General features: G+C 60.1%; 53 protein-coding genes and 1 tRNA gene (2 of these 54 only partly in view). 24 read left to right on the top strand and 30 right to left on the bottom strand.

All coding sequences use genetic code 11. The features are described 5' to 3' along the window. Both ribB and ACVBAU_RS13500 read right to left on the bottom strand, forming a co-directional pair. Nucleotides 1-687, bottom strand: the 5' portion of a protein-coding gene (gene ribB / locus ACVBAU_RS13495; protein ID WP_138922870.1) for a 3,4-dihydroxy-2-butanone-4-phosphate synthase. The gene continues 438 nt to the left of window position 1, outside the view; 687 of the gene's 1,125 nt are visible here — the first part of the coding sequence; its start codon is at nt 685-687; its stop codon lies beyond the left edge, outside the window. Between the two features lie 276 nt (nt 688-963). Next, entirely contained in the window at nt 964-1,551 is a 588-nt protein-coding gene (locus tag ACVBAU_RS13500) for a riboflavin synthase (RefSeq protein WP_448326764.1), read from the bottom strand. Nucleotides 1,552-1,686: 135 nt separating this feature from the next. Between ACVBAU_RS13500 and ACVBAU_RS13505 the strand changes: the two genes are divergently transcribed. The 3 genes from ACVBAU_RS13505 (at nt 1,687) to ACVBAU_RS13515 (ending at nt 6,278) form a co-directional block, all read left to right on the top strand. After that, entirely contained in the window at nt 1,687-2,979 is a 1,293-nt protein-coding gene (locus ACVBAU_RS13505) for a capsule biosynthesis protein (protein ID WP_448326765.1), read from the top strand. 167 nt (nt 2,980-3,146) lie between these two features. Next, nucleotides 3,147-4,232, top strand: a complete 1,086-nt coding sequence (locus tag ACVBAU_RS13510) for a polysaccharide biosynthesis/export family protein (protein ID WP_138925082.1) — start codon at nt 3,147-3,149, stop codon at nt 4,230-4,232. 9 nt (nt 4,233-4,241) lie between these two features. Then, complete coding sequence (locus tag ACVBAU_RS13515; RefSeq protein ID WP_448326766.1) at nt 4,242-6,278, top strand: capsular polysaccharide biosynthesis protein; 2,037 nt, start codon at nt 4,242-4,244, stop codon at nt 6,276-6,278. Between the two features lie 54 nt (nt 6,279-6,332). On the opposite strand, the gene ribD is transcribed toward ACVBAU_RS13515, so the two are convergent. After that, nucleotides 6,333-7,436 carry a bifunctional diaminohydroxyphosphoribosylaminopyrimidine deaminase/5-amino-6-(5-phosphoribosylamino)uracil reductase RibD gene (gene ribD, locus ACVBAU_RS13520; RefSeq protein ID WP_448326767.1) on the bottom strand — a complete coding sequence of 368 codons (1,104 nt, stop codon included), beginning with the start codon at nt 7,434-7,436 and terminating at the stop codon, nt 6,333-6,335. A gap of 2 nt (nt 7,437-7,438) precedes the next feature. Then, entirely contained in the window at nt 7,439-7,906 is a 468-nt protein-coding gene (gene nrdR, locus ACVBAU_RS13525) for a transcriptional regulator NrdR (RefSeq protein WP_005849229.1), read from the bottom strand. Nucleotides 7,907-8,100: 194 nt separating this feature from the next. On the opposite strand from nrdR, the gene ACVBAU_RS13530 reads away from it, so the two are divergent. Beyond that, entirely contained in the window at nt 8,101-8,772 is a 672-nt protein-coding gene (locus ACVBAU_RS13530; protein WP_448326768.1) for an SDR family oxidoreductase, read from the top strand. A 2-nt stretch (nt 8,773-8,774) separates the two neighbouring features. On the opposite strand, the gene ACVBAU_RS13535 is transcribed toward ACVBAU_RS13530, so the two are convergent. The 7 genes from ACVBAU_RS13535 to ACVBAU_RS13565 form a co-directional block, all read right to left on the bottom strand. Then, nucleotides 8,775-9,188 carry a secondary thiamine-phosphate synthase enzyme YjbQ gene (locus ACVBAU_RS13535; protein WP_448326769.1) on the bottom strand — a complete coding sequence of 138 codons (414 nt, stop codon included), beginning with the start codon at nt 9,186-9,188 and terminating at the stop codon, nt 8,775-8,777. 46 nt (nt 9,189-9,234) lie between these two features. Beyond that, the gene (locus tag ACVBAU_RS13540) at nt 9,235-9,633 is read right to left on the bottom strand and encodes a hypothetical protein (protein WP_448326770.1); all 399 of its coding nucleotides are present in this window, start codon (nt 9,631-9,633) and stop codon (nt 9,235-9,237) included. A 16-nt stretch (nt 9,634-9,649) separates the two neighbouring features. Further along, nucleotides 9,650-10,060, bottom strand: a complete 411-nt coding sequence (locus ACVBAU_RS13545) for a hypothetical protein (protein WP_448326771.1) — start codon at nt 10,058-10,060, stop codon at nt 9,650-9,652. Nucleotides 10,061-10,202: 142 nt separating this feature from the next. After that, on the bottom strand, nt 10,203-12,185 hold the full coding sequence (rpoD, locus tag ACVBAU_RS13550; protein WP_448326772.1) for an RNA polymerase sigma factor RpoD: 1,983 nt from the start codon (nt 12,183-12,185) through the stop codon (nt 10,203-10,205). A gap of 134 nt (nt 12,186-12,319) precedes the next feature. After that, nucleotides 12,320-14,293: a DNA primase gene (dnaG, locus tag ACVBAU_RS13555; protein ID WP_138922860.1), complete on the bottom strand. Its 1,974-nt coding sequence runs from the start codon at nt 14,291-14,293 to the stop codon at nt 12,320-12,322. A gap of 170 nt (nt 14,294-14,463) precedes the next feature. Then, entirely contained in the window at nt 14,464-14,775 is a 312-nt protein-coding gene (locus ACVBAU_RS13560; protein ID WP_448326773.1) for a hypothetical protein, read from the bottom strand. Between the two features lie 247 nt (nt 14,776-15,022). Further along, the gene (locus tag ACVBAU_RS13565; protein ID WP_138922859.1) at nt 15,023-16,453 is read right to left on the bottom strand and encodes a Glu/Leu/Phe/Val family dehydrogenase; all 1,431 of its coding nucleotides are present in this window, start codon (nt 16,451-16,453) and stop codon (nt 15,023-15,025) included. A 374-nt stretch (nt 16,454-16,827) separates the two neighbouring features. Here ACVBAU_RS13565 and ACVBAU_RS13570 point away from each other — a divergent pair, with 374 nt between their 5' ends. Genes ACVBAU_RS13570 through ACVBAU_RS13580 form a run of 3 tightly spaced genes read left to right on the top strand, consistent with a single transcriptional unit; the run spans nt 16,828 to nt 19,339 of the window. After that, nucleotides 16,828-18,243 carry a pilus assembly protein TadG-related protein gene (locus ACVBAU_RS13570; RefSeq protein WP_448326774.1) on the top strand — a complete coding sequence of 472 codons (1,416 nt, stop codon included), beginning with the start codon at nt 16,828-16,830 and terminating at the stop codon, nt 18,241-18,243. Then, complete coding sequence (locus ACVBAU_RS13575) at nt 18,240-18,779, top strand: TadE/TadG family type IV pilus assembly protein (protein ID WP_448326775.1); 540 nt, start codon at nt 18,240-18,242, stop codon at nt 18,777-18,779. Before ACVBAU_RS13570 ends, ACVBAU_RS13575 begins: the two co-directional genes overlap by 4 nt. Then, nucleotides 18,779-19,339, top strand: coding sequence for a TadE/TadG family type IV pilus assembly protein (locus ACVBAU_RS13580; protein WP_335744308.1), 561 nt, complete (start codon nt 18,779-18,781; stop codon nt 19,337-19,339). Before ACVBAU_RS13575 ends, ACVBAU_RS13580 begins: the two co-directional genes overlap by 1 nt. A 61-nt stretch (nt 19,340-19,400) precedes the next feature. Here the strand turns inward: ACVBAU_RS13580 and ACVBAU_RS13585 are convergent, their stop codons facing one another. The 5 genes from ACVBAU_RS13585 to ACVBAU_RS13605 all read right to left on the bottom strand — a co-directional run bounded on the left by ACVBAU_RS13585 (nt 19,401) and on the right by ACVBAU_RS13605 (nt 22,186). Further along, on the bottom strand, nt 19,401-19,895 hold the full coding sequence (locus ACVBAU_RS13585; protein ID WP_138922855.1) for a hypothetical protein: 495 nt from the start codon (nt 19,893-19,895) through the stop codon (nt 19,401-19,403). Nucleotides 19,896-20,009: 114 nt separating this feature from the next. Further along, nucleotides 20,010-20,519, bottom strand: a complete 510-nt coding sequence (locus tag ACVBAU_RS13590; RefSeq protein WP_138922854.1) for a periplasmic heavy metal sensor — start codon at nt 20,517-20,519, stop codon at nt 20,010-20,012. Between the two features lie 3 nt (nt 20,520-20,522). Next, the gene (locus tag ACVBAU_RS13595; protein WP_448326776.1) at nt 20,523-20,885 is read right to left on the bottom strand and encodes a hypothetical protein; all 363 of its coding nucleotides are present in this window, start codon (nt 20,883-20,885) and stop codon (nt 20,523-20,525) included. Next, the gene (locus ACVBAU_RS13600; protein WP_448326777.1) at nt 20,872-21,558 is read right to left on the bottom strand and encodes an RNA polymerase sigma factor; all 687 of its coding nucleotides are present in this window, start codon (nt 21,556-21,558) and stop codon (nt 20,872-20,874) included. Before ACVBAU_RS13600 ends, ACVBAU_RS13595 begins: the two co-directional genes overlap by 14 nt. Beyond that, a complete protein-coding gene (locus ACVBAU_RS13605) occupies nt 21,530-22,186 on the bottom strand; it encodes an EF-hand domain-containing protein (protein WP_448326778.1) in 657 nt (218 codons plus the stop codon). Before ACVBAU_RS13605 ends, ACVBAU_RS13600 begins: the two co-directional genes overlap by 29 nt. 217 nt (nt 22,187-22,403) lie before the next feature. Between ACVBAU_RS13605 and ACVBAU_RS13610 the strand changes: the two genes are divergently transcribed. After that, nucleotides 22,404-22,808 (top strand): DUF983 domain-containing protein, encoded by a 405-nt coding sequence (locus tag ACVBAU_RS13610; RefSeq protein ID WP_335744312.1) that lies wholly within the window; start codon nt 22,404-22,406, stop codon nt 22,806-22,808. Between the two features lie 48 nt (nt 22,809-22,856). Further along, on the top strand, nt 22,857-23,552 hold the full coding sequence (locus ACVBAU_RS13615) for an NUDIX hydrolase (protein WP_448326779.1): 696 nt from the start codon (nt 22,857-22,859) through the stop codon (nt 23,550-23,552). Nucleotides 23,553-23,573: 21 nt separating this feature from the next. Here the strand turns inward: ACVBAU_RS13615 and ACVBAU_RS13620 are convergent, their stop codons facing one another. From ACVBAU_RS13620 to ACVBAU_RS13630, 3 genes are all read right to left on the bottom strand, one after another. Beyond that, nucleotides 23,574-24,491, bottom strand: coding sequence for an EamA family transporter (locus ACVBAU_RS13620; RefSeq protein WP_448326780.1), 918 nt, complete (start codon nt 24,489-24,491; stop codon nt 23,574-23,576). Between the two features lie 78 nt (nt 24,492-24,569). Next, nucleotides 24,570-25,067, bottom strand: a complete 498-nt coding sequence (locus tag ACVBAU_RS13625; RefSeq protein WP_448326781.1) for a lipocalin family protein — start codon at nt 25,065-25,067, stop codon at nt 24,570-24,572. Between the two features lie 149 nt (nt 25,068-25,216). Beyond that, nucleotides 25,217-26,254 carry an aldo/keto reductase gene (locus ACVBAU_RS13630; RefSeq protein ID WP_448326782.1) on the bottom strand — a complete coding sequence of 346 codons (1,038 nt, stop codon included), beginning with the start codon at nt 26,252-26,254 and terminating at the stop codon, nt 25,217-25,219. A 166-nt stretch (nt 26,255-26,420) separates the two neighbouring features. On the opposite strand from ACVBAU_RS13630, the gene ACVBAU_RS13635 reads away from it, so the two are divergent. Both ACVBAU_RS13635 and metG read left to right on the top strand, forming a co-directional pair. Continuing rightward, nucleotides 26,421-27,650: an MFS transporter gene (locus ACVBAU_RS13635; RefSeq protein ID WP_138922845.1), complete on the top strand. Its 1,230-nt coding sequence runs from the start codon at nt 26,421-26,423 to the stop codon at nt 27,648-27,650. Between the two features lie 55 nt (nt 27,651-27,705). Beyond that, nucleotides 27,706-29,418, top strand: coding sequence for a methionine--tRNA ligase (metG, locus tag ACVBAU_RS13640; protein ID WP_448326783.1), 1,713 nt, complete (start codon nt 27,706-27,708; stop codon nt 29,416-29,418). Between the two features lie 92 nt (nt 29,419-29,510). Here the strand turns inward: metG and ACVBAU_RS13645 are convergent, their stop codons facing one another. The 3 genes from ACVBAU_RS13645 to ACVBAU_RS13655 form a co-directional block, all read right to left on the bottom strand. After that, a complete protein-coding gene (locus ACVBAU_RS13645) occupies nt 29,511-30,746 on the bottom strand; it encodes a GAF domain-containing sensor histidine kinase (protein WP_448326784.1) in 1,236 nt (411 codons plus the stop codon). A 148-nt stretch (nt 30,747-30,894) separates the two neighbouring features. Next, nucleotides 30,895-30,981 (bottom strand) — tRNA-Leu (locus tag ACVBAU_RS13650). Nucleotides 30,982-31,076: 95 nt separating this feature from the next. Next, nucleotides 31,077-31,532: an Lrp/AsnC family transcriptional regulator gene (locus ACVBAU_RS13655; RefSeq protein ID WP_138925080.1), complete on the bottom strand. Its 456-nt coding sequence runs from the start codon at nt 31,530-31,532 to the stop codon at nt 31,077-31,079. A 128-nt stretch (nt 31,533-31,660) separates the two neighbouring features. On the opposite strand from ACVBAU_RS13655, the gene putA reads away from it, so the two are divergent. The 3 genes from putA (at nt 31,661) to ACVBAU_RS13670 (ending at nt 36,260) form a co-directional block, all read left to right on the top strand. After that, nucleotides 31,661-35,080, top strand: coding sequence for a bifunctional proline dehydrogenase/L-glutamate gamma-semialdehyde dehydrogenase PutA (gene putA / locus ACVBAU_RS13660; RefSeq protein WP_448326785.1), 3,420 nt, complete (start codon nt 31,661-31,663; stop codon nt 35,078-35,080). 68 nt (nt 35,081-35,148) lie between these two features. Then, nucleotides 35,149-35,892 (top strand): rhomboid family intramembrane serine protease, encoded by a 744-nt coding sequence (locus ACVBAU_RS13665; protein WP_138922841.1) that lies wholly within the window; start codon nt 35,149-35,151, stop codon nt 35,890-35,892. Then, complete coding sequence (locus ACVBAU_RS13670; protein ID WP_138922840.1) at nt 35,889-36,260, top strand: GFA family protein; 372 nt, start codon at nt 35,889-35,891, stop codon at nt 36,258-36,260. Before ACVBAU_RS13665 ends, ACVBAU_RS13670 begins: the two co-directional genes overlap by 4 nt. A 62-nt stretch (nt 36,261-36,322) precedes the next feature. Here ACVBAU_RS13670 and ACVBAU_RS13675 read toward each other — a convergent pair whose 3' ends face one another. Then, nucleotides 36,323-37,108: an inositol monophosphatase family protein gene (locus ACVBAU_RS13675; protein ID WP_138922839.1), complete on the bottom strand. Its 786-nt coding sequence runs from the start codon at nt 37,106-37,108 to the stop codon at nt 36,323-36,325. 160 nt (nt 37,109-37,268) lie between these two features. On the opposite strand from ACVBAU_RS13675, the gene ACVBAU_RS13680 reads away from it, so the two are divergent. The 3 genes from ACVBAU_RS13680 (at nt 37,269) to ACVBAU_RS13690 (ending at nt 39,439) form a co-directional block, all read left to right on the top strand. Then, complete coding sequence (locus tag ACVBAU_RS13680; RefSeq protein WP_138922838.1) at nt 37,269-38,309, top strand: NADP-dependent oxidoreductase; 1,041 nt, start codon at nt 37,269-37,271, stop codon at nt 38,307-38,309. A 129-nt stretch (nt 38,310-38,438) separates the two neighbouring features. Further along, nucleotides 38,439-38,945, top strand: coding sequence for a type II RES/Xre toxin-antitoxin system antitoxin (gene parS / locus ACVBAU_RS13685; protein WP_138922837.1), 507 nt, complete (start codon nt 38,439-38,441; stop codon nt 38,943-38,945). Continuing rightward, nucleotides 38,942-39,439 (top strand): RES family NAD+ phosphorylase, encoded by a 498-nt coding sequence (locus ACVBAU_RS13690; protein ID WP_138922836.1) that lies wholly within the window; start codon nt 38,942-38,944, stop codon nt 39,437-39,439. Before parS ends, ACVBAU_RS13690 begins: the two co-directional genes overlap by 4 nt. A gap of 18 nt (nt 39,440-39,457) precedes the next feature. Here the strand turns inward: ACVBAU_RS13690 and ACVBAU_RS13695 are convergent, their stop codons facing one another. Beyond that, complete coding sequence (locus ACVBAU_RS13695; RefSeq protein WP_138922835.1) at nt 39,458-40,363, bottom strand: LysR family transcriptional regulator; 906 nt, start codon at nt 40,361-40,363, stop codon at nt 39,458-39,460. Nucleotides 40,364-40,459: 96 nt separating this feature from the next. Here ACVBAU_RS13695 and metF point away from each other — a divergent pair, with 96 nt between their 5' ends. Further along, nucleotides 40,460-41,326: a methylenetetrahydrofolate reductase [NAD(P)H] gene (metF, locus tag ACVBAU_RS13700; protein ID WP_448326786.1), complete on the top strand. Its 867-nt coding sequence runs from the start codon at nt 40,460-40,462 to the stop codon at nt 41,324-41,326. Nucleotides 41,327-41,400: 74 nt separating this feature from the next. Next, entirely contained in the window at nt 41,401-41,886 is a 486-nt protein-coding gene (locus tag ACVBAU_RS13705) for a PaaI family thioesterase (RefSeq protein ID WP_093732389.1), read from the top strand. Nucleotides 41,887-41,930: 44 nt separating this feature from the next. Here the strand turns inward: ACVBAU_RS13705 and ACVBAU_RS13710 are convergent, their stop codons facing one another. Beyond that, nucleotides 41,931-44,228 (bottom strand): xanthine dehydrogenase family protein molybdopterin-binding subunit, encoded by a 2,298-nt coding sequence (locus tag ACVBAU_RS13710; protein ID WP_335745516.1) that lies wholly within the window; start codon nt 44,226-44,228, stop codon nt 41,931-41,933. 194 nt (nt 44,229-44,422) lie between these two features. Here ACVBAU_RS13710 and ACVBAU_RS13715 point away from each other — a divergent pair, with 194 nt between their 5' ends. Continuing rightward, entirely contained in the window at nt 44,423-47,359 is a 2,937-nt protein-coding gene (locus tag ACVBAU_RS13715) for a valine--tRNA ligase (protein ID WP_448326787.1), read from the top strand. Nucleotides 47,360-47,564: 205 nt separating this feature from the next. Here the strand turns inward: ACVBAU_RS13715 and ACVBAU_RS13720 are convergent, their stop codons facing one another. Continuing rightward, nucleotides 47,565-48,356 carry a crotonase/enoyl-CoA hydratase family protein gene (locus tag ACVBAU_RS13720; RefSeq protein ID WP_448326788.1) on the bottom strand — a complete coding sequence of 264 codons (792 nt, stop codon included), beginning with the start codon at nt 48,354-48,356 and terminating at the stop codon, nt 47,565-47,567. A 137-nt stretch (nt 48,357-48,493) separates the two neighbouring features. On the opposite strand from ACVBAU_RS13720, the gene ACVBAU_RS13725 reads away from it, so the two are divergent. Next, nucleotides 48,494-49,597 carry a pyridoxal phosphate-dependent aminotransferase gene (locus tag ACVBAU_RS13725; protein ID WP_448326789.1) on the top strand — a complete coding sequence of 368 codons (1,104 nt, stop codon included), beginning with the start codon at nt 48,494-48,496 and terminating at the stop codon, nt 49,595-49,597. Between the two features lie 16 nt (nt 49,598-49,613). Here the strand turns inward: ACVBAU_RS13725 and ACVBAU_RS13730 are convergent, their stop codons facing one another. After that, nucleotides 49,614-50,822, bottom strand: a complete 1,209-nt coding sequence (locus tag ACVBAU_RS13730; RefSeq protein ID WP_448326790.1) for a pyridoxal-phosphate-dependent aminotransferase family protein — start codon at nt 50,820-50,822, stop codon at nt 49,614-49,616. A gap of 151 nt (nt 50,823-50,973) precedes the next feature. Between ACVBAU_RS13730 and ACVBAU_RS13735 the strand changes: the two genes are divergently transcribed. Further along, entirely contained in the window at nt 50,974-52,833 is a 1,860-nt protein-coding gene (locus ACVBAU_RS13735) for an ABC transporter ATP-binding protein (RefSeq protein WP_448326791.1), read from the top strand. 18 nt (nt 52,834-52,851) lie between these two features. On the opposite strand, the gene ACVBAU_RS13740 is transcribed toward ACVBAU_RS13735, so the two are convergent. Next, entirely contained in the window at nt 52,852-53,526 is a 675-nt protein-coding gene (locus ACVBAU_RS13740; RefSeq protein ID WP_448326792.1) for a TIGR04283 family arsenosugar biosynthesis glycosyltransferase, read from the bottom strand. Between the two features lie 66 nt (nt 53,527-53,592). Here ACVBAU_RS13740 and ygfZ point away from each other — a divergent pair, with 66 nt between their 5' ends. After that, entirely contained in the window at nt 53,593-54,336 is a 744-nt protein-coding gene (gene ygfZ, locus ACVBAU_RS13745; RefSeq protein WP_448326793.1) for a CAF17-like 4Fe-4S cluster assembly/insertion protein YgfZ, read from the top strand. Nucleotides 54,337-54,564: 228 nt separating this feature from the next. Here ygfZ and efp read toward each other — a convergent pair whose 3' ends face one another. Next, nucleotides 54,565-55,128, bottom strand: coding sequence for an elongation factor P (efp, locus tag ACVBAU_RS13750; RefSeq protein WP_093732381.1), 564 nt, complete (start codon nt 55,126-55,128; stop codon nt 54,565-54,567). A 221-nt stretch (nt 55,129-55,349) separates the two neighbouring features. Here efp and ACVBAU_RS13755 point away from each other — a divergent pair, with 221 nt between their 5' ends. Beyond that, nucleotides 55,350-55,670, top strand: a complete 321-nt coding sequence (locus ACVBAU_RS13755) for a DUF6280 family protein (RefSeq protein ID WP_093732380.1) — start codon at nt 55,350-55,352, stop codon at nt 55,668-55,670. Between the two features lie 183 nt (nt 55,671-55,853). On the opposite strand, the gene ACVBAU_RS13760 is transcribed toward ACVBAU_RS13755, so the two are convergent. Beyond that, nucleotides 55,854-56,307 carry the 3' portion of a hypothetical protein gene (locus ACVBAU_RS13760; RefSeq protein ID WP_448326794.1) on the bottom strand. It continues 578 nt past the right edge of the window, so 454 of the gene's 1,032 nt are visible here — the last part of the coding sequence; the start codon falls outside the window, past its right edge; the stop codon is at nt 55,854-55,856.

Raw genomic sequence — 56,307 nt, forward strand, 5'->3', positions numbered from 1 at the left:
GGTCACAATCCGGCTGTCACGTTCAACCAGCAGGTTATCATGTTTGTGGCGATAGGCGATCAGATCGCTGATCGTCCCGATCTTCATATTGTGTTGCTGGCAGAAGGCGACGAGATCAGGCAGGCGCGCCATTGTGCCATCTTCTTTCATAATCTCGCAAATTACGCCCGACGGATGCAGACCCGCCAGACGCGAGATATCGACAGCCGCCTCGGTATGTCCGGCCCGCACCAAGACCCCGCCGTCGCGTGCCCGCAACGGAAACACATGCCCCGGTGTGGCGATATCAACGGCGGCTTTGTCTTCGTCGATGGCGACTTTGACGGTCAGCGCCCGATCCGCAGCCGAGATTCCGGTGGTCACGCCCTCACGCGCCTCGATCGACACGGTAAAAGCCGTCTCGTGGCGGGCAGAGTTATTCACCGCCATCATTGGCAGACCCAAAGTATTGACGCGTTCTTCAGTCATTGGCAGGCAGATCAACCCGCGCCCATGTGTGGCCATAAAGTTGATCGCATCAGCGTCCGCAAACTGCGCAGGGATCACCAGATCGCCTTCGTTCTCGCGGTCCTCGTGATCGACCAGCACGAACATACGCCCCTGACGGGCTTCTTCGATGATCTCTTCGATGGGCGCGATGGTATTCGCCAATTCAGCCTCGACAGGTCCGGGCGTTTCAAATTGCATGGGCTCACCTCACTCTTTGTTGCCAAGGCACATACCCCACCCCACGCGCCTTTGCCAGAGCGGGGCAGCCCCCGCCCGCGCTTCATTTTGCCAAATAAACTCAAATCCGCACCATCAGCCGGCACTGTGCCCTGAGTTCACCCCTGTAAGAGCAACCCGCCTCGCCAGAGCCCCTGCCCTGCACGCACAGCCCTATCAGCTACACAGCGCGGTTTGGTCTCCTGCCGGGCAAAGGGATTCGCTTGCCTCTGGGGCGTGCAAGCAGAACAGCGGCAATCAGGACATCTCCGCCAACCGCGCCACATAGCGGGCCAATGTGTCGATCTCGAGGTTGATCCGGTCCCTCACGGCGACATCGCCCCAGGTCGTGACCTCTTTGGTGTGGGGGATGAAGTTGATCCCAAAATCACAGCCGTCGACCTCGTTCACGGTCAGCGATGTGCCATTCAGCGCGACCGATCCTTTGGGCGCAATGAACCGAGCAAGATCTTCGGGCGCGCGCAGGGTCACACGGGTGCTGTCGCCCTCGTCGTGCAGCGCCACCACCTCGGCGACGCCGTCAACATGGCCCGACACAATATGCCCGCCCAATTCGTCACCGACCTTGAGCGCGCGTTCAAGATTTAGCCGCCGCCCGACCTCCCATGCGCCCAGATTGGTCTTGTCCACGGTTTCAGCGCTGATCTGCACCTCGTACCAGTCGGGCCCCAGATCGACGACCGTCAGACAGACGCCGTCGCTCGCGATCGACGCGCCCATGTCTATACCGCTGGTGTCATAGCCCGTTTCAATCCGTGCACGCAGATCCCCTTGCTGTTCGAGCTTGGTGATCTTTCCGATGTCTGTGATAATACCTGTAAACATGCGCGTGCCTCTTCTATAGTGATCGCTACCGAAGTAGACCTCTGCCATCAGCATGACAAGTCCACAGACACGCCACATTTTCGCCGGTATCAGGTGTTTGTTTGTGTGATGAACAAGGTAAACTGAAAGCTAACCATGAACGCCGCAGCCCCCCGTGACCGGGTCTTCCTCTTCCTGCAAGGGCCGCATGGCCCCTTCTTCAACCGACTGGGCAAGATGCTTCGTCTGGCGGGTGCGCAGGTCTGGCGTGTGGGGTTCAACGCAGGCGATCGGGCCTTCTGGTTCCACCCGCGCAGCTATATTCCGTTTCGCGGTACGGCTGACACGTGGAAAGACACCTTTGTTGCGCTGCTCGCCGACAAAGGTGTCACAGATATCGTGTTATACGGCGACACCCGTCCGATCCACGCCCAAGCCGTGGCCGAAGCCAAGGCGCAGGGGCTCACCGTGCATGTCTTTGAAGAAGGTTATATGCGCCCCTATTGGGTCACCTATGAGCGCGGCGGATCGAACGGCAATTCTCGGTTGATGGAGATGTCGATCGAACAGATGCAGCTCGCGCTGGCCAATTCGGACATGGAGGCCCCCCTCCCCCCCGGCCACTGGGGCGATATGCGCCAACATGTTTTTTACGGGGCGCTGTATCACTGGTTTGTGCTGTTTCGAAACGGCGCGTATCGCAACTTCCGCCCGCACCGCAGCTTGCCAGTGATCAAGGAGTTCCAGCTTTACCTCAAACGGTTGCTGTTGATGCCCGCGCTGGCACTGGATCGGCTGCTCGCGACGCTGCGCATCCGGCTTGGCGGGTTTCCTTATCATCTGGCGCTTTTGCAACTGGAACATGACAGCTCGTTTCAGGAACATTCCCCGTTCGAGACGATGACCGATTTTCTGACCGTCGTGCTCGAGGGATTTGCCAAAGGCGCACCACGCCACCACCATCTTGTCGTTAAAGCCCATCCGCTGGAAGACGGCCGCGCACCGTTGCGCCGCGTGGTGAAGCGCGTAGCGCATGATCTGGGCGTTGCGGACCGCGTGCATTTCGTGCGGGGCGGCAAGCTAGCACAGCTGCTTAATGATGCGCGCACAGCGATCACCGTGAACTCGACCGCGGGGCAACAGGTGCTCTGGCGTGGCATACCTCTCAAGGTATTTGGCAGCGCCGTCTATGCAAAGCCCGAATTCGTATCCAACCAGCCCTTGACCGATTTCTTTGCCGCCGCATCCCGCCCGGACAACAAGGCCTACAAGGACTATCGCCGGTATTTGCTAGAAACCTCGCAGGTGCCTGGCGGGTTTTACGCCGCGCGCGCGCGTACCCAGCTTCTGCGTCAGGTCGTTGATATGATGCTCGCCCCCGAAGACCCTTATGACGCGTTGGAACTGGGGACCGCGGCACCACGGCAACAGTTGCGAGCCGTCACCTGACAGATTTTTGCCGCGACAGTAGCTTTTCGATCCAAACTGCGCTAAGCCAATGATAATTACGTCGAAATAATCGGCGATTTCGAGGCAGAGTAAGAATAGGTCGAGGAGACCGGGCAGTGAAATCCGTACCCTTCCGGTGGGCGCGTCCCATCGCATTATTGGCGGCTATGGCCGTGGTATCTTCGTGTGGTCTTCCGCAGGTTGGTCCGAACAAACGTCAAATCTTTGCAGGATCGGTCCAAAAGCAAGGTGACGCTTTTGTCGTTGCCGTTAATGACCGTGTGACCCGTGCAACGGCTGTCGCACCGGCGCTTGGATTTAATTCGGGGTTTATTCACGCAGGCCAGCTTGGGTCGGACACGATTAATCCGGGTGATACGCTTGGGCTGACAATCTGGGAAAACGTCGACGACGGCTTGCTAGCGGCACAGGGCACAAACGCCACCGTGCTGGAAGAAGTGCAGGTTGACGGCTCTGGCTTTATCTTCGTGCCCTACGCGGGTCGGATCAAGGCCGCTGGCAACTCTCCCGAAGCGATCCGCCGTATCATCACCAACAAACTGTCAGAGCAGACTCCGGACCCGCAGGTACAGGTGCGCCGTCTGGCCGGTGACGGGGCGACCGTGTCGCTTGTGGGGTCTGTTGGCGCGCAGGGCGTTTATGCCATTGAACGCCCGACCCGCACCCTTGCCACCATGCTGGCACGTGCCGGCGGAGTGACGATCACGCCGCAAATCGCTCAGGTGACGGTACTGCGGGGCAACCAAAAGGGCAAAATCTGGCTGGAAGACCTGTACAACCACCCCGAGCTCGACATTGCACTGCGCGGCGGTGACCGCATCCTGATCGAGGAAGACACGCGGTCCTTTGTGGCGCTTGGTGCCACAGGTACACAACAAAAAGTCCCCTTTGAAACCAAGAACATGTCGGCCCTTGAAGGCATCGCCCAAGTCGGCGGCCTGAACGCAGGCACCGCAGACCCGACGGGTGTCTTCGTCTTCCGCAACGAACCCGAACCTGTCGTGGCTCAGGTCTTGGGCCGCGACGATCTGCAAGGCGCACAGCGCATGATTTATGTTCTGGACCTGACCAAGCCCAACGGCATGTTCATGGCACGTGACTTTGTGATCCGCGACGGCGACACGCTCTACGTCACCGAAGCGCCCTTCACACAATGGAGCAAAGTCATCTCTTCGATCACGGGGTCGGCCAGTTCGGTCAACAGCCTCTCGTCGCTCGCGTCGAGCAACTGATCTGCAAAGATGGCTTTAGGGCCTGAAACATATGATACCCCCGCCGCCGGCCCTGCAAAGGACCGGCGGCTTTTTGTGTTTAATGGCGGGTTCATCACCAACCGCAGGGTACGGCGCATTTTGCAGCTGTCGGGCTATAGCCTGCATCTGGGGCTGCCGCGCGCGGGTGATAAAGTTGCGGTTTGGGGCAACGCGGGCACAGCTCACCGTGGGCTGGCCGTGGCCGCAAAGCGTGATCTGCCTGTGGTGCGCGTCGAAGACGCATTGCTCCGGTCGCTGTTTCCCGGCCGGGCGGGCGAGCCGCCACTGGGGTTACTGGTAGACCATAAAGGGTTGCATTTTGACCCTAAACAGCCCTCTGACCTCGAAGACATCCTGACCACGCACCCGCTCGATGATACAGCTTTGCTCGACCGCGCCCGCGGTGCCATCCACCGGATAACCGAAGCGCATCTGACCAAATACAGCGGCTTTGATCCAACCCACCCCGCCCCCGATCCGGGGTATGTGCTGGTGATCGACCAAACTCTTGGCGACGCCTCAGTCGCGGCGTCGGGGGCGGACCGGTCGCGGTTTCTTGAAATGCTTGTCTTTGCACAGCAGGAAAACCCCGGCGCGCGGATCATCATCAAGACCCACCCCGAAACCGCGGCGGGCTTTCGCTCTGGCCACTTTGGCCCCCAAGACGCCAATGACCGCATCACCCTGCTGACCGCCCCGATCAGCCCTTGGGCGCTGTTCGAAGGGGCCGTGCGCGTTTATACTGTCTCCTCCCAAATGGGGTTCGAGGCGATTTTCGCCGGCCACAAACCACGGGTGTTCGGGCAACCCTTCTATGCAGGCTGGGGCCTGACCGAGGACGAATTTCCCGTTCAGCGCCGCCAACGGGTGCTGACCCGTGCGCAGCTGTTTGCGGGGGCGATGATCCTGTATCCCAAGTGGTATGATCCGCACCGCGATTGCCTGTGTGACATTGAAACCGCAATAGAAGCGATGGCAGCGCAGACCCGCGCTTGGCGCGAAGATCATCGCGGCTGGGTCGCCTCGGATATGAGGTTGTGGAAACGCCAGCCGCTCCAGCGTTTCTTTGGCCGCTGGTCGCCTGTCACCTATCGAAACGATCCCGACGCGGCGCGTGCGGCGGGCAAGCCATGGATGGTCTGGGCCTCCAAAGCGACAAAGGATCACGCCGGTGCGGTCCGCGTAGAGGACGGGTTCTTGCGGTCACGGGGCTTGGGGGCGGATCTGGTGCCACCGCTGTCGCTGGTCTGTGACGACTTGGGTATCTACTATGACCCCCGTACCGCCAGCCGGTTGGAAAATCACATCGCTGCCCGCGCCAAATTGCGCCCTGACCAGTCCCGCCGCGCCGTGCGGCTGATCGCTGCGCTGCGCGACGCGGGGCTCAGCAAGTACAACCTTGGCGGCGATATCACGCCCGACGACCTGCCCGCCGGACGGCGCATTCTGGTGCCCGGACAGGTCGAGAACGATGCCTCTATCCTGACCGGCACGGGTGACGTGGCGACGAATTTGGCGCTGCTCACCTGCGCACGTGCGGAACATCCTGACGCGGTGATCCTGTATAAGCCCCACCCCGACGTAGAGGCCGGTCTGCGTCCCGGTGCCATCGATGCCGAAGGGCTGGCCGACCGCGTATTGACCCACGCTGATCCCGTGGCCTTGCTGGCGCAGGTGGATGAGATCTGGACCATGACGTCCCTGCTGGGGTTCGAGGCGCTGTTGCGCGGCATCAAGGTGGTGACCCTCGGGGCCCCTTTCTATGCCGGGTGGGGCCTGACCGAGGACCGTGGCGCGATCCCCACCCGACGGGGGGCCGATGTCCCCCTCGAGGGGTTGGTGCATGCAGCGCTCATTGATTATCCGCGCTATTTTGATCCGCGCACCGGCACAGCCTGCCCCGTCGAGGTCGTGGTAGAGCGGCTGGCAGCGGGCGACGTGCCTCGGCGCGGGGTGACGAACCGTCTGCTGGCCAAGCTGCAAGGGGTATTTGCCACAAAGGCGCATCTGTGGCGGCGCGGGTAGCGCTACGGGGGCCAGCCCCCGCACCCCCGGGATTTTGAACCATTTGGAAGCGGTCTAGGCCGGCGCGTCGGCGCGGGCCCAGATGTGGAGGAGGTCGGGGCCGATGCGCGCCGTTTCCGTCAGGGTGAACCGCGGGGCTTGTGCAAGGTGTCGCAGCTGTAGCGCCGCGATGGCCGGCAGCCCGTCAGACCCGAGCGTGAGCCCTGCTGTGAACCCGATCAACTGATCCACCAAACCAGCCTGCAACAGCGTTGCGGCGAGCCCACCGCCGCCTTCGCAAAAGATGCGTGTCAGACCGTGCTGACCGAGTTGCTGGAGCAAATCCTCGGCATCGATCTGGCCCATCCTGCTAGCACAGGCGATCAACGTTGCGCCTAGGCTTTTCCAGGCCTCGATCAGCTCTATCGGCGCTTTGGAGCCGTGGCAAAGGATCAACGGAATATCGCCTGCAGTTTTCGCCAATGTGCCGCTAAGGGGTATGTCCAGGCCATTGGACACAACGATCCGAGTTGGCTGTCGGGTGACGCCGAGGTCGCGCACGGTCAGGCTGGGATCATCCTGTCGCGCCGTGCCGCCGCCCACCATGACCGCGTCATGCCGGCTCCGCATCGCATGTACCGCACGGCGTGCGGGCGGGGCTGTAATCCACTGGCTTTCACCTGTCGCGGTGGCGATACGACCATCAAAGCTGCTGGCGAGTTTAAGCGATACCATCGGACGGCCTGCATCAATACGCAGGAAAAAACCCATGTGATCGGTTCGGGCTTCATGCGCGAGCATACCGACGTCAACCGCGATGCCCGCCGCCTGCAAGATGGCGATGCCCTTGCCGCTGACGCGCGGGTCGCTGTCTGTGCAGGCAATCACAACGCGCGCGACCTTTGCTGCCACAAGGGCATCGGCGCAGGGCGGGGTCTTGCCGGTATGGGCGCAGGGTTCGAGCGTGACATAGGCCGTCGCGCCCTTGGCCGCCGGCCCCGCTTGACGCAGGGCTTCGGGTTCAGCGTGAGGTCTCCCGCCCGGCTGGGTCCACCCCCGTCCGACGATGCGATCCTGTTGCACGATGACGCAGCCCACGGCCGGATTGGGCCAGACAGCCCCCTGCCCGCGCCGGCCCAAGGATAGGGCCAGCGCCATAAAGCGCACGTCGTCAGACATGGTTATTCGTCCGCAGGGGTGTCTGGGCGTAGTTCCTGGACAAACTTATCGAAGTCGTCTGCCGCCTGAAAGTTCTTATAGACGCTGGCAAACCGCACATAGGCGACGGTATCGATGCGGGCCAAGGCCTCCATCACGATCTCACCGATCTGTTTCGACCCGACATCTGTTTCGCCCATGCTTTCAAGACGGCGCACAATGCCGCTGATCATCTGATCGATACGTTCAGGATCAATCGGGCGTTTCTGCATGGAGATGCGGATGGAACGTTCCAGCTTGTCGCGGTCGAAATCCTCGCGCTTGCCAGAGGTTTTAACGACCACCAAATCGCGCAGCTGCACCCGTTCATAGGTTGTAAACCGGCCCCCGCAGGCTGGACAGAAACGGCGGCGGCGGATTGATACGTGGTCCTCGGCCGGGCGGCTGTCTTTTACTTGGGTGTCGATATTTCCGCAAAACGGGCAGCGCATGGCCGGTCCCCTTTATCTTAAACCTGCTCAATAGGGGTCTAAACGACCCCACTCCCCAAAACTATAGGGCCAACGCGAGGTTTTGGGTAGGGGCGAAATGGCCGTCTATATGTTGTATTGAGCGAAACTGCCGTGAACTTCGGCGTCGCCGATGCGTTAAGCCTGGAACACGATAAATCTGAAGGGAAAGCGACATGACCAAGACGCTGTTTATCACAGGAGCCTCTAGCGGGATCGGCGCAGCAACCGCACGCGCCGCAGCCAAGGCAGGATGGAACGTAGGACTGTTTGCCCGCAGCGAGGACAAGCTCAAAGACCTCGCACGTGACATCGGGGATCAGGCGCTGGTCCTGACGGGAGATGCCACAAGCTATGACGATCAGGAACAGGCCATGAGCCGCCTTGCGCAGAAGTTCGGCCAGATTGACGCGGTGTTCGCAAATGCGGGACGCGGCACCTCACCCGGCGGGACCGAGAAAGGCAACCCCGATGATTGGAAAGCTATGATCGACCTGAACGTGATGGGTGCGCTTTATACCGCCCATGCTGCGATGCCCTACCTGCGCAAAACGACAGGGCAATATGTTGTAACCGGATCAGCCGCGGGACGACGCCACATCAAGGGGTCAATCTATGGCGCGACCAAATTCTTCATCCACGGTTTCGCTGGCAACCTTGCCGACGAAATGGCCGAATGGGGCGGGCGCTGCATGGTCGTGTCTCCGGGTATGGTCGACACGCCTTTCTTTGACGAGGCCAAGCCCGATAAACTCAAGCCCGAGGATGTCGCATCTGCCGTATTGCACGCGCTGGAGGCACCGGCCCATGCGGCGGTCCGCGAAATCCATCTGATGCCAGTGGGCTAAGCTCAGGCGAAATGTACCGCGACGCGCCTGCTATGGGGCGCGTCGCGGTGTTCGAACAGATAGATGCCCTGCCATGTTCCAAGCACCATGCGCCCTGCGACCACAGGAATGCTAAGCGTGACAGGCATCACTGCCGCTTTGATATGCGCGGGCATGTCATCTGGCCCTTCAATTGTATGGCGCAAATAGGACATCGAAGGATCATTCGCAGGCGGCACCAGCCGTGCAAAATAAGCCAATAGGTCGCGCTGCACGTCGGGATCTGCATTTTCCTGGATCAGCAGCGAGGCAGAGGTATGTCGCACGAACAATGTCAGCAACCCGTCGGACCGCTGACACGAAAGCGCCTGCATTACATCGCTGGTAACCTCATACAGCCCCTGCCCGCGTGTATGGACCGTAAGTTCGGTGTTCATCCTTCTTGCCTTCCGCTTGGGCTATTGCTTTGGCGTCAGGCTAGCCTTACCTGCCGGGCGATTGCAAACCACCACACAACGTAATGCCGTGGCTGATGGTCATCGCCGATCCGGCCTTGGTCAGAGATCCGCCAAGTATCACCACAGGCGACGGTGTCAGCCCTGACGGATCGAGCGTAAAGGTCACGCCACCATCGCCGCCAAAGCCACGCGCGCGCGGTTCGCTGACATAAAGCGTCTGACGATCCGCGGCTCCCATCTGGTCCACAGCGTAACCCGCTGCGGCACACCAGTGCCCCCGCGCGCCAAAGCCCGTGCTACCGCTGATACGCACGCCATTTTCCGTCGGCGTGTAGCTCAGCCGTTCATTTGGCACGTAGCCCTGCGCAAGGGCAGGCCCCGCGGCCAAGGCGGCCAGCAAAAGCGCCGTTTTGAAAGTTTTCATCATGTCATTCCTGTTATTAGAAGTCTTTCAGCTCAAGGATGTAGTCCTTGCAGAACTGGATTGCGTGGCCAACCGGCAGGGTCTGCCCCGCGTTGCGGACCGACACTGAATAAGATTTGAATGCGGCCTCGGATAACTCGGCGTCACTCAGTGTAAATACGGCACCGACGCGGCCAGCCCCGCTGGCCGAGGGACCACGCGGCGACTTGAGGTAGATTTGGTCTGCTGTCCGTGCACCCAGCTGGTCTTCGGCATATTCGGCAGCGGCACACCACAGGCCGCGCGCGCCCTCTCCGCGATCCTCGATCACCTCAAAGGTCGTGCCCGACAGCGAAATAACCTGCAACCGGTTCACCGCCGTAAAGGGCTGCGCGACGGCGGCCATTGGCATAGTGGACAAAATGGCGACGAGGGCGAGACGTTTCATGGCGGTTCCTGTTTGGCGGCTAGGACACAGATAGGGTGCGCGGCGTGGATTTAAATTCACAGGTTTGAGAGTGCGGCCCAACCGCATGAAAAAAGGCGAATGCCGAAGCACCCGCCTTTTATATTGTTTGCGATTGAACAGCTTACTGATCGAGGAACGACCGTAGCTTGCGCGACCGGCTTGGGTGCTTGAGCTTGCGCAGTGCCTTTGCCTCGATCTGACGGATACGTTCGCGCGTCACGCTGAACTGCTGACCAACCTCTTCGAGCGTATGGTCGGTATTCATACCGATGCCGAAACGCATCCGCAAAACACGTTCCTCGCGCGGGGTCAGCGATGCCAGGACCCGTGTCGTGGTTTCCTTGAGGTTTTCCTGAATGGCGCTGTCCAATGGCAGCACGGCATTCTTATCTTCGATGAAGTCGCCAAGCTGGCTGTCTTCCTCATCGCCGATTGGCGTTTCAAGGGAGATAGGCTCCTTGGCGATTTTCATCACCTTGCGAACCTTTTCCAAGGGCATCTGCAGCTTTTCTGCCAGCTCTTCCGGCGTCGGCTCGCGGCCGATTTCGTGCAGCATCTGACGACCGGTCCGAACCAGCTTGTTGATCGTTTCGATCATATGCACTGGGATACGGATGGTACGGGCCTGATCCGCGATGGACCGCGTGATCGCTTGCCGGATCCACCATGTCGCGTAGGTGCTGAATTTATAGCCGCGACGGTATTCGAACTTGTCCACGGCCTTCATGAGACCGATGTTACCTTCCTGAATAAGATCAAGGAACTGCAAGCCGCGGTTAGTATATTTTTTAGCAATCGAAATAACGAGGCGCAGGTTTGCCTCGACCATTTCTTTCTTGGCCTGACGGGCCTCTTTTTCGCCCTTCTGAACCTGCTGCACAATGCGGCGGAATTCAGAGATATCAAGACCGACATATTGACCAACCTGCGCCATATCGGTGCGCAGCTCGTCAACCTTTTCAGATGAGCGTTCGATGAACATCTGCCAACCGCGACCGGATTTTTCGGCCATCCGCTCCATCCAGTTGGGATCCAGTTCGTAGCCACGATAGCTGTCGACGAACTCCTTGCGGTTGATCCGCGCTTGGTCAGCGAGCTTCACCATCGCGCTGTCGATCTGCATGATACGACGGTTAATGCCGTACAACTGGTCAATCAGGGCTTCGATACGGTTGTTGTGCAGATGCAGGTCGTTGACCAGCAGCACGATCTCGGACCGGACGCGCTGGTATTCTTCCTCATCGGCCTTCGAAAAGGTGCCGTCCTCGTTCAGGGTCGCCGAAATCCGGCTGTCCTGAATCTGGCTCAGCTTGACGTAATCGTCGGCTATGATGTCCAACGCCTCAAGCACCTGTGGCTTGAGCGCGGCTTCCATCGCGGCCAGCGACATGTTTGCCTGTTCGTCTTCATCCTCGTCGTCGTCATCATTCGAGATCGGATTACCATCGGCATCGACTTCGCTGGTGCTTTCGGCAGACTTTGTTTCGGTCCCGCCGACGGGCACGACCGGAGTCGTTTCTTCTTCATCGCCCATCTGGGTGCCGAATGTCGCCTCAAGGTCGATCACGTCGCGCAGCAGAATGTCTTCGGACAAAAGTTCGTCGCGCCAGATCGTGATCGCCTGGAAGGTCAGCGGGCTTTCACACAGCCCCGCGATCATTGTATTGCGGCCTGCCTCGATCCGCTTGGCGATGGCGATCTCGCCCTCACGGCTTAGCAGTTCGACGGACCCCATTTCCCGCAGGTACATGCGTACGGGGTCGTCCGTGCGGTCCAGCTTTTCGGACGTGCCAGCGGACAGCGCCACATCACGCGTGCTTTCCGTGGTGGCAACTTCGGTGCCACCCTTGGCGTCTTCTTCTTCGGCTTCTTCGTCTTCGATCACGTTGATGCCCATTTCGGACAACATCGACATCACGTCCTCGATCTGCTCCGAACTTACTTGATCGGGCGGCAGAACGGTGTTGAGCTGATCGTAGGTGATATAGCCTTTTTCACGGGCTTCGCCGATCATCTTTTTGACGGCGGCTTGGCTCATATCAAGCGAATGGCCGGCATCCTGGTCGTCAGACTTCGCGTCTTCGTTCGTGTCTTTGGCGGCCATGAAATTTCCTCCAGCGAATGGGTGCGAATCACGTGACGTGATTCGGTTATTCGAATCATGCGGGGTTCTGGGTGATTCTTAAACCCGTTACCCTGTATTTTGTTAGACATCCCGGCGAAAAAGCCACGCCGGGTTCATTTTTTCTCTTTCGTGCCACCCTTCAGGATCGACCCCAGCAAAGCATCAAATGCGCTGCGTTCGTCCCGGCTGATGTGGGCACCGTTTTCAGCGATGTCGTATTCAGCGGTATCTTCCTGCCCGCTACGTTGCGCACGATCGGCATTGCGCGCCGCTTCGCCCAACCGCCATGTCAGACCCTCGTCGGCCATGCCGGTCATATCCTCGACCGCATCGGCGATCTCTTCATCCAGTCCACGCACGGCCTCCAGCTTCCCCAGTTCCTCAGCGACGGTCATACGCGTCTTCTCAAGGTTGCCAGGGCTTCGGATGCAAGGCGTGATGGCTACGTGGCGCTGCGCCAGCATATTTTCAAGTGTGTACTCGCCAAGGGCGTCGTAAATCTTTTCGCGCAACACCGCAGGGTCCTGATGCACATGGCGCAGCATCAAGTCCCGAATACGCCCGTGATCGTAGTCCTGACAGCGCATTGTGGCCAAGCCGTTTTCAAATTCTTCAACCAATTGCGGGCAGTTTAGCAAAGCCATCAAAATCACCGCTTCGCGCAGATGCTCTGTCGCGCCCAGACCTGCTGCAGTCACCAGAATAGAGGATTTCGCACTTGGCGACGGGCCTTGCGGTGGTGGTGCCCACTTGCCCCCACCGGACGCACGCGCCACAGGGCTAAAGTCTTTCTTGGCCTTTTGCGGGCGGAACAGCTGCCAGCGTAAATCCTTGATCTCCTGGCCATAGTGGCTACGGATCGAAGGGTCTTTGATCATCATGATCTTTTCGCGCAACGCCTTGTCCAGGCCGGCCTTGCGTTCAGGGCTGTCAAAAACGCGGCCATCGGTCTCGCGCTGCCACAACAGCCGCACCATCGGCATCGCGTTATCCAGCAGCTTTTGCAACGCGGGAGCCCCATGGGCCCGCAGCAGATCGTCGGGATCCTGCCCGTCTGGCATCACGGCAAAGCGCAAGGATTGGCCCGCCTCCAACAACGGCAGCGCCAGATCGATCAACCGCATCGCCGCCCGCTGGCCCGCCGTGTCACCATCCAGCGTGATGATGGGCTCGGGCGAGATGCGCCACAACATCTGCAACTGGCTTTCCGTGATTGCCGTTCCCAAGGGGGCCACGGCCGCACCAAATCCGGCCTGCACCAGCGCAATCACGTCCATATACCCTTCGGCGACGATCAACGGTTTGCCCTGCCCCGCAGCAGTCCGCGCGTCACGGACATTATAGAGACTGCGGCCCTTATCAAAAAGCTCCGTCTCCGGGGAGTTCAGGTATTTAGCATTGTCATTGGGGTCCATGGCCCGCCCGCCAAAAGCAATCGCCCGCCCCCGCGCATCGCGAATAGGGTAGATGATCCGGCCCCGGAACGTATCATAGGGCCGCCCGCCTTTGGACGAAGGCTTGGCCAGCCCTGCCCCCATGATCAGCGCGTCCTCGACATTCTTGGCCTTCAGATGATCCCAAAGTCCCTGCCACTGATCCGGCGCAAATCCGATTTCCCACTGCTCCAGCGCCTGCGGTGTCAGACCGCGGCCTGCCAGATAATCGCGCGCAGCACTAGCCGCCCCCGTGCGCAACTGCAGCCGGAAATACTGCACGGCCAGCTCCATTACCTCGGCCAGCTGGGTCCGCTTGTCGGCTTTTTCCTGCGCGCGGGGGTCCTGCTTGGGCATGGGCATCCCTGCCTCACGCGCCAAAATCTCGACCGCCTCCATAAAGCTTACATTCTCGGTCTCGCGCACAAAAGAGATCGCATCCCCTTTGGCATGGCATCCGAAGCAATAGTAGAATCCCTTGCGGTCATCGACATGGAAGCTGGCTGATTTTTCCTGATGAAACGGGCACGGAGCCCACATATCGCCCTTGCCCTGATTGGACTTGCGCGCATCCCACATCACTTTGCGCCCTACCACCTGTGACAGGCTGGCACGGCTGCGCAGTTCATCCAAAAATCCAGGGGGCAGGCTCATACGGTTTTATATTGGGTCGCGATGGTCAAAGTCCAGCACCCAAAGTCCCCAAAGGCGACTTCATTTTGCCAAAAAACTCCGGGGGGATCGTCCGTCAGGGCGATGGGGGCTGGCCCCCATATCACCGCCCCGACAGATGCTTCAGCGCTACGGATAGCGCGTCGGCACCGTCATTGGCCCAGGCACATCTCGTTCCAAGCAGCAGACAGATCGTTCTTTTTTACGTCACGCATTTTCATTTCATACACCCAAGGCGCAACCAGCGGCACAACGGCATCGTAGCGATCCGGCCACTGCGGGTTCTGAGACGCAATGTGGTCCGGTACCTCGCGTTCTTTCACGCGGTCGATGCGCGCCTGACGCACGGCCTGGACGACATCCGCCTGATACTGACAATCGGTATCGGCGCTAGTTGCGGCAAAGACTGGTGCACTGGAAGCGGCCAGCGCCGCGGCGATCATAAGTTTACCAAATTTCATCATCACATCTCCTAAATGTTGTCGGCGATACCACCGCAGTCCCCTTGCGTACAACCGACAAAAAGGGCGCTCTCGAGGGGGTGGCGGGGTGCCCATTGCGTAAAAACCTAGCCAGCCCCGGGTGGAATACAAGTGACAGAGCGGTTTTCCGCAGCGCGCCCCCGCACGGTCTGGCGCGTCTTTGCCGAAGGCCACCCTCACAGCGGCCCTCGGGGAACTTTTTGTGGCGCAGCACCTGGCTGCGCGTGGCTTACAGCCCCTTGGCGCGGTAGCTGGCAGCGACTTTGCCGATGCTGACCAGATAAGCGGCGGTGCGCAGGTCCTCGACATCATCACGGCTGTGCCAGATTTCGGCCATCGACCGGTAGGCAGCGCTCATTGTGTCATCCAGACCAGAGCGGACCAGCTCAAGCTCCCCTGCTCCTCGCAGGTACTTGTCCTTAAAGTTCGGGCTCAACTGCCAGCCGACACCGCTGTCGGCGCTCAGACGTTCCAGCTCGTCCACCAGCAACTGGTGGCGGCTTTCCTCGTTGCGGCGTTGCATCCGGCCAAAGCGGATGTGGCTCAGGTTCTTGACCCATTCGAAATAGGATACCGTCACACCGCCAGCGTTGGCGTACATGTCAGGAATAATAACCACGCCTTTCCCGCGCAGGATATCGTCGGCACCGGCGGTCACGGGACCGTTTGCGGCCTCGACAATCAGCGGTGCCTTGATGTTATGCGCGTTGCTGAGGTTAATTACCCCTTCCAGCGCGGCAGGGATCAAGATATCGCATTCGGCCTCCAGCAGCTTGGCCCCGTCTTCCTCAAACGGCGCATCAGGGAAGCCCTTGATGGTGCCGTGCATCGAAATCCAGCGATGGACCTCCTCCACGTCGAGCCCGCGGTCGTCAAACAACGCACCGTCGCGTTCAATAATGGCGGTGATCTTGCAGCCGTCCTCCTCGCTCAGGAACTTGGCGGCATGATAGCCTACGTTGCCCAAGCCCTGCACAACGACGCGCTTGCCGTCCAGCTCGCCGCCCAAGCCCGCTTTTGCCATTCCCTGCGGATCACGGAAGAACGCGTGCAGCGCGTATTGCACACCGCGACCGGTGGCCTCGGTCCGGCCATGGATACCGCCCGCGTTGATCGGCTTGCCAGTCACACAGGCCACCCCGTTGATATCGGTGGTGTTCATGCGTTTGTACTGGTCCGCGATCCAGGCCATCTCGCGCTCGCCGGTGCCCATATCGGGGGCGGGCACGTTTTGCGCCGGGTTGATCATGTCGCGTTTGATCAGCTCATAGGCGAAACGACGGGTAATCAGCTCAAGCTCGTGTTCATCGTAGTCGCGTGGATCGATGCACAGCCCGCCCTTTGAGCCGCCGAAAGGCGCATCGACCAACGCGCATTTATAGGTCATCAGCGCCGCCAGCGCTTCCACTTCATTCTGGTTCACGCCGGGGCTGTAGCGGATGCCGCCCTTGACCGGTTCCATATGCTCCGAGTGAACAGAGCGGTAGCCGGTGAAGGTCTGGATACCGCCACGCAACCGCACCCCGAAACGTACCGTATAGGTCGCGTTACAAACGCGAATCTTTTCCTCAAGACCCGGCGAAAGGTCCATCAGGGCAACCGCCCGGTTAAACATGATGTCGACACTATCGCGAAAGCTCGGTTCGGTTCCGGGGTTCATTCTACGCTCCTAATTTAGCTCTGCGACCCTGATCCGGGCCAGTTCATCGCCTTGCCTATTGAACATAGCACCTGCGCCAAGCAAAGCCGCAAATCACCGTATTTCAAAGTTTTTGCACATATTTTAATCAGTTTGAAAACTTTTTATCCGCGGCGTCTTAGCCTCATTGACCGCGGATCATTACAGCCAAGATGCTCAACCATTACATCTGGCTGGCCCGTCGTGCCGGAATGTGCCCTCAAAACGGCTTCAGTATACACTTTTTTAAACGTATTTCGCCCTATTTCAGCCACCTTCAGCCCGCATATCTGTCGTCAACGCCGATCCGCCCGAACGCCTCTTGTCGCAGGGATCGCACCAAAAAGGACGTGGACATGACGGTCAAAAACACCGTGAATACTTGGGTCGCCATCCCCTTGCGCAACCGCGTGTCGCAGTTTGCCCGTGAAGACGACGGGCTGGTCACCATTCTCGCACTTTTCATGATCATGATGATGATCGCCGTGGGCGGCATCCAACTTGATTTCATGCGCCACGAGATGGAGCGCTCGCGCCTGCAGGCCGTCTCTGACCGTGCCGTTCTAGCCGCCGCCGATCTGGACCAGATGCGCGACCCCAAAACCGTGGTTGCAGACTATTTTGCAAAATCCGGTATGACTGATTTTCTATCAAATGTCGTGGTCGACGACGGGTTGAACTATCGCACCGTGACCATTGACGCGTCCAAGGAGATGGATACGCAGTTCATCGGTCGCTTCGGCTTCCCGACACTCAATGTGCCCGCGCACAGTCAGGCCGAAGAACGCGTCGCCAAAGTCGAAATCTCTCTCGTGCTCGATATCTCGGGGTCGATGGCTCTCAACAACCGCCTGAGCGAGCTGAAAAACGCCGCCGGGATTTTCTTGGACACGGTGCTGAAAACAGAGAACGAAGACCTGATCTCTGTTTCGATGATCCCCTACTCCGAACAGGTCAACGCAGGTCCTATGATCCTGGATCGCATGCGTGTGAACAAGAAACACGATTACTCTCACTGCCTGGAATTCGCCGACGATGAATTCAACTCGGCCGCGCTGAATACCAGCACGACGCACGACCAGATGCAGCATTTCCAGTGGAACTATGACGGTCGCAACAACTACCGCGACGACACGATCTGTCCACGCTACAGCTATGAACGCATCGCCCCTTTCTCGCAAAACAGCCTTACACTAAAGAGCCAGATCAACCAACTTGTACCACGCGCGGGTACGTCGATTTTCCTCGGGATGAAATGGGCGGCGACGATGCTGGATCCATCGTTCCGTGACATCAACAACTCGCTGGTGAACGCTGGCCATGTGGACGGCCAATTTTACAACCGACCTGCCAGCTATGATGACCCAGAGACGCTCAAGACCGTCATTCTGATGACCGACGGTGCGAATGATAATTCCTTCCGCATCCGCAGCAACTATTACGACAGCGAAAGCGAATATGTTCACTGGAATAAATACAATCTGTGGTGGTACCTCCGCAATGAGGTAGACTATCGCTATTGGAGTTACTTCTATTATCAAAAGTACAACAAATCGCTGGGCAATACCTTGCTGTCGAACATCTGTGATGCGGCCAAAGCAAAGCGCATTGTGATCTGGACCATCGGCTTTGAGGTAGACACCGACGACGTTCCCGCGATGCAGGATTGCGCCTCGTCGCCCAGCCACTTCTTTCGGGTTGAAGGGGTCGAGCTTTCCGAAGCGTTCCGCGCGATTGCGCGACAGATCAACCAGCTGAGGCTGACCCAATGATCGCCCGCATATCCCAGGCGGTGCGCCGGTTCCGCCGGGGCGAGGAAGGCGCGGTTGTTCTGATCGAATTCGTCATTCTCTTTCCGCTGATCTTTGGCATGTTCCTCGCCTCGGTCGAGGTTAGCCTTTATTCGCTGCGCCAGTTCCACCTGAACCGTGGGCTCGAGACTGCGGTGCGGTATATCCGGCTGAACACCCGCGCGACGATCACCCACGACATGATCAAGACGATGATCTGCGACAGCGTAGGCTATATCGGCGACTGCAAAGATACGTTGCGCCTTGAAATGGTCCTGGTCGATCCGCGTAACTTTGTCGCTATGAATACAGCGCCCGACTGCGTCGACAAATCGCTGCCCGTCGAGCCCGAGCGTGGCTTTAGCCTTGGGGCGCAGCACCAGCTGATGCTGCTGCGGGCCTGCGTAAAATTCGACCCGATGCTGCCGGGCTCTGCCATGGGTTTCAAGTTCGAGACCGACGGCGCGGGTCAAGGCAGCATGTACGCCGTATCCTCCTTTGTTCAGGAGCCAAGCTAATGGTTACCTCTTTTCTCAAACGCCGTGTACTGGCGCGTTTTCTGCGCGACCAAGACGGTAGCGCCTCGATCGAGGCCGTTATCATCATGCCCATGGTCTTTTGGGTCTATCTGGCGATGTTCACCTTTTTCCAGACCTATCAGGAATACTACACCAACCAAAAAGCGGCCTATACCATCGGCGACATGATCTCGCGCGAGACACTGCCAATGGACACCGCATATATGGACGGTGTTCGGGATCTGCTGGATTATATGACCCGCTCTTCCGGGCCGGCGACGGTGCGGATCACCTCGGCAAAATATGACCAAGCGAACAAGCGTTTCTTGCTGCACTGGTCCCGCTCCCGGGGCAATCTGACAGACGCGACCCAAGCAGATGTGACCGGCTGGACAAACCGCATCCCCGAGCTCGAAGATGGGGAATATATCACCATCACCGAAACCTGGACGTCGTTTTCACCGCCCTTCAACATCGGACTACCGGTGCAAGAGGTAAAGAACTTCGTCTTTACCCGCCCGCGCTATGCCCCTTGGGTGCTCTACTCAGACGGGGCGTAAATTCCGGCAGCACAGCAAAGAAAAAGGCCCGCGGCGATCTGCCTGCGGGCCTTTTTCTATCTCAAGAGCGCTCTGCCATCATCGCGGAAATGATCTCGGACATGAACTTGGTCTGATTGCCGGGGGTCATGCCGCCAATGCCAACGCGACGACCGATGCGCCACCATAGACCAGGACGCCAGACCCGGTCGCCGCCAGTGCCTGCCTTGGTCCGCAGCAAAAAGCCGTTGGAAGGCTTGAATGCAAACACGCCGCGATCCAGCCCGATAATATCCTCGACCCGCGCGATCACTGTACCGTCGGTGTCGCGCAATTCGGTCGGGGTCAGCTCGATTGCACCAGCGGTGGCGCGGCGCATTTTGTCGGCCATCCAAAGGGCCAGCCCCCCCATTGCCAGCAAAAACACCTGCCACCCGAAACCGGGCGACGATGTAAATGCGACGTAGATCAGGAACAGCCCCAAGACCCCGAGTGCGGCCAGCCCGATGCCACGCCGCCCAGAGGAGGCACGCGCGGTGGCAAGAACTTCGTTTGGGTCGGTGAAATCAGAGAGCATGGGCCACGACTTTCGTTAGGGTCGCCTTGCCTACCGCGCCGGACGCGCGTTTGGCAAGCCTGACTGACACAGCCACGGGCCGCCCCCCCCTACCGGCTTAGGGCAAGCCGCAGATTATTTATTGCCCTGGACCGGCTTCACCCCGTCCTTATTGCCCTTCTTGCCGTGTTTCAGCATCTCTTCGACACGTATGGCATAGGCCGCACGCTCTGCTGCTGGCATCTTGGCAAGTTCGGCCAGCCATGCGTCCTGCACGGTCTGCTGCACTGTTAGGGTGGCATCCCGTTGCAGGTCCAGCACACGGCGCGCCTCTGCGACGTCAAAAGGGTCGGCGCGAATAGCGGTCAGCGCCTCTTGATACAAGGCACGGCGGGCCGTGCGGCTAACGGATTTATCGTCTCGGCCCTTGCGTGCATCCATGAAAACCGCGTGCCTACGTTCCTTGGGCAATGCCATGACATAAGGCGTGCCGTAATCGCGCATGTGCCGCATTGGACCGCCATGGGGCCCATCAAAGCGGTAAGCCGCCCCGACGACAAGCCCGACCACCGCAAGGTTCAGCCCAAGTGACAGGCCCAAGGCCCATCGCAATGTTTTCGTGCTTTTGAATGCAAACCCTGCCATTTTCTATCCCTCGTCCAAGTCCCAGCCGAACGCCGTCAGCTCTGAGGCGTAGGTGTCCAGCGACGTCATATCGGCAACGATGTAAGCGTCGCCGCCGGTGATGATCTGCGTCGCGACATCCGGCAGGCCGCTTGGCGGGGCGACCCCGATCCAGAACCCGACAGCCGTCGCCGCGACCAACCCGCCCAAAGCCGGTGCCCCGCCGATCGCGCGCCAGACCCCGCGCCATCCGCCCATTACGGGCGTAGGCTGCGCGGCCAGCGCATCGGCGATCAACCGGTCCATCATGCCCGCGGGCATCTGCGGCGGGGTGGCCCGCGCCGCCTCGAAATGCGCCTCTAGCGTATTCATACTACGTTTTATCATCATCGTATCCCAAGGCATCACGTCTCGCGCCCAAAAGTTTCGCCAACGCCCGTTTGCCCCGTGCGGTCAGGCTTTCTACCGCTTCGACCCCTATATCCAGAATGGTCGCGATCTCGGGGTTCGCCAAGCCGTCTATGTGGCGCAGCACAACCGCTTGCCGCTGCCGGTCTGGCAATGTGTCCAGCGCCTCTTGCAAGGCATCTTCGCGCGCGGCGCGCTGCAGCCGCGCCTCTGCGCTTTCGCTCGGGTCGGCGGGTTCGGCGATATCCTCGAGCGGGACACCGCGGCCGCGTTTGCGCAGACGGTCGGTGCACAGGTTGGCCGTCACGCGGTATAACCACGTGGTCACCTTCGCCTCGCCGTCGCGCCAGTCCGGTGCGATCTTCCATAGGCGCATCAGCGCGTCTTGGGTCACGTCTTCGGCCTCTGCCGCGTTGCCCAACATACGAAAGGCGTGACCAAAGATGCGCGGAGTCAACTGTACCGTCAACAAACGCGCCGCCGCAGCATCCCCGCCCACATAGCGAAGCAGCAAGGCACGTTCGGGGTCGTCTGCCCTGTCAGCGTCAGAAGTATCGAGCATATCCATCGAACCGGAGGTAGCGTCTGCGGGCGCGCCATTCAAGCGCGCCCGCAAGCTTGCCTTATTCCGTTGCAGGCGCGTCGCCGTCATCGGACTTGTCGTGCTTCATGTGTTTGCCGGGGTTGCCGTGCCCGTCTTTGCCGTCTTTGCCGTCATGGCCGCCGCGCTTGCCGTGATGTTTGCCACCCATACGGGCTTTGGCAAATTCCTCGGCGCTCAGCGAACCGTTCTTGTCGGTGTCCAGCTTTTCGATCATCTTCTCGGGGTTGTGACGTCCGCCCATTTCTTCCATCGACAGCTTGCCGTCTTTGTCGGTGTCCATGCGCTCCATCATCTTGCCCTGATGCTTGGCCATCCGGTCGCCTTTGCCTTTGCCCATGGCCTCAAGCTCGGTCGCAGAAAGCGAGCCGTTGCCGTCGGTGTCTAGCTTCTCCAACAGGCGCTGGCTGCGCTCGGCATGGCGCGCCTTGGCCGCAACGGCCATCTCGTCTTGGGTCAGAAAGCCGTCACCATCTGCGTCAGCAGCCGAAAAACGTGCCGCGGCATGTGCCTTCATTTCGTCAGCGGTGACTTCACCATCCATGTTGGTATCCAACTGGACAAAATGGCTTTGCTTGGCACCTTCAGCCTTATCCGCATTCTGCGCGACCAAGGTCGTGCCACCCAATGCGATCAACCCGCTCAGCAGTGCGATCTGGAAATTTGCTCGTTTTGTCATCTGTTTCTTCCTTTGGTGAACCGTCTAACACCCGCTGTTTTCAGCGTGGCGATACCGGTTCAAACGACGGCCCCTCGGCTTTCCGTCGCAACAAAAGCGAAAAACTTTCACACTCCCCGACGCACCGGGCTTTGCGACATGGCGACGCAACTCGATCTTGCTCCCTTTATCTTGGGGTGATTTGACCGCATGTAGGGTAGGAACAAGGATAGCCCAGATGACTGACCAGACCTTAGAGATGCCACACGTAGACGCCCCCGATCGCAGCATGAAGAAATCCCTGCTGCGTGGCTGGCGGCGCAAATGCCCCAACTGCGGGGCCGGTCCGATGCTGAAAAGCTATCTGAAGGTGAACGACACCTGCACTGTTTGCGGCCAAGAACTGTTTCACCACCGCGCCGATGATGGACCGGCCTATCTGACGATCCTCGTGGTCGGGCACCTGATGGCACCGGGGCTGCATATCGCCTTTGTGGCCTGGCGACCTGAACCTCTGACCCTGTTTACAATCTTTTCGGTTGGCTGCGTTGGATTGTCCCTCTACCTTCTGCCTAGAATGAAAGGGGCCATGATCGGCTTCCAATGGGCAAAGCGCATGGGCGGGTTCGGCAGCACCAACTGACCGACACACCACAAGCCCTGCTAGAAAAACAAGATTTGGGGCAAGGCGATGACCATCGACAAAAGCAAAATCCGAAACGCAGCCACGGTAATCGTGATCCGCGACCGACATACGGCACCGCGGATTCTGATGGGGCAACGCGGCGCGACCGCGGCCTTTATGCCGAACAAATTCGTCTTTCCGGGCGGCGCGGTTGATCTGGGCGATGCGCAGGTGCCGCTGGCCAGCATGGTCGATGAAACCTGCCAAAGCCGTCTTGCCGATGATGCCGATGGCAGCCTTGCACATGCTTTGGTGGTCGCTGCCATCCGCGAGCTTTGGGAAGAAACCGGTTTGATCCTCGGTCAGGAAGGCGCGTGGGAGGGCACGCCCCCCGCCGATTGGCTTACCTTTGCTCAGCGCGGCTATCTGCCCCACGCGTCCCCGCTGCAATTTGTATTCCGCGCCCTGACGCCTCCGGGCCGCCCACGCCGTTTTGACGCGCGGTTCTTTCTGGTCGATGCCGACGATATTGCCACCGATCTGGATAACTTCGACGACGCCTGCGACGAGCTTTCGCATCTGCAATGGGTCGCCCTGTCGGACGCCCGCAAATTCGATATGCCCTTCATCACAGAGGTCGTTCTGGCCGAAGTGGAGGCCCGCGCGCGGCAACTCGAGCCGCCCGCGTCCGTGCCGTATTTCAAGAACAACGACGAAGAGAGCCTGTTCCTGCGGCTGCGCGGCCGCCCGTTGCCAAGCTAAACAGCGACCCCTGCGCTTCCCCTAGGCCACCACAACCAGCATCAGGATCGACGCAATCAGCACAGCCATGCCCGCAGCTTCGCGAGTGCTGATCTTTTCGCGGAAGAACAGCGTAGAGGCCGCGACACTCAGGATGAGCTCCACCTGCCCGAGTGCTTTGACATAGGCCGCGTTCTGCAGCGTGAAGGCGATGAACCAGCACAGCGATCCGCCCATCGACGTGAGGCCGATCCAGACCGCGACACGGCGCGCGCGCCAGACATCGCGGATTTGCCCCGGCTCGCGCAGGCGCAGGTAAACGGCCATGATGACCGATTGCATCATAACCACCGCCGCAAGGGTCACCCCCGCGCGCAGCACAGGCTGCTCTGTCATCACCGCCAGCGACGCCCCGCGATAGGACACAGCGGAAACGGCGAACAACGCGCCCGACGCAACCCCCAGCCCCGCCGCGCGGTTGCGCAAGTCGCGCAGGTGAAAGCCTTTTGCCTCGGCCCCGCCGGACAGCAGCAGCAACCCCACTACGCCTAGGGCAATCGCGGCAAAGCCGGTGGCGCTGACGCCCTCGCCCAGAATGACCCATCCGACCAGCACGGTCAGGATAACTTCGGTTTTCTTGAACGTGATCCCGACGGCAAAGTTACGCTGTTTGAACAACAGCACGACGCAAACGGTCGCCAATATCTGCGCCGTACCACCCATCAGCCCGTGCGCCCAGAACCCCGGGCCAAGGGCTGGCAGAGGCGTCGCGCTGAGCATCAGATAGGCCCCAAGGCCCAACACGATAAATGGCGCGGAATACAGGAACCTTGAGAACGTCGCCCCAGCCGCCGACAATGTCGCGGTGGCCAGATATTTCTGCAGCATAAAACGCCCGGTCTGAAACACCGCAGCGGCGAGCGTCACGAGGACCCACAGGTCCGGGCCCGTATCACCCATGCGCGTGATCCAGCATTGCCGTGGTGCGCGGACAAAGTGACACCGCGCCACACACCTGTCCCTGCCAACCTATCGGGGTCATCGCGGCATCCCAAGCTGACCCGTGTCATAGCCGTTAAAGTCCAGTATCTCGCGGGCCGCCGCGATCCGGTCTGCGCCGCCCGTGGCACTGCGGTCAAGAATCCAGCCGAAGTCTCCAGCCGGGTTCCCGACCACCGCCGTGCGGAACCCTTCGTCGACCCAAAGCACCCAGAGCCCACGCGTGGTGCCGTCAGGAAGGGACAGCGCATACCGCCCCTGCCCTAGTTGCTGCGCCAGCCAAAGGGTGCCACCATCACTGCACCCTGTCTGCGCGCACAGTTGGAACGCCGGCCCTTTGGTTGTTTCGACCAAGGCGACCTGCGCGACACCGTCGCCAAAGCTATCGCGCACCAACCAAGCCCCCTTGAAACGGGCCGCATCATAGCGGCTGGTGGCCCCGATCAGCGCCTTGGTGTCGCGCAGACCTTTCGCCGTTTCGGGCGCAGGAGCAGAGCACCCGGCAAGCAGGGCCAACGCCAAAAACGCCCGCTTCATGTAGCGGGCCTTTTCGTCGGGCCGAGGCTTTCAAGCCCGACAAACAGACCGCCCCCAGACCCCGATACGCCACACGGGATGAATACGTCCTTGTTCATGGTAGGCGGCATCGAAATCTCCTGTGGTATCGGGGCTGGGGCTGCGTTGGTTCAGAAGGGCATCGGATGGGCTTTGTGGGCGGCATCCAGATCGGCCATCACCTCGTCATCAAGATGCAAGTCGATGGCCCCCAGAATAACTTCTAGCTGGTCAAGCGACGTCGCGCCAAAGATCACCGAAGCCATGAAGGGCCGTTGCCGCGCGAACGCCATCGACATCTGAACCGGGTCCAGCCCGTGTTTCTGCGCAATCTGCAAATAATCCTCTACGGCAACAAACACCCGGTCTGTCTTGCGCCCGCCCAGATCCCCGTTGATCGCCATCCGCGACCCTTCGGGAATCGCGCCGTTCTGGTACTTGCCGGTCAACAGACCTGCCCCCAGTGGAGAGTAGGACAGCATGCCAATCTCTTCGTTGTGGCATGTCTCTGCCACGTCGCTATCGGCAATGCGGTTCAACAGCGAATATTCATTCTGCACAGAGACCGGACGCGGGCCGCCTGTCCGCTCGGCAGCGTTCACCCATTGCGTCAGACCCCAAGCGGTTTCGTTGCTCAGCCCGAAGGCGCGGATGGTGCCGCGGGTCACTTCATCTTGCAGCGCGCCCATGCAGTCTTCCATATGGGCCATCGTCTCTGCGCGGTTCTGCGACGAGGGGTCATAGTCCCAGTTCTTGCGGAACATATAGCTGCCACGGTTGGGCCAGTGAAACTGATAAAGGTCGACGTAATCGGTGTTCATCCGCTTCAATGACGCCTCAAGCGTGCTGCGGATCGTGTCGGATGAAATCCCCGCGCCGTCGCGCACCGGTGCCCCCGCGCCCGAGTGTTTCGTCGCCAGCACAAAATCGCGACGCCCGGTCTTTGCGATCCACTCGCCGATGATCTCTTCGGTGCGGCCAATGGTTTCGGCTTTGACCGGATTGACCGGGTACATCTCGGCGGTGTCAATAAAGTTGATCCCCGCATCAAGCGCGCGTTCGATCTGGGCATGACCTTCGTCAGAGGTGTTCTGCGTCCCCCAAGTCATTGAGCCCAGACAGAAATCTGTCACTTCGATACCAGTGTGGCCAAGTGTGTTCTTTTGCATCGGAATTCCTCGTTTAGATTTGCGCCTAACCTTTCTGTTCCGCACTGCCACCGCAAGCGCATTTTAGAGGCACCGGAGCCGCGCAAATGCCCGATGGCGAAAATTGTCGCACAGACGTCGTTTTGGCCGTTGGTTTCGCCCGAAAAAGAGCACAGAGTATCACGATATGCGCCTGCTCATTTCCTTCGCCGCTCTCTTTTTATCTGTCATTTTGCTACAGTTGTCGTCGGGCGGTGTGGGGCCATTGGACGTGCTGTCGGGCATCCAGTTGGGCTTTACCAACCAGCAGATCGGCCTGTTGGGGTCGGCGCATTTCGTGGGGTTCTTTCTGGGCTGCTGGGGCGCGCCGCGTCTTTTGGGCAGCGTCGGCCACAGCCGCGCCTTTGCAGCCTTTACTGCGACAGGGGCGATTGGGCTGCTGTCGCATATGATGGTGCTGGACCCCTATGCCTGGGCACTGATGCGGGTCGCCTCGGGGTTCTGCGTTGCAGGGTGTTACACGGTCGTAGAGGCATGGTTGCAGGCCAAAGTTACCAACGAGACGCGCGGCCGTACCATGGGGGCGTACCGCGTTGTCGACACCAGCGGGTCGTTGGCGGCACAGATGATCATCGGCGTGCTCGCACCTGCCTCCTATGTGTCTTACAACCTGTTGGCGATCTTGTGTTGCGCCGCGCTGATCCCGCTGGTGCTGACCCGCCTGCCCCAGCCCGAAACCCCTGAAAAGGGACGGTTGCGCCCCAAGCTGGCCATCCAGCGGTCCCCCTTGGCGGTTGCTGCGGTGGTCGTCGCAGCCTTGTCGAGCGCATCCTTCCGGATGGTCGGGCCGATCTACGGGCAAGAGGTCGGGCTTACCGCCGGTCAGATCGCGTGGTTTCTGTCGGCCTTCGTGCTCGGGGGCGCGATGGCGCAATTCCCAGTTGGCTGGCTAGCCGATAAATTCGACCGCCGCTGGGTGCTTATCTGGTTGTCGGCGGCGTCGATGGTTAGTTGCGCGGTAACTGTTATGTCGGCTGGCATGGGCACGCAGGCGGTGTTCCTCGCGGCGAGCTTCTTTGGCCTCACGACCTTTCCGATCTATTCCGTCGCGGCGTCCCACGCCCATGACTTTGCCAACAGCTCCGAACGGGTAGAGCTGTCAGCAGCCTTGATGTTCTGGTTTGCCGTGGGGGCGATCTTTGCACCCTATCTGGCATCGGTGTTGATCGAAGGCTTTGGCCCCGCGGCGCTGTTCACCATGATCTCGGTCGGGCATGGGGGTCTGGTTCTGTTCGGGCTGACCCGCATGCGCGCGCGCCCCACAGCGACAAAACGCACCCCCTATGTCTATGCGCCGCGCACGTCTTTCACCATTGGCCGCCTGATGCGCCGCAGTCGCGAACGCGACGCCCCCTAGCCCTTGCCCCGCCGCTGCGCTAGAGACGTGCAAAAGCAGTTTCGGGGTCCAAGTCATGACGCGCCACCTTATCACCTCCGCCATTCCGTATATCAACGGGATCAAACATTTGGGTAATCTTGTGGGCAGCCAACTGCCTGCGGACCTCTATGCCCGCTATCTGCGCGGGCGCGGCCACGAAGTGCTGTTCCTGTGCGCCACGGATGAACACGGCACGCCGGCTGAACTGGCCGCGGCCAAGGCGGGGAAACCTGTTGCTGAATATTGCGCGGAAATGCACGAGGTGCAGGCCCGGATCGCCGACGGGTTCGGCTTGTCATTCGATCACTTTGGCCGGTCGTCCAGCACGCAAAACAAGGTGCTGACCCAGCATTTCGCCGCAGCCCTGTATGACCAAGGCCTGATCGAAGAAGTCGAACAGCGGCAGATCTATTCCGAAACAGACGGGCGTTTCCTGCCCGACCGCTATGTCGAAGGCACCTGCCCCAACTGCGGCTTTGAAGACGCGCGCGGCGACCAGTGTGACAACTGCACCAAACAGCTCGACCCCGAAGACCTGATCAACCCGCGTTCCACCGTGTCCGGTGCCACCGACCTCGAGATGCGCGCGACCAAGCATCTGTTCCTGCGCCAGTCGCAGATGAAGGACAAGTTGAATACATGGATCAACAGCAAGGCCGACTGGCCCGTGCTGACCACCTCTATTGCCAAGAAATGGCTGCATGATGGCGACGGTCTTCAGGACCGTGGCATCACCCGCGACCTGAACTGGGGTGTGCCCGTCAAACGCGGCGATACCGATTGGCCGGGCATGGAGGGCAAGGTGTTCTACGTCTGGTTCGACGCGCCCATCGAATACATCGCCTGCGCGCAGGAATGGGTCGACGCTGGAAAAGGCACCGATTGGGAACGCTGGTGGCGTACCGACAAGGGCGCGGACGACGTGCGCTATACCCAGTTCATGGGCAAGGACAACGTCCCCTTCCACACGCTCGGCTTTCCGGCGACGATTATGGGGTCGCAAGAGCCGTGGAAGCTTGTGGATTACATCAAATCCTTCAACTACCTCAATTATGACGGTGGCCAGTTCTCTACCTCGCGCGGGCGCGGTGTGTTCATGGACCAGGCGCTTGAAATCCTGCCGGCGGACTACTGGCGCTGGTGGCTGCTGTCCCACGCGCCCGAAACCTCGGACGCCGAATTCACATGGGAGAATTTCCAGTCTTCCGTGAACAAGGATCTGGCGGATGTATTAGGCAACTTTATCAGTCGCATCACCAAATTCTGCCGCTCGAAGTTCAGCGAAAACGTCCCCTCAGCGGGCGAGTACGGCCCCGAAGAACATGCGCTGATCGCGGATCTGACCGAACGTGTTGCCCGCTATCAAACCGCGATGGAGGCGATGGAGGTCCGCAAATCCGCCGCCGAATTGCGCGCGATCTGGGCCGCGGGCAACGAATACCTGCAGGCGCAGGCCCCTTGGACGACCTTTAAGACGGACCCTGACAAAGCAGCCGCGCAGGTACGTCTGGCGCTGAACCTGATCCCGCTCTATGCCGTTCTCTCTGCCCCCTTCATCCCCACCGCCGCGGCGAGCATGCTAGAGAGCATGAAGGTTGAAAACGCAACTTGGCCCGACGATGTGCCCGCCGCATTGGCACAGTTGGCCCCCGGTCACGCCTTTGAAGTGCCAGAAGTCCTGTTCGCAAAAATCACGGACGAACAGCGCGATGAATGGGCGGAAAAATTCGCCGGTGTGCGCAGCTGATCCTACGCACCACGCTTTGAAAATGACAAAGGCCAGCGCAGTGCGCTGGCCTTTTTTCGTATGTCCCAAAGCGGCCCCGACCCGCGCCCTATTTAAGCGGCGAGCAACGGCAGGCGAAAAATAAATGTCGTGACGCCATTTTCACAGGTCACATCAACCTGTCCGCTATGCGCTATCGCAATCGACGACGCGATATGAAGGCCAAGGCCCAGCCCCTCTCCGGCGGGATCGTCGCCGCGCTGATAGGGCTGGAACAGCTTCTGTCTCAGTCCGTCAGGGATCGGCCGGCCATGATTTGACACTGTAACCTCTGCCTGTGCATCACTGACGCGCCCGCAAACTGCGATTTCAGTCCCGGGATCAGCATGGCGCACGGCATTGGACAGCAGGTTCGACACCGCCTGCGCAACACGCGGGGCGTCACAGCTGACAGGTCGATCAAACTGCAAATCTATCGTCACTTCGTGGTTAGGGACGGTTGCGCGCACCTCTTCGACGATCTGGTGCAATGCGTCACTTAAGGGCGCATCAGGCGTGGCCGAGATACGGATGCCACCGCCAAGCCGTGCCTTTGCGTGTAGCATGATATTTTCGATCAGCTCGCTCATGCGGTGGATCGAAGAGCCCATCAACGGCAGAATTTTGCGCGCTTTATCCGACAATGGCTCGCGGTCAAGCTGACGCACGCCGGCGTTCATCGCTGCGACTGAATTGCGCAGGTCATGTCCCAGAACCGCGACAAATTCTTCTTGCATTTTGGCCATCTGGCGCTCGTGCTCGACCAGCTGTTCTTGCGCCTCAAGACGTTCTTCGGTCTCGAGACTGCGGCCGATGGTGTCCGCGAAAAGTTCAAGCATCGCAACCACACGCGGGTTCTTTACATCGCGGGGTTCGGTGTCGATCGCACATAGCGTGCCAAAGAAAGTCCCATCGCTGCGTCTGATAGGAATAGAGGCATAGCTGACAATGCCGAACCGCGCTGCAATCGGGTGGTTGCGATACACATCATCCGTCGCAACGTCGTTAAACAGGACCTTTTCCGAGGTTTCGTGCACAGATTGGCAAAAGGTATGATCGATCCCGATCTCGTCCCCAGCCGAGAGGCCAAAATTCACCTCGTCCACCGTGCGACAGGCCACCCATCGGTCCGCCGTCACACGTGCCACAGCGGCAAAGCGCATGTTGGTGGCCAACATCACCGTTTCCAGCAGCGTCCCAACCGTTTCACTGCCTGCGAGCACATCAATGTCATATTGGAAATCATGCGAGCCCAACAAATAGGCGGCATGGTCCTGAATAGTCGCGCGTAGCTGCGTTTCGTCGCCCAATGGGACCTCCCCGTTAACTTTCGCCGCTTACCATAATTCTTGGGCGTACGGCAACAATGGCCCACATCATACTCGAAATACCGCTTTAATCGGCTACGGTGTGAATATAGTTCGCCGTGCAAGCAAGTAAAATATATAATTTACAGGGTGGTGCGGGCGGTGGGACTCGAACCCACACGGGCACAAGGCCCAACAGATTTTAAGTCTGGTATGTCTACCATTCCATCACGCCCGCATCGACGCGCACAATAGCCAGCTTGCGGGCGGTGTAAATGGTCAGATGCGGTCTTGGCGGTTCAAACGTCAGATCGTCTCATGAAAGAGGATGGTTCAGGTCTTATCCGCAAGCATGATTTCTTTGACCGCTTCCATCGCGACATAGGTCGACGTGTTGGCGACATAGGGCAGCGTGGTGACGGTTTCGCCCAAGAACCGACGGTAGGCCGCCATGTCACGCGTGCGCACCTTCAGCAGATAATCGAAATTGCCCGCAATCATATGCGCCTGTTCGATTTCAGGCACACGGCACACGGCCTCGTTGAAGGCCCGCAGGGCGACTTCGCGTGTGTCCTCCAAACGGACCTCGACAAATGCGACATGATCCAGCCCCAGACGTATCGGGTCTAACAGGGCGCGATAGCCCAGAATTATGCCGCTGTCTTCCAACCGTCTTAGCCGCGCTTGGGTGGGGGATTTGGACAGGCCGATCCGCTTTGCAAGATCAGTGATACTGATGCGACCGTCTTCGGCCAGAACCGAGAGAATCGCCGCATCGAAGCGGTCCATTTTGAAGTCGTCGTTTGTCACGTAGGAGGCCCAATAATAAAGCGGTTTACCCACCAATCTGGCCGGAATCAGGAACTAATACTACTATTCACGCGCTATTCTACAGCAATTGTTAATTGGAGTACCTAATGGCACGCGATTCGTCCCCTATTTTGCGCCACCAGATCGACGCAGGCACCTACACCGACCAAGACAACGTCTTGCGTGAACTGGCGCGCAACGCGCATCTGTCGCCAGAGGAACGGGTCAAGATCACCAAAGACGCCGCACAGATCGTGCGCGACATCCGAGGCCACACCTCCCCCGGTATCATGGAAGTGTTTCTCGCCGAATATGGCCTGTCCACCGACGAAGGTGTCGCGCTCATGTGTCTGGCCGAAGCACTGCTGCGCGTGCCTGATGCCGAAACCATCGACGCGCTGATCGAGGACAAGATCGCACCGTCCGATTGGGGGCGCCACATGGGGCACTCCACCTCGCCACTGGTGAATGCGTCGACATGGGCGTTGATGCTGACTGGCCGCGTGCTGGACGATGACCAACCTGGCCCCGTGCGCCACCTGCGCGCCGCCATCAAACGTCTGGGTGAGCCGGTGATCCGCACTGCCGTCAGCCGCGCGATGAAGGAAATGGGCCGCCAGTTCGTTCTGGGCGAAAACATCAACGCCGCGATGGAACGCGCCAAGGGCATGGAAAAGAAGGGCTATACCTATAGCTACGATATGCTGGGCGAAGCCGCCCGCACCGAAAGCGACGCCAAACGCTACCACCTGAGCTATAGCCGCGCGATCTCTGCCATCGCGACCGCCTGCATTCACAAGGACAGCCGCAAGAACCCCGGCATCTCGGTCAAACTCTCGGCGCTGCATCCGCGGTACGAGGTGGCGCAAGAGACCTCAGTCATGCGCGATCTGGTCCCGCGCCTGCGGGCCCTTGCCCTGCTGGCGAAATCCGCCAACATGGGCCTGAACGTCGATGCCGAGGAAGCCGACCGTCTGGGTCTGTCGCTGGACGTGATCGAAAAAGTCCTGTCCGAACCTGCCCTGTCCGGCTGGGACGGCTTTGGCATCGTGGTACAAGCCTACGGTCCCCGCGCCGGCGTGGTGATCGATGCGCTATACGATATGGCGATCCGCCATGACCGCAAGCTTATGGTCCGCCTTGTCAAAGGGGCCTATTGGGACACTGAAATCAAACGCGCGCAGGTCAAAGGCGTCGAAGGTTTCCCCGTCTTCACCCAAAAAGCCGCAACCGATGTGTCCTATATCGCCAACGCCCGCAAACTGCTGAACATGACAGACCGGATCTATCCGCAGTTTGCCACGCACAACGCCCATACGGTCGCTGCTGTACTGCACATGGCCGAAGACAAAGAGAAGTTCGAATTCCAACGTCTGCATGGCATGGGCGAGACCCTGCATAACATCGTGATGGAGAAACACGGCACCCATTGCCGCGTCTATGCCCCCGTCGGTGCCCATGCCGATCTGCTGGCCTATCTCGTACGTCGCTTGCTGGAAAACGGCGCAAACTCGAGCTTTGTAAACCAGATCGTCGATGAAGACGTGGCCCCCGAAGTCGTCGCCGCTGACCCGTTCGACAATCTTACCGAAAGCGGCCTTCACATCCCGACAGGCCCCGAACTTTATGCCCCTGCGCGTGTGAATTCGATGGGGTTCGATCTGATGCACACGCCGACACTGGATGTCATCGAATCTGCCCGTGCCCCGTGGAAGGCACACCGCTGGGCCGCCGTGCCCCTGCTGCACGGAGAGGCAAAGCCCAACAAAGCCGTGCGCTTGATCAACCCCGCTGCCTCTGGTCGCAGCCCCGGCACGGTGCGCAATGCCTCCGAGGCAGACGTGACCAAAGCACTCGACAACGCCGCCGTGTGGGACGCCCCGCTGGAAGAACGCCGCGAGGTATTGTTACGCGCGGCAGATATGCTGGAATCCCACTACGGCGAGATCTTTGCCCTGTTGTCACGCGAAGCCGGCAAGGGCCTGCCCGACTGCGTGGCAGAATTGCGCGAAGCAGTGGATTTCCTGCGCTATTACGCACAACAGGCGACCAACACGCCCCCTGCTGGCATCTTTACCTGCATCTCGCCTTGGAACTTCCCGCTGGCGATCTTCTGCGGGCAGGTCAGCGCGGCACTCGCAGCGGGCAACGCGGTGCTGGCAAAACCGGCGGAACAGACCCCGCTGATTGCCTTTCTTGCCGTGACCCTGCTGCATGACGCTGGCGTCCCCCGTCACGCGTTGCAACTGCTGCCCGGTGGCGGCGACGTCGGCGCGGCACTGACCTCGGACAAGCGGATCAACGGGGTGGCCTTTACCGGCTCGACCAACACGGCGCTACGCATCCGCTCCGCTATGGCCGAACATTGCGATCCCGGCGCGATCCTGATTGCGGAAACCGGCGGCCTGAACGCCATGATCGTCGACAGCACTGCCCTGCCCGAACAGGCTGTGCAATCAATCGTCGAAAGTGCGTTCCAGTCGGCGGGGCAACGCTGCTCTGCCCTGCGCTGCCTCTATGTTCAGGAAGACATCGCCGAAGACGTGATCGAAATGCTCGAAGGGGCAATGGACGCATTGGTTATGGGCAACCCTTGGGAGATCTCGACCGATGTCGGTCCGGTGATCGATGACACCGCGCAGCAGGGCATTGCCGACCACATCGACGCCGCCCGCGCTGATGGTCGGGTTATCGCCGAGCTCACAGCGCCGACTGCCGGCACCTTTATCGCGCCGACAATGATCCGCGTGAAGGGCATCGCCGACCTGGAGCGCGAAATTTTCGGCCCCGTTCTGCATATCGCCACCTTCAAGGCAACCGAGCTGAACAAGGTCGTCGATGCCATCAATGCGACCGGCTATGGGCTGACCTTTGGCCTGCACACACGGATCGACGACCGTGTGCAACATATCTCTGAACGGATCGAGGCGGGTAACATCTACGTCAACCGCAACCAGATCGGCGCGATCGTCGGCAGCCAGCCCTTTGGCGGCGAAGGTCTTTCAGGCACGGGGCCAAAAGCAGGTGGGCCGAACTACCTGCCCCGCTTCAGCGCGCCCGACCTCAAGGTGGTAGAGGAAGCATGGGACAGCACACAAAGCGACCTGCCCCGTCTGCCCGGTCACAGCGGAGCCTTCCTCGAAACCATCACCCTGCCGGGGCCCACGGGCGAATCCAACCGGCTCAGCACCCTGCCGCGTCCGGCGCTGCTGTGCATGGGCCCGGGCAAAGACACCGCGGCAGAGCAAGCCCGCGCCGTCACGGCCCTTGGCGGCAATGCGGTCGCACTTTCGGGCAGCATCGATGCGACGGCGCTGACCAATGGCCCGGCCTATGGTGGTGTCCTATGGTGGGGCGACGAGGCTACCGCACGCAAACTGGAGCAAGCCCTGTCTGAACGCGACGGGCCGATCATCCCTTTGCTGCGCGGGCTGCCTGACACCGCCCGTGTCCGCGCAGAACGTCACGTCTGCGTCGACACCACCGCCTCCGGCGGGAACGCGCAGCTTCTGGGGGCTGCCGGCTGATCTGACCAAGGGCGGGCGTTCCGACGCCCGCCCTTGACCACGCCCGCGCAATGGCTAAGGGTCAGCCCATGTTCCCCATTCGCGATCACAACCCGTCCGGCCGCACGCCCTATGTCACCTACCTGCTGATGGCGGTGAATATTGGCGTTTTCCTCAGTTATGTCGGGCTGTTCAGCGACGACCGCGCGCTCAACATCTTCTTTTTCGACTGGGCGCTCATCCCCGGCCGCGTCACCACGGGGGACGGCTATACCGGCATCTTCACCTCAATGTTCCTGCACGGCGGTTGGATGCATCTGGCCGGTAACATGCTGTTTCTCTATATTTTCGGTGACAATATAGAAGACGAGATGGGCCACGGCAGCTATTTGCTGTTCTACCTCGCCTGCGGCCTGCTGTCGGCACTGGCCCATGTAATCTCGGCCCCCTATTCGCCAGTTCCGACGGTTGGTGCCTCTGGGGCGATCGCAGGTGTGATGGGCGGCTACCTCTTGCTGTACCCCAAAGCCAAAGTCGACATCCTGATTATCTTTATTGTGTTCTTCCGTATCTTCCCGATCCCCGCATGGATCATGCTGGGCCTGTGGCTGGGGATGCAGTTTATCGGCGGCGTCGGGGCTGACCCCACTGTCGGCGGCGTGGCCTATTGGGCCCATGCTGGCGGGTTTATCGTGGGGATGGTTCTCACCATTCCGCTTTGGCTACGGTTGGGTGGGCCAAAGTTCTGGTCGACCACCGATGGGCACCCGCCGCATCCGCAAGCGACCTATCCCGCCAGTGCCAGCCGCATCCCAAAGGTAAGACGCAAATGACCGCCAGCACCCACACCGCGGCCTGTCACTGCGGCAGTGTCACCCTCACCGCCACCCTACCTGACGGGCTGGCCTCTGCCACGCGCTGCACCTGTTCCTTCTGCCGCCGCCGCGCGGCACCGGCCGTCACGGCAATCACCAGTGCGCTCAAGGTAACCAAAGGCGCAGAGCATCTGACGCTCTACACCTGGGGCTCCCATACGGCGAAGCATTATTTCTGTAAGATTTGCGGCATCTATATGTACCACCAGCGACGATCCGACCCGGCGCAATGCGGGGTCAATCTGGGGTGTATCGAAGGGGCCACACCCTGGACGCAGGAACCGATCCCCTACAGCGACGGCATAAACCACCCGTCAGACAAATAGCCGACGGGTGCTTCCAAATGGTATAAATCCTCGCCGAAGGCATCCCGCCCCCGGCAACCGGATCAACCGCGTGCGATTTTCGCAAATCCGCTGAACAGCGCCTCATTCGCGCAGACGATTTCACCATCGTCCAGAATGTTGCCTTCGGGGTTCAGTGGCTCGACCATGCCACCGGCCTCACGCACGATCAACAGGCCCGCTGCCACATCCCATTTGTTCAACCGGCGCTCCCAATAGCCATCGTAGCGACCGGCGGCCACATAGGCCAGATCCAGCGCGGCAGAGCCCCAACGGCGCACACCGGCGCACACCGGCAGGATGCGGCCCAGATCACGCAAGGTATCTGGCAAATCTGCGCGACCGGCAAAAGGCAGTCCGGTGGCAAAAATCGATTCAATCATACGCGAACGGCCCGAGACGCGCAGACGTCCTTCGTTCATCCACGCACCGGCACCCTTTTCAGCAAAGAACATCTCGTCCTTGGCGGGGTCGAATACAACGCCAGCAACGATCTGGCCTTTATGCTCTAGCGCGATGGAGACCGCCCAATGCGGCAGCCCGTGCAAAAAGTTGGTGGTGCCGTCCAACGGGTCGACGATCCAGCGCCGTGTGGGGTCTTGCCCCTCTTCGCCGCCGCCTTCCTCGGCCAACCAGCCATAGGTCGGGCGCGCGCTCATCAGTTCGGCTTTCAGCGTCTGTTCGGCCTGAATATCAGCGCGGCTGACAAAGTCGCCAGCACCTTTCATGGACACCTGAAGGTTCTCGACCTCACGGAAATCCTTGACCAGTCCGCGCCCCGCACGGCGGGCCGCCTTGATCATGATGTTTAGATTTGCACTGCCAACCATATTTCCGTGTCCTTTGATGGATCAGGCCGTGCGTATAAGCCCCCATACGGCATTTGCCAAGGGGGCAGCATCATCTGACGCAACGTGGCGCGCACGGTTCCCTTGCCTGCCTTCGATTAACATATAACGTGCCAGAAACATTGCTAAGGAGGAAAGCAAAATGTCCGACCAGATGAAACGAATTGTGCTTGCATCGCGCCCTGACGGGGCCCCGACGGCCGATAACTTCCGCCTCGAAGAGGGCCCTGTGCCCACGCCTGCCGACGGCGAAGTGCTGGTCCGCATCAAATACATGTCGCTTGACCCCTACATGCGCGGCCGCATGGATGACGCGAAATCCTATGCTGCACCGGTGCCGGTCGGCGGCACAATGGAGGGCGGTTCGGTCGGAGAGGTCATCGCCTCTAACAGCCCCGATTTCAAACCGGGCGACCATGCGTTCGGTATGCTGGGCTGGGCCACGCACGGCGTACTGCCAGCCAACCAGCTGCGCAAAGTCGATCCTGATCAGGTGTCGATCACCACGTCGCTTGGCGTTCTGGGCATGCCCGGATTTACCGGATGGCAAGGTTTGATGGAATATGGTCGCCCAAAGGAGGGTGAAACACTTGTCGTCGCCGCTGCAACCGGCCCCGTCGGGTCTATGGTTGGCCAGATCGCCAAGTCGCACGGGCTGCGCGTTGTGGGCATCGCGGGCGGCGCGGACAAATGCGCCATGGCCAAAGACCACTTCGGTTTTGACGAATGCATTGACCACCGCGCCTATGATGACGCGAAATCGCTGCGCGCCGCGCTTAAAGACGCCTGCCCCAAAGGCATCGACATCTACTTTGAAAACGTCGGCGGCAAAGTGCTCGAGGCCGTTATCCCGATGATGAACCCGCACGGGCGTATCCCGATCTGCGGCATGATCGCATGGTATAACGCCGGTGGGTTGGGCGCGAATGCTGCCGAAGAGTCGCTGACCGCGCCGAAACTGTGGCGCACGATCCTCGTGAACTTCCTCAGTGTGAATGGCTTCATCATTTCAAACCACTGGAACAACTTCCCCAATTTCCTCAAGGAAGTAGCCCCCAAAGTGGCAGATGGCTCCATCGCGGTGAAAGAGGACATCACCGAGGGCCTCGAAAACGCGCCACAGGCCTTCATGGACCTGTTGACCGGCGGCAACCAAGGCAAGGCCATCGTTAAGGTCGGCTAATACCACACAGGCAGGGGCGCACGCGCCCCTGCCCCATACCCGCCCGAGCGAACAGCCCCCCGCACCCCTTGAAAAACACGGCGTCACGTGTCATGTATTTTACGACACATGACGAAAAGGAATCCAGCCATGGGTGCGACGGCCTTTCAATCCGACAAAAGTGCAATTCCCTTGATCGACGTGGATGCAGATGGTGCCCTGCGCGCGTTTCACCTGCTGGGCGGGCGCAAGGTGATCAACCAGACGGTGCGCAACTCGCTTGAGGCGCATGATGTGATTGTCAAAGGCATCTCGTCCAAGGCGCTACTGCATCTGGTCGATACCGTGTCGGTGCTGTCCTCGGGCGACGCGCTGAACAAAGCGATCGGGATGAGCCTGCGCACCCTGCAACGCAAGAAGGCCGACAAGGGCAAGGATCGTCTGTCCATCGAGCAAAGCAGCCGTGCGTGGCGCTTTGCCGAGCTACTAGCGCAGGCGACCGATGTTCTTGGCGATCAAGAGGCCGCCGAGGCGTGGATGCTGGCCCCTGCCATCAGCTTGGACAACCGCCGTCCGATTGACCTGCTGTCATCGGCCGCGGGGGCCGAAGCCGTCGAAAACGCCCTCACCCGGATGGAGTACGGGGTCTACGCTTGACGCCTTTGCCGCCGCCCCTCGGGTCAGGCGCACTGCGTTTTTGGCGGCTGGATCAACGGCAGCATGCACCCACCTGGCATAGCGGCGAAGGCGCGTACCGTGTGGGCGGGCGCTGGAACAGCCGCGGCGTGCGGGCCGTCTATACCGCACTAGACCCTGCCACCGCGATCCTTGAAGTTGCTGTGCACAAGGGGTTCAAGGCGCTGGACACCGCGCATCATGTGCTGACATCCGGCCGTGTGATCGACCCGACCGCGGTTCATGTAGTGCAAAGCACGGATGTCCCGAACCCCAACTGGCTGGTGCCAGGCGCACATGGCGCAGGGCAGAAAAGCTTTGGCGATGCGCTGCTGCGCGATCATCTGTTCGTGCTGATCCCGTCCACCGTTTCGCGCCACAGCTGGAACCTGATCTTTGACGCGCATAAGGCCGCAGCGCAGTATGACGATGTGATGCAGGAAGACTTCGCGCTCGACCCGCGGCTGCACCTCTGACGGCGCAGCCGTGTGATGTCAGGCCCGTTGCAGCTTTCGCGCCTCTTCGCCTGCCAGACCAAGCAGCTTGGACATGAACGGCTTGTCCAGATCATCCTCGCGCACGGCAGCATACAGCCTGCGGGTGATGCCGTGTTCGGTCAGCGGACGCGTGACGTAATCATTGCTGTATTTCACTTCGCGCACGACCCAATCGGGCAGCACCGACACGCCTCTGTTTGATGCCACCAACAGCAGGATCACCGCCGTCAGTTCCACCTGCCGGATCGCCAGCGGTTCGACCTTGGCGGGGATCAGTAACTGGCTGAACACATCAAGACGTGTGCGTTCCACCGGATAGGTGATGAGCGTCTCGCCCCGAAAATCCGCCGCCTCGACAAAGGGTTTCTTTGCCAACGGGTGCGTGCTCGCGGCGACGAACACGGCCTTATAGTCAAAAAGCTCAACAAACTTCACGCCCGGCAGATTTTCGGGATCGGAGGACACCACCAGATCCACCTCTTCGCGCAGCAAGGCAGGCAAAGCGTCAAAGGCCAGACCGGGGCGGATATCGACATCCACATCGGGCCAGCTTTTGCGGAATTGTTCGAGCACAGGGAATAGCCATTCGAAACAGGCGTGACATTCAATGGCGATATGCATCCGGCCTGTGCTGCCCGCCCGCAACCCCATGAATTCCGCCTGTGCGGCTTCTAGCTGCGGCAAGACCTGCTGCGCCAACTTGAGCAACCGCAACCCCGCAGGCGACAGCTTTAGCGGTTTGGAACGGCGCACGAAAAGTTCAACGCCAGCCTGATCTTCCAAGCCCTTTACCTGATGCGACAAGGCTGATTGGGTGATGTTCATTGTCTCTGCTGCGCGGGCCAGCCCGCCGGCCTCGTGAATCGCCTGAATGGTGCGCAGGTGACGGAACTCAATATGCATATGAGGCGTTCCTCATGTTGAAGATGAAAGTTATGAGTTTGTTTCACAACCACATCTGTGCGACAAGAGTTGAAAGCTAAAAACAGGATCGTAAAAATGACCAGCCCCGCCGTTTCATTCGAAGTCTTCCCGCCCAAGTCCGTGGACGCGTCGTTCCGTCTTTGGGATACGGCGCAGGCCTTGGCACCGCTGGCTCCGCGTTTCTTTTCCGTCACCTACGGTGCGGGCGGATCTACCCGTGACCTGACCCATGATTCGGCCCATGTTTTGCGCCGCACGTCCGGGCTGCCCGTCGCCGCCCACCTGACGTGCGTGGGTGCCAGCAAGGCCGAGACGCTGGAAGTCGCCAATAGTTTTGCCGAGATCGGCGTGACCGATATTGTCGCCCTGCGCGGTGATCCCGAAAACGGTGCCGCGACCTTTACCCCCCATGCCGACGGCTTTGCAGATAGTGTCGAGCTGATCGAGGCGCTTGCCAATACCGGCAAGTTCACCCTGCGCGTCGGTGCCTACCCCGAACCGCACCCCGAATCCCCGGATCAGGCGCAAAACGTCGAATGGCTAAAGCGCAAGTTCGACGCGGGAGCGGACGAGGCGATCACTCAGTTCTTTTTCGAGACCGAAACATTCCTGCGGTTCCGTGATGCCTGCGCGGCAGCAGGCATCACCAAACCGATCACGCCGGGCATCATGCCTGTGACCAACTGGAAATCGGCACGCAACTTTGCCACCCGTTGCGGGGCAAGCGTGCCCGTCGCACTGGACGAAGCCTATGCCGCTGCGATCCGGGATGACCGTCATGACCTGCTGTCCACCGCGCTTTGCACCGAAATGTGCAGTGAACTGGTGTCGGAAGGCGTCGAGAACCTGCACTTCTACACGCTCAACCGGCCGGAACTGACCCGCGCCGTGTGTCGCGCCCTTGGCGTGTCGGCGCAAACATCGCTGTCCGACGTGGCGTAAGACCACCTCACAACTTGCCCTTGGGTCAAGAACAACGGCACTCTTCTCCGGCACGCAACTGCCGGAGATTTTTTATGCCACGCCTTGCCGAAACACCCCAAGATTTACTGAGCCAGTCCGAAGCGCTTGCGCTTAGCGGGCTGGAGTTCATGCAGAAAATTCTGGACGGTACCAACCCCGGGCCGCCCATCGGTGCGACTATGGGCTATATGCTGCACGACATTTCGGACGGGCGCGCGGTGTTTCGTGGCACGCCCGAGTTCAACGTGACCAACCCCATGGGGACAGTGCACGGCGGCTGGTACGGTACCTTGCTTGATTCCGCGATGGCCTGCGCTGTGATGACAAAAGTCCCGCGCGGGTCGGTTTATACGACGCTGGAATACAAGATTAACATTCTGCGTTCGATCCCCTTGGGCATGCAGGTTGATTGCATCGGGACGACGGATCACGTCGGCCGCTCTACCGGTGTGGCGCATGGGGAAATTCGCGGGGTCGAGGATGGCAAGCTTTACGCAACCGGTTCGACCACCTGTATCGTGATGAAGATCGCCACCTAAGACGAAGGCATCGGGGCGTCTGGCCCGCCCCGATGCAACCAAGCTTATTCTGCTGCGATTGCGCTGTCGTTCAGCAAGGTCCACACTTTATGCGGCGTGAACGGCATATCGGCCTGACGCACGCCACGGTCCCACAACGCATCTTGTACCGCGTTCGACACGGCCGCCAGCGCGCCGACGGTTCCCGCCTCGCCGCAGCCCTTCATCCCCATCAGGTTTGCCGTCGACGGCACGGGTTCAGAGTTGAAGGACACAAACGGCACATCCGCCGCGCGGGGGATCGCATAATCCATAAAAGAGGCTGTCAGCAGCTGGCCGTCTTCATCATATACGACATGTTCCTGAATGGCTTGGCCGATACCCTGAGCCACACCGCCATGGACCTGACCTTCGGCCAGCATCGGGTTGATCAAATTGCCGAAATCATCGACGACGGTATAGCGTTCGACGGTCACAACCCCTGTTTCGGGGTCAATCACGACCTCGGATACATGCGCCCCGTTGGGATAGCTACGCCCCGGCAGGGTCGCGCGTTCGTGATGCATCAACAGATCGTCGCGGCCCTTCTGGCGGGCCATCTCGGCGACCTCCAGCATGGTGGGCGTCATGTTCGACCCGTCTGCGCGAAAGCGTTCATCGTCAAAGCTGATCTGCGCCGCGGGCACGCCCATTTCCTCGGACAGGAAGGCGGTAAAAGCATCGGTCATCTTGGCCACTGTGGCCAGCGTCGCCGTGCTTTGCGTGGTGACAGAGCGCGAGCCGCCAGTGCCGCCGCCCTGTTTGATCAGATCGCTATCGCCCTGAATGACGTGGATCAGCTCTGCCGGAATGCCCGTCTGGTCCGACAGGAATTGCGCATAGACGGTTTCATGCCCCTGCCCGTTAGACTGGGTGCCGACATAGATAAACACGGTGCCATCGGCATTAAACTCGACCTTGGCCCCCTCTGCCGGATCGCCAAGGATGCTTTCGATATAATAGCACAGCCCCTGCCCGCGCAGCAGCCCCTTGGCTGCGTCCGCCGCCTTACGCGCGGCAAAACCGTCGTGATCCGCCTCGACCGCAACACGGGTCAGCAGACGGTTGAATTCACCCACGTCGTAAAGCTCGCCCGTGGCCGAGGTATAGGGAAACTGTTCGGGTTTGATAAAGTTGATCCGCCGCAGCTCCCACGGGTCGACACCCAATTCGCGCGCCGCACGGTCCATCAGCCGCTCCAGCACATAAATCGCTTCGGGCCGGCCAGCACCGCGATAGGCGTCGGTCTGGACAGTGTTGGTGTAATATCCTTCGACCTGCAGCCACGTGGTCTGCACGTCATAGACGCCCATCAAAACCTTGCTGAACAGCAGCGCCTGAATGGGCTGGCCGAACTGGCTGTTATAGGCACCGAGGTTACATTTGGTGCTGACGCGGTACGCGGTGATCTTGTTGTTTTCGTCAAAGGCAAATTCCGCCAGTGACGTCAGATCGCGCCCGCCATTGTCGCTGAGCATGGCTTCGGTCCGGTCGGACATCCAGCGCACCGGACGCCCCAGGGCCCGCGCCGCCTGCGCAACCGAGAAGTATTCGGGATAAGCCGCGGCCTTCATGCCGAAACCACCGCCCGTATCGGGGTTGGTCACTTGCACATGATCGTCATCCAGCCCGAACACGCGCTTGAGGTTGCCCTTATGCACCCAAACGCCCTGCCCGTTGTTGGAAACATGCACCTTGCCGTCGGTCCATTCAGCATAACAGCCGCGCGGCTCCATCGCGTTGACGATGATACGGTTATCTCCGACGTTCAGGCTGACCGTTTTTGCCGCCGCGTCGAATGCCTTTTGCGTGGCCTCTTCATCCCCCATACCCCAGTCGAATGCCATATTGTCCGGCGCTTCGGCGTGCAGCGGCTCGCCGCCACGATCCAGCGTCATATGGGTGGGCAGATCGTCCACGTCGAACATGATCAGCTCTGCCGCGTCACGCGCCTGGTTCATCGTCTCGGCGATCACCACCGCAACAGGTTCCCCAACGAAACGCACACGGTCCTTGGCAAGCATGGGGCGCAACGGCTTGGCCCCTTCGCTGCCATCGCGGTTCTGCAACACCGTCGCGGCCATAGAGATGTCCATGCCGGCAGCTTCCAGATCCTTGATTGTCAGGACAGCGTGGACGCCGTCTGCCTCAGCCGCATCAGAGACATCGAGCGTCGTGATCACCCCATGCGCGACAGGAGACCGGAAGAAATAGGCATGCAGCGCGTCGGCAGGCGCGATGTCATCCACATAGCGCCCCTCGCCGGTCAGAAACCGCACATCCTCAACCCGTTTGACCGGTTGGCTTTTCCCGAACTTTTCCATCTGGCGGCATCCTTTGATCATCTTCGTGGCTTTGCGCCCGACCTTAAGCGCGAAACCGGCGATGTCCATACGATGCGCGGCGAAAGCTGGCACCGCGACGCCAAGTTTTCAACGCCCCAGCCTTCCCCTTTACGCCCCGCTCGGCTAGATCATCCCAAAGCTTAAAGCGCTACGCTAAAAGAAGGACGCTGATCATGGCCCTCGACAAGAATTTTGACGCCGCCCAGGCCGAAGCCCGCCTCTATGCCGCATGGGAAGACGCCGGTGCCTTCAAGGCCGGTGCCAATGCCTCGCGCAAGGAAACCTTCTCGGTCATGATCCCGCCGCCCAACGTGACAGGGTCGCTGCACATGGGCCACGCGTTCAACAATACGTTGCAGGACATTCTGGTGCGCTGGCACCGCATGCGCGGGTTCGACACGCTGTGGCAGCCCGGTCAGGACCACGCGGGTATTGCGACCCAGATGGTGGTGGAACGCGAGCTTGCCAAAGACGGCAAGCGCCGGACCGATTTCACCCGCGAAGAATTCACCGCCAAAGTCTGGGAGCAAAAGCAAAAGTCCGGGGGCACGATCATCGGCCAGCTTAAACGTCTTGGCACCTCGCTTGATTGGTCGCGCAACGCGTTCACCATGTCCGGTGCCCCCGGTGCCCCTGCGGGCGAAGAAGGTAATTTCCACGATGCCGTGATCAAAGTGTTCGTGGATATGTACAACAAGGGCCTGATCTATCGCGGCAAACGTCTAGTTAACTGGGACCCGCATTTTGAGACCGCGATTTCTGACCTCGAGGTCGAATCCACGGAAGTCGACGGTCACATGTGGCACTTCAAATACCCGTTGGCAGATGGCGCGACCTACACCTATGTCGAAAAAGACGAAGACGGTAATATCACCCTGACCGAAGAGCGCGGCTATATCTCGATCGCGACAACCCGCCCCGAAACCATGCTGGGCGATGGCGCGGTCGCGGTGCACACTTCGGATGAACGCTACGCGCCCATCGTCGGCAAACTCTGCGAAATCCCCGTCGGCCCCAAGGCACAGCGCCGCCGCATCCCGATCATCACCGACGAATACCCCGACAAGAACTTTGGCTCGGGCGCGGTCAAGATCACTGGGGCGCATGACTTCAACGACTACGGCGTCGCGAAACGCAACAACATCCCGCTGTACGCGCTGATGGACACCCGCGGTGCCATGCGCGCCGATGGTCTGCCCTATGACGAAGCCGCCGCCCGCGCACAGGCCATCGCCGAAGGCCGCGAAGACGCCCCTACGGACGCGACAGAAATAAACCTCGTGCCCGAAGAATACCGCGGCCTCGACCGGTTCGAGGCGCGCACAAAGGTCATCGCCGACATCACCGCCGAAGGCTTGGCCGTCATGGTGCCACCGACCGATCCGCGTTTGGGCAAACCCGTCAAAGCCCCCCTCGCCCCCGAAGAAGGCGGCGAAGAGCGTGACGAGACGCTGGTCCCGCTGGTCGAGCCCAAAAAGATCATGCAGCCGTTTGGTGACCGGTCAAAAGTCGTTATCGAGCCGATGCTGACCGATCAGTGGTTCGTCGAGACCTCGAAAATTGTGCAGCCTGCCATCGACGCCGTGCGCAATGGTGATGTCCAAATCCTGCCCGAACAAGACAAAAAAGTGTATTTCCATTGGCTTGAGAACATCGAACCCTGGTGCATCTCGCGCCAGCTGTGGTGGGGGCACCAGATTCCGGTTTGGTTCGACGACGAGGGCAAGGAATACTGCGCCGCGACCGAAGCCGAAGCGCAAGCAATGGCACCTGGTAAAACCCTGACCCGCGACCCCGATGTGCTCGACACGTGGTTCTCTTCCGGTCTTTGGCCGATCGGCACGCTTGGCTGGCCCGAGCAAACGGACGAGCTGGCGAAATACTTCCCCACCTCGGTGCTGATCACCGGTTTCGACATTATCTTTTTCTGGGTCGCCCGAATGATGATGATGCAGTACGCCGTGGTCGATCAAAAGCCGTTCGACACCGTCTATGTCCATGCACTGGTGCGCGACGAGAAGGGCAAGAAGATGTCCAAATCGCTCGGCAACGTGCTGGACCCGCTGGACCTGATTGACGAATACGGCGCGGATGCGGTCCGCTTTACTCTGACGGCGATGGCCGCCATGGGGCGCGATCTAAAACTGTCGACCGCACGCATCGCCGGCTACCGCAACTTTGGCACCAAACTGTGGAACGCCCACCGTTTCGCCGAGATGAACGGCGTGTTTGAAGATAACGTCGGGACGGTGAGCTACACCAGCCACACCCAGGTCGACCACACGCTGAACAAATGGATCATCGGCGAAACCGCCCGCGTCCGCGAAGAGGTCGACGCCGCACTGGATAACTATCGCTTCAATGACGCGGCCAATGCGCTTTATGCCTATGTCTGGGGCAAGGTTTGCGACTGGTATGTAGAGCTGTCCAAACCCCTGCTGCAAGACGATGCGCCAGAAGCCGCCGAGACACGCCAGACGTTGAAATGGGTGCTGGATCAGTGCCTTGTTCTGCTGCACCCGATCATGCCCTACATCACTGAAGAGCTGTGGCAGACCACCGCAACCCGTTCCAAAATGTTGGTGCATGGCGACTGGCCGACCTATAGCACGGTCGACATGCTGGACGCCGATGCCGACCGCGAGCTGAACTGGGTGATCAGCCTGATCGAATCTATCCGTTCAGCGCGTCAACAGATGCACGTGCCTGCCGGACTAAAAGTGCCTATGCTTTATACCGACATGGACGCCGCTGGCCAAACCGCATGGGACGGCAACGAGGCGATGATCAAACGTCTGGCACGGGTCGAAACCTTGGATAAGGCAGAGACTTTCCCCAAAGGCACCGTCTCTATCGCGGCACCGGGGGCCAGCTTTGGCTTGCCGCTGGCCGGCTTGATCGACATCGACGCTGAAAAAGCACGTCTGCAAAAGTCGCTCGACAAGCTAGGCAAGGAAATCGGCGGGCTGAAAGGACGTTTGAACAACCCAAAATTTGCGGCCTCCGCCCCTGCCGAAGTTGTCGCCGAAGCCCAAGGCAATCTGGATGCACGGCAAGAAGAAGCAGACCAGCTTCAGGCCGCGCTGAACCGCTTGGCGGAACTGGGGTAATCCGGGCTGCTTCCAAATGGCCTCAAATCCTCGCCGAAGGCGTGAAACTCTTTTGATGCACCAAAAGAGGCCTTCGGCGAGGATTTTTTACCATTTGGAAACGGATGTCTGCACAAGATGATCTGCGGTCCTCGCTGGGAAGCAACGATCGTCCATTTGGAAGGCCCCGTCTGAGCAATCAGGCGGGGCTGACTTTTTCGCGGCGTTAGTCTATGAAAACCGCGGGACGTTTGCCGAACTCTGCGGCGATAACCTCCATCTGGTGCGGGCGTCCTAGCAGCGCGGCCTGTTCGCGGGATTCCGCCAGCAATACGGCATCCGCATCGCCTACCTCGGCAAAGGCGGTGAGACGTTTAGCGGCTATTATCGCGCTCGGGCTTTTGCCGGCGATTGTGGTGGCGAGCGCCATCGCGGCGGCCAGCGGATCTTCGGTGATTTGGGTGATCAGCCCCCAGCGTTCGGCCTGTTCTGCCCCGATGGGTTGTGCGGTATAGGTCAACAGCCGCAACACATCGCCACGCACCAGTTTGGGCAGCAACACCATGCCGCCCATATCCGGCACGATGCCCCATTTCATTTCCATCACGGCCATTTCGGTATCGGGGGCAGCGATGCGGATATCGGCCCCAAGGGCCAGCTGCAGGCCCGCGCCATAGGTCTTGCCGTGCAGTGCCGCGATCACGGGCACGCCGACGCGGGTCCAGACCATTGCCACCTCTTGCCACTGGTTCGTGGTCCCGTCGCCGTGGGTACGCGTCATCATCCGTTCGGTCGGGTCACCGCCGGCAAGCGCGCCCATGCCACCGATGTCGATGCCTGCGCAGAACGCCTTGCCCTCGCCCGAAATGACCACCGCCCGCGCATTGGACGCAGCCACCTCGTTTCCGGCAGCGATCACAGCGTCGATCATGTCTTGGTCAACGGCATTCATTTTGTCGGCGCGGGTCAGGCGCACATGGGCGATGTGGTTGTCATAGGTGACGGAAACGCGGCTCATAGGATCCTCCTTGAATTTTGGCTAGTTTGGCCACGAAGTCTGCGTGTTGCAAAGCGAAACGCTACGGCACCCAACACCGCGCGCGCTGGTGCGGATGTGGCTTGCCCGAAGGAGGTCAGATGCAGTAACTGGAACGCATGACACAGTATCGCCTCACCCCGCTTGCCGACGCCCTGCCCTCTACCGTGCCGTTTGTCGGTCCTGAAACACAGGAACGCGCCATGGGCCGCGCCTTTGACGCGCGGCTGGGGGCGAACGAGAACGTCTTTGGCCCGTCCCCCCGCGCGATTGATGCGATGGCTAAAACCGAACAGTGGATGTATGGCGATCCCGAAAGCCATGATCTACGCGCGGCCCTTGCAGCGCATCATGGCATCACGCCCGAGAGCATCATCGTTGGCGAAGGCATCGACGGGTTGCTGAGCTATCTTGTGCGCCTCATGGTGGCAGACGGCGACGCGGTCGTGACGTCTGACGGGGCCTATCCGACATTTAACTATCACGTGGCGGGCTTTGGTGGGGTGCTTCACAAAGTGCCCTATGCAGACGATCACGAGGATCCGGCGGCGCTGTTTGCCAAGGCCGCCGAGCTAGACGCCAAGCTGGTCTATCTGGCCAACCCAGACAACCCCATGGGCAGCTGGCACGACGGACACGTCATCACCCGCGCGCTAGAGGCTTTGCCGCAAGGATGCCTGCTGGTGCTCGACGAGGCCTATGTCGATTGCGCCCCCGATGGGACCGCCCCCGACCTGTCTGCCGATGATCCGCGCCTGATCCGCATGCGCACCTTTTCCAAGGCGCATGGATTGGCAGGGGCGCGGGTCGGCTATGCCATCGCTGCGCCGGATCTGATTACGGCCTTTGGCAAGGTGCGAAACCACTTTGGGATGAACCGTGCTGCCCAAGCAGGCGCCCTCGCTGCGCTGCAAGACAGCAACTGGCTGGCGCATATTCAAGCCCAGATTGCCAGCGCACGCGACCGGATCTCGCAGATCGCATCTGACAACGGGCTGACGTCCCTGCCCTCTGCCGCGAATTTCGTCGCAATCGACTGCGGTGCTGACGGCAGCTTTGCCAAGGCGGTGCTGGACGGGCTGGTGGCGCGCGGTGTCTTTGTGCGCATGCCGTTTGCCGCGCCGCAAAACCGCTGCATCCGCGTCAGCTGTGGCACGCCGGAAAACCTTGATGCTTTTGCCGCGGCCTTGCCCGCGGCACTTGCGGATGCGCGAAAAACCTGATGCGGCGAGGGCGGGGTTAGGCCCCGCCGATCACTTTCGCTGCGGCCTCTAGGGCACCCGTGCCGCGTTTGATATCAAGCGCGGACATGCCGGCCTCTATCCCGCCAAGCATCCCCATGACCATTTGCCCGTTTACATGCCCCATGTGACCCAAGCGGAAGAACCCGTGGCTTTCGGGGCTGTCTTTGGGGGCCATGCCCAGACCGATTCCCAACGTAAGACCGATGTTCCCCTCGACCCAATCGCGCAACTCTGTGGCCTGTGGTGCCTTTAGCCGCAGCGCCGTGACAGCGTGGCTGCGCAGGGCGGGGTCGGCGATGTTCAGCGCCAGATCGCCCGCGCGCCCCCATGCATCGCACGCGGCCCATACCGCCCGCGCCAGCGTTTCGTGCCGGTCCCAGACGGCCTCGATGCCCTCGTCGTGGATCATATCCAGCGCGGCCCGCAGTCCATAGATGTGATGCGTAGGGGCCGTGCCGCAGTGGTACTGGAAGAACTCTTGCGGGTTGGCGCGCGGGGTCCAGTCCCAGAACCGGCTGACCCGTGGCAGTGCCTCGCGCACGGCGGCGGCGCGGTCGTTAAAGAATACAAAGCTGACACCGGGCGGGACCATCAGCCCCTTTTGACAGGCGGTGACCATGACATCGACGCCCCAGTTGTCCATCTCGAACCGGTCGCACGCGAAGGAGGCGATGCAATCCACCATCAGCAACGCCGGGTGATCCGCTGCATCAAGCGCAGCGCGCAGGCCGGCGATATCATTGACCACCGAGGTCGAGGTATCCACATGCACCGCGAGCACGACCTTGATCTCGTGGGCTGTGTCCGCCTCTAGCCGCTCTGCGATCTGATCGATATCCATGGCGGATTGCAGGCCGAAATCCATGACCTCCACTTCCGCGCCAAGCCCTGTGGCGGCATCGCCCCAACCGATTCCAAATCGCCCGGTTGCCGGCACCAGCACCTTGTCGCCGGGGGCCACGACATTGCTCAGCGAGGCCTCCCAAGCGGCGTGGCCGTTGCCAATATACATCGCTACGTGATGCTGCGTGCCCGCGATACGCCGCAGATCTTCCATCAGGGGTGGCATCATATCAACCAACTCTCCGGCATAGATATTGGGGGCCGGACGGTGCATCGCGTTCAACACAGCCTCGGGCATCACCGACGGACCGGGGATCGCGAGATAACCGCGCCCTTGCGACAGATTGCGGAATTTGGTCATGGCACCAGCCCTCATATGCAGGAAGAATTTCATGCAACTTATCCGCAAGCAGCGCGGCGTCAATCACACAAACCACGCGGCGCAGCTTGCCCTGCCCCTTAGGGCTGCGTAAACCCGTAGGCAGATATGCCCAAAGGAACCCGGCCTTTATATGAGTGATGTGACCTATTCCTCGCGCGAGCTGCTGACTTGGCTCTGGCGCGACTACCTCAAGAAACACATGTGGGTATTGATCGTGGCGATCATCTTCATGTCGATCGAGGCCTCGACCATGGGCGGGCTCGCCAAGCTGATGCAGCCGATGTTCGACCAGGTATTTGTCGCCGGCGACAGCGGCGCATTGCTGTGGGTCGGTCTGGTGCTGGTGGGCATCTTTGTGCTGCGGGCTGTGTCCGGGGTGGTGCAAAAGGTGCTGCTGACACGCATAAAACAAAAGTCCGCCGCTGATATGCGGATTGATCTGCTGGACCGGATGATGGTGCAGGACGGCGCGTTTCACCAAGAGCATCCACCGGGGTTTCTGATCCAGCGGGTGCAATCGGATGTGAATGCCATCGGGTCGGTCTGGCAGGCCGTGATCACCGGTGCGGGGCGCGACCTGATCGGGTTGATCGTTCTGCTTGGTGTTGCGATCTCTATTGATCCGGTCTGGGCGCTGCTCGCCTGTATCGGTCTGCCACTGATGGTCATGCCCGCCGCATTGGCGCAACGCTTTGTGCGGGCGCGGTCGCGCGAGGCACGCGATCTTGGCGCAACCCTGTCGACCCGTTTGGACGAAGTGTTCCACGGTATCGTGCAGATCAAGCTTAACGCGCTAGAGAAGTATCAGGCCAAGCAATACCGCGACCTGACCAAGACCTATATCCGCACCGAGGTGCGCGCCTCTTTCGGGAACTCGGCCATTCCGGGGATGATCGACATTATTTCGGGCATCGGGTTCATGGCCGTGATCCTGTATGGCGGCAACGAAATCATCGAAGGCGACAAGACCATCGGTCAATTCATGACCTTTTTCACTGCCATGGGCTTTACCTTTAACCCGCTGCGCCGTCTGGGCGCGATCAGCGGGCTGTGGCAGACCGCTGCCGCAGCGCTTGAACGGCTCAAAGAGCTGATGGACGAGCCGGTGCATCTCAAGTCGCCAGCCAATCCGGTGCCTGTGCCCACAACGCCCCCCCATATCGCGCTGGAAGGCGTGAGCCTGTCTTACGGCGAAGCCAAGGTTCTGGACGATCTGACATTGCATGCTGCTGCAGGCGAGACGACGGCGCTTGTCGGGGCATCGGGGGCGGGCAAGTCGACCATCTTTAACCTGTTGACCCGCTTGATCGACCCGCAAGAGGGGAGCGTGACAATCGCAGGCGTGCCTCTGGCTGACATGGACATTCCCGACCTGCGCGGCTTGTTCTCTGTCGTGACGCAAGAGGCACTGTTGTTTGATGAAACCCTGCGCGAAAACATCGTTTTGGGCCGCGAGAACGTCACCGAGAAAGAGCTGCAACAGGCGCTGGACGCCGCCCATGTCTCTGACTTCCTGCCCAAGCTGGAGCACGGTCTGGAAACCCGCGTCGGGCCGCGCGGCTCTGCGCTCTCGGGCGGGCAACGTCAGCGCGTCGTGATCGCGCGTGCGCTGCTGCGCAACACGCCGATCTTGCTGCTGGACGAAGCGACCAGCGCGCTGGACGCGCAGTCTGAAAAGGTTGTGCAGCAAGCGCTGGACCGGCTGTCACAAGGGCGGACAACCTTGGTCATTGCGCACCGTTTGTCCACCATCCGCGGCGCGGACAAGATCGTAGTCATGGATCGTGGTCGGGTGATGGACGAGGGCAAACACGAAGACCTGCTGGCGCGTGGCGGCATCTATGCCGATCTCTACCGGTTGCAATTCGAGGACGGCAAAACCGTCACCGACGGGCGCAACCTGGCAGCGATGCGGCGTATGGAGCGCGGCCTAAAACCCATTGAACCGAACCTGCTGCAACGCATCGGGCTTCGGCTGTTTGGCACCTAGCCTGGGCGGCGACGCTGACTACTTAGGATATCCCTCGGCCAGCCTGGCCGGGGCGACCCCTGCGAAATAACGGATCAACGTCCAAAGGTTCCGCGACCCGCGCCGTAGCCAACCTTGACGCATATATTTATCCGCCGACGTCACCGCTGTGACCTCAAGCCCCACCAGCTGCCCGCGCAAGGCGCGCACAAGGGCCACATCCTCCATCAGCGGCTGATCGGGATAGCCCCCCACGGACTGGTACAAACGTCGCGGCAGCAACAGCCCCTGATCTCCGTAGGGCAGCCCCAGACGGCTGCGCAGGTTGGCCCAAGCCGCCACCGCCTTGCCCGCAAGCCCGCCCTGATCGAACTGAAGCTGGAACCAGCCTGCCTTTTCACCACGCAGATGTGCAATGACTGGCCCCGTCCACCCCGGTGCAAGCCGGGTATCCGCGTGGAGCACCAACAACCAATCCGCTTTCGCCTTGGCACAGCCGCGCTGCAATTGCCCGCCGCGTGACGGCGTACCAGCGACGATCTCTGCGCCCCAAGCCTCCGCCAATGTCAGGGTCATGTCATCCGAGCCCCCGTCGCTGATGATCAGCTCGCGGACAAGACCCGCGTCCAACCCCTCCATCAGGGCGGTGAGGCAATCGGTCAGGGGCGCTTCGGCATTCAAGGTGGGAATGACAACAGATATAGGCGCGCGCATGGTTGCCCCTTTCAGCTTCGAATTGCGCTGTTATATGTCATGTTAATCATTGAAAGGACAAGCGATATGACCAGCCGCCGCATCCTGAGACTATCAGGCCCCGACACCCGCGACTTTCTGCAAGGCCTCGTTACCAACGATATCCGCAAGCTGGATCAGGGCCCGATCTACGCCGCGATCCTGACGCCACAGGGCAAATTCATCACCGATTTCTTTCTTTCGGCGGACGGCGATGCCGTGCTGTTGGACGTTGCCGAGGCCGATGCCGACGCGCTGGTGCAGCGTCTGACGCTGTACAAGCTGCGCGCCGACGTCACCATCGACGCGACCGGCCTGTATCTGCACCGTGGCCTAGAAGACGCGCCCGAGGGGTCCTATACCGACCCCCGCGACGCCCGCATGGGCTGGCGCGCCTACCGCGACATGCCGCAAGAGGATGATACGACCGACTGGGATGCCCTGCGCGTCACCTATATGATCCCCGAGTGCGGCGCAGAGCTGACCCCGGACAGCTTTATCCTCGAGATGGGGTTCGAGCGACTGAATGGCGTCGATTTCCGCAAGGGCTGCTATGTCGGCCAAGAGGTCACCGCCCGCATGAAGCACAAAACCGAATTGCGCAAAGGGCTGGCCCAAGTCGAGATTAGCGCCCCCGTTGAAAAAGGCACCGCCATCACTGCGGACGGCAAGCCCGCCGGGACGATCTTTACCCGCACCGGCACGCACGCACTGGCGTACCTACGCTATGACCGTGCCACAGCCGCGATGCAGGCCGGCGACGCCACCGTGACGATGGTGACCGACGGCTAGGGCGGCGGATGCCACACCGGCCGACCGCTTTGCGCAAATTTCAGGCAGTCTAAAGCAAGGGCGTAGGCACACCGTCTATTTAGTTGCAAATTAGCAACAAACACCCGTTTCGCAAACGTTTCACCCCATGTCGGCCGGCATTCACGCCGCTTGCACAACGCAAAAGAGCCCCGGCATCACCGGGGCTCTGCAGTGCAGCGAAGCTATGACGTAGCGTCACATCAAAGCTTAGGCGCGTTCGGAATATTCCATCGTTTCGGTGTTCACGATGATATCTTCGTCCTGACCGACGAAGGGCGGGACCATCACTTTGACGCCGTTATCCAGGATCGCTGGCTTAAAAGAATTCGCCGCAGTCTGGCCTTTGACGACCGGCTCTGTCTCGACAATTTTGCAGGTCACTTTCTGGGGCAAGGAAGCGTTAAGCGCTTCTTCCTCGTGATACTCCACGACAACCATCATACCGTCTTGAAGGAAGGGACGGCGTTCGCCCAAAAGCTCTGCAGAAAGCTGCACTTGCTCATATGTTTCGGTGTCCATCAGAACCAGCATACCTGCGTCTTCATACAGGAATTGTTGGTCTTTTTGCTCTAGGCGGACCTTTTCAACCTTGTCAGCGCTGCGGAAGCGTTCGTTCAATTTCGACCCGTTCCGAAGGTTGCGCATTTCGACCTGAGCAAAGGCACCACCCTTGCCCGGTTTGACGTGATCGACCTTGACCGCCGCCCACAGACCACCGTTATGCTCAAGCACATTTCCTGGCCGAATTTCGTTCCCGTTAATCTTTGGCATGTATCAGCACCGTAGCCTTAAAGTTGAAGAGAGATTGGCCCGACCTATATATATCAACGTCGACCCCCGCAAGACAGCGCACCCGATGCTGCAACAGCGAAAAGGTATGCGAAAGGCGCATGCGTGCTATGCAATAAAGGTGTATCCGAATCGAGCTCTTTCGGTCATAAGGAGGCCTACGCCTAAATGACAAGAGCAAGAATAATAGAAAGGACGACGAGATGAAAGATTTCGTTGATGGCACTGCCTTTAACAATGAACAAGGCAACCGTGCCCGCAAACTTTTCGCAGCTGTGGTACTGGCTGCATTGGACGACGCGATTGCCGATGACAAGAAATACGGCAACGGTCCAGAACAGATTGCCCGTTGGGCCCGCTCCCGCGATGGCCGCGAAGTATTGAGCTGCGCCGGCATTGACCCCAACGAGCGTGTTGTCGAAGGTCTGATGGACTTTGTTGGCAAAGGTATTCGGACATCCGTTGCCCTGTCCCGCGAAGAGTCAGAGCGTCGCCACGCCGCGCAACAGGCCGAAGCTGCCTGAAGACTGCCTAAAGTTTGAACAAAAAGACGCGGCCCACGGGCCGCGTTTTTTTATGTCTGCCATTTATATCGACGGATTGAGTAGCACCGACCTCCCTGCCCCACAAACGAAAAAGGGCAAGGCGCACTGCCCTGCCCATTCTAAGCCCAAGCCCAAGCGCTGTGAGGCGCGCGTGCAGAGTTGTTACTCAAGGTCCTGCGAGGTCAGTGCCCGGTGAATCTCGCGCCGTACCAGCTTGCGAACGTTGCGCGTGATCCGTTCACCCAAAGCACCCTGAAGCTCGCTGCGCACGATTTCTGACACCAAGTCGCGCAGCATCTCTTCGTCCAGATATTCATCTGCGGCAAAACCAGATGTCGCATCATCGTCCTGCGCTGCAGCCGCCGGTTCATCAGTGGTATCCTCGACGGCAGCATCCGCCGCCGTTACCCGCGCGGCAAAAGGGCTATCGACAACGCGCTCGTCGGGTTCGGTGGACGACCCAGCTGTATCGACCCAGCCGATGCTGTCGTTTTGCAGTGCGTCATAGTCAGGCTCTTTCACGGTATCCGAAACCAGGGCACCAGTTGCGTCGAACTCCAAGTCGTCTTCCCACGCCATCGCCGGATCTTCGCTGCCGGAATAGTCGCTCTTGCCC

The sequence above is a fragment of the Sulfitobacter sp. M13 genome (assembly GCF_053474885.1).

Coding starts and splice junctions, on each gene's coding strand:
- ACVBAU_RS13530 (WP_448326768.1), top strand. CDS start 8,101: ATGACCAAGACGCTGTTTATCACAGGAGCCTCTAGCGGGATCGGCGCA.
- ACVBAU_RS13560 (WP_448326773.1), bottom strand. CDS start 14,775: ATGATGAAATTTGGTAAACTTATGATCGCCGCGGCGCTGGCCGCTTCC.
- ACVBAU_RS13620 (WP_448326780.1), bottom strand. CDS start 24,491: ATGGGTGATACGGGCCCGGACCTGTGGGTCCTCGTGACGCTCGCCGCT.
- ACVBAU_RS13670 (WP_138922840.1), top strand. CDS start 35,889: ATGACCGCCAGCACCCACACCGCGGCCTGTCACTGCGGCAGTGTCACC.
- ACVBAU_RS13505 (WP_448326765.1), top strand. CDS start 1,687: ATGAACGCCGCAGCCCCCCGTGACCGGGTCTTCCTCTTCCTGCAAGGG.
- ACVBAU_RS13610 (WP_335744312.1), top strand. CDS start 22,404: ATGACTGACCAGACCTTAGAGATGCCACACGTAGACGCCCCCGATCGC.
- parS (WP_138922837.1), top strand. CDS start 38,439: ATGGGTGCGACGGCCTTTCAATCCGACAAAAGTGCAATTCCCTTGATC.
- ACVBAU_RS13595 (WP_448326776.1), bottom strand. CDS start 20,885: ATGATAAAACGTAGTATGAATACGCTAGAGGCGCATTTCGAGGCGGCG.
- ACVBAU_RS13675 (WP_138922839.1), bottom strand. CDS start 37,108: ATGGTTGGCAGTGCAAATCTAAACATCATGATCAAGGCGGCCCGCCGT.
- ACVBAU_RS13625 (WP_448326781.1), bottom strand. CDS start 25,067: ATGAAGCGGGCGTTTTTGGCGTTGGCCCTGCTTGCCGGGTGCTCTGCT.
- ACVBAU_RS13545 (WP_448326771.1), bottom strand. CDS start 10,060: ATGAAACGTCTCGCCCTCGTCGCCATTTTGTCCACTATGCCAATGGCC.
- nrdR (WP_005849229.1), bottom strand. CDS start 7,906: ATGCGCTGCCCGTTTTGCGGAAATATCGACACCCAAGTAAAAGACAGC.
- ACVBAU_RS13575 (WP_448326775.1), top strand. CDS start 18,240: ATGATCGCCCGCATATCCCAGGCGGTGCGCCGGTTCCGCCGGGGCGAG.
- efp (WP_093732381.1), bottom strand. CDS start 55,128: ATGCCAAAGATTAACGGGAACGAAATTCGGCCAGGAAATGTGCTTGAG.
- ACVBAU_RS13710 (WP_335745516.1), bottom strand. CDS start 44,228: ATGGAAAAGTTCGGGAAAAGCCAACCGGTCAAACGGGTTGAGGATGTG.
- ACVBAU_RS13500 (WP_448326764.1), bottom strand. CDS start 1,551: ATGTTTACAGGTATTATCACAGACATCGGAAAGATCACCAAGCTCGAA.
- ACVBAU_RS13695 (WP_138922835.1), bottom strand. CDS start 40,363: ATGCATATTGAGTTCCGTCACCTGCGCACCATTCAGGCGATTCACGAG.
- ACVBAU_RS13585 (WP_138922855.1), bottom strand. CDS start 19,895: ATGCTCTCTGATTTCACCGACCCAAACGAAGTTCTTGCCACCGCGCGT.
- ACVBAU_RS13665 (WP_138922841.1), top strand. CDS start 35,149: ATGTTCCCCATTCGCGATCACAACCCGTCCGGCCGCACGCCCTATGTC.
- metF (WP_448326786.1), top strand. CDS start 40,460: ATGACCAGCCCCGCCGTTTCATTCGAAGTCTTCCCGCCCAAGTCCGTG.
- ACVBAU_RS13510 (WP_138925082.1), top strand. CDS start 3,147: ATGGCCGTGGTATCTTCGTGTGGTCTTCCGCAGGTTGGTCCGAACAAA.
- ACVBAU_RS13535 (WP_448326769.1), bottom strand. CDS start 9,188: ATGAACACCGAACTTACGGTCCATACACGCGGGCAGGGGCTGTATGAG.
- ACVBAU_RS13730 (WP_448326790.1), bottom strand. CDS start 50,822: ATGACCAAATTCCGCAATCTGTCGCAAGGGCGCGGTTATCTCGCGATC.
- ACVBAU_RS13605 (WP_448326778.1), bottom strand. CDS start 22,186: ATGACAAAACGAGCAAATTTCCAGATCGCACTGCTGAGCGGGTTGATC.
- ACVBAU_RS13655 (WP_138925080.1), bottom strand. CDS start 31,532: ATGGACCGCTTCGATGCGGCGATTCTCTCGGTTCTGGCCGAAGACGGT.
- ACVBAU_RS13580 (WP_335744308.1), top strand. CDS start 18,779: ATGGTTACCTCTTTTCTCAAACGCCGTGTACTGGCGCGTTTTCTGCGC.
- ACVBAU_RS13715 (WP_448326787.1), top strand. CDS start 44,423: ATGGCCCTCGACAAGAATTTTGACGCCGCCCAGGCCGAAGCCCGCCTC.
- ACVBAU_RS13725 (WP_448326789.1), top strand. CDS start 48,494: ATGACACAGTATCGCCTCACCCCGCTTGCCGACGCCCTGCCCTCTACC.
- rpoD (WP_448326772.1), bottom strand. CDS start 12,185: ATGGCCGCCAAAGACACGAACGAAGACGCGAAGTCTGACGACCAGGAT.
- ygfZ (WP_448326793.1), top strand. CDS start 53,593: ATGACCAGCCGCCGCATCCTGAGACTATCAGGCCCCGACACCCGCGAC.
- ACVBAU_RS13740 (WP_448326792.1), bottom strand. CDS start 53,526: ATGCGCGCGCCTATATCTGTTGTCATTCCCACCTTGAATGCCGAAGCG.
- dnaG (WP_138922860.1), bottom strand. CDS start 14,293: ATGAGCCTGCCCCCTGGATTTTTGGATGAACTGCGCAGCCGTGCCAGC.
- ACVBAU_RS13565 (WP_138922859.1), bottom strand. CDS start 16,453: ATGAACCCCGGAACCGAACCGAGCTTTCGCGATAGTGTCGACATCATG.
- ACVBAU_RS13600 (WP_448326777.1), bottom strand. CDS start 21,558: ATGACGGCGACGCGCCTGCAACGGAATAAGGCAAGCTTGCGGGCGCGC.
- putA (WP_448326785.1), top strand. CDS start 31,661: ATGGCACGCGATTCGTCCCCTATTTTGCGCCACCAGATCGACGCAGGC.
- ACVBAU_RS13735 (WP_448326791.1), top strand. CDS start 50,974: ATGAGTGATGTGACCTATTCCTCGCGCGAGCTGCTGACTTGGCTCTGG.
- ACVBAU_RS13615 (WP_448326779.1), top strand. CDS start 22,857: ATGACCATCGACAAAAGCAAAATCCGAAACGCAGCCACGGTAATCGTG.
- ACVBAU_RS13630 (WP_448326782.1), bottom strand. CDS start 26,254: ATGCAAAAGAACACACTTGGCCACACTGGTATCGAAGTGACAGATTTC.
- ACVBAU_RS13515 (WP_448326766.1), top strand. CDS start 4,242: ATGGCTTTAGGGCCTGAAACATATGATACCCCCGCCGCCGGCCCTGCA.
- ACVBAU_RS13720 (WP_448326788.1), bottom strand. CDS start 48,356: ATGAGCCGCGTTTCCGTCACCTATGACAACCACATCGCCCATGTGCGC.
- ACVBAU_RS13570 (WP_448326774.1), top strand. CDS start 16,828: ATGACGGTCAAAAACACCGTGAATACTTGGGTCGCCATCCCCTTGCGC.
- metG (WP_448326783.1), top strand. CDS start 27,706: ATGACGCGCCACCTTATCACCTCCGCCATTCCGTATATCAACGGGATC.
- ACVBAU_RS13540 (WP_448326770.1), bottom strand. CDS start 9,633: ATGAAAACTTTCAAAACGGCGCTTTTGCTGGCCGCCTTGGCCGCGGGG.
- ACVBAU_RS13705 (WP_093732389.1), top strand. CDS start 41,401: ATGCCACGCCTTGCCGAAACACCCCAAGATTTACTGAGCCAGTCCGAA.
- ribD (WP_448326767.1), bottom strand. CDS start 7,436: ATGTCTGACGACGTGCGCTTTATGGCGCTGGCCCTATCCTTGGGCCGG.
- ACVBAU_RS13755 (WP_093732380.1), top strand. CDS start 55,350: ATGAAAGATTTCGTTGATGGCACTGCCTTTAACAATGAACAAGGCAAC.
- ACVBAU_RS13680 (WP_138922838.1), top strand. CDS start 37,269: ATGTCCGACCAGATGAAACGAATTGTGCTTGCATCGCGCCCTGACGGG.
- ACVBAU_RS13590 (WP_138922854.1), bottom strand. CDS start 20,519: ATGGCAGGGTTTGCATTCAAAAGCACGAAAACATTGCGATGGGCCTTG.
- ACVBAU_RS13635 (WP_138922845.1), top strand. CDS start 26,421: ATGCGCCTGCTCATTTCCTTCGCCGCTCTCTTTTTATCTGTCATTTTG.